The sequence below is a fragment of the Parabacteroides caecihominis genome (assembly GCF_023656785.1).
Classification (GTDB): domain Bacteria; phylum Bacteroidota; class Bacteroidia; order Bacteroidales; family Tannerellaceae; genus Parabacteroides; species Parabacteroides segnis.
The window spans coordinates 1-57,671 of the sequence record NZ_JAMOKS010000033.1 but is presented as its reverse complement, the minus strand read 5'-3'; the positions used below and the strand labels follow the sequence as shown (position 1 = coordinate 57,671).

General features: G+C 45.7%; 45 protein-coding genes (1 of these 45 running past the window's edge). 22 read left to right on the top strand and 23 right to left on the bottom strand.

Going from position 1 to position 57,671, the window contains the following annotated elements:
- The 3 genes in view from NBH14_RS22215 to NBH14_RS22205 are tightly spaced (at most 21 nt apart) and all read right to left on the bottom strand, a layout consistent with a single transcriptional unit that may run on beyond the window.
- A protein-coding gene (locus tag NBH14_RS22215; RefSeq protein ID WP_186961163.1) for a dihydrodipicolinate synthase family protein crosses the window boundary here: on the bottom strand, positions 1-506 show its 5' portion. It extends 409 nt beyond the left edge of the window; only the first 506 of its 915 coding nucleotides appear in the window; it begins with the start codon at positions 504-506; its stop codon lies beyond the left edge, outside the window.
- 13 nt (positions 507-519) lie between these two features.
- Positions 520-3,087, bottom strand: coding sequence for a sodium:solute symporter family protein (locus NBH14_RS22210; protein ID WP_186961164.1), 2,568 nt, complete (start codon positions 3,085-3,087; stop codon positions 520-522).
- Between the two features lie 21 nt (positions 3,088-3,108).
- Complete coding sequence (locus NBH14_RS22205) at positions 3,109-3,822, bottom strand: FadR/GntR family transcriptional regulator (protein WP_010802481.1); 714 nt, start codon at positions 3,820-3,822, stop codon at positions 3,109-3,111.
- Between the two features lie 391 nt (positions 3,823-4,213).
- On the opposite strand from NBH14_RS22205, the gene NBH14_RS22200 reads away from it, so the two are divergent.
- Positions 4,214-4,732 carry an HdeD family acid-resistance protein gene (locus NBH14_RS22200; RefSeq protein WP_186961165.1) on the top strand — a complete coding sequence of 173 codons (519 nt, stop codon included), beginning with the start codon at positions 4,214-4,216 and terminating at the stop codon, positions 4,730-4,732.
- Between the two features lie 6 nt (positions 4,733-4,738).
- Here the strand turns inward: NBH14_RS22200 and NBH14_RS22195 are convergent, their stop codons facing one another.
- Positions 4,739-5,638, bottom strand: coding sequence for a helix-turn-helix domain-containing protein (locus tag NBH14_RS22195; protein ID WP_128135326.1), 900 nt, complete (start codon positions 5,636-5,638; stop codon positions 4,739-4,741).
- Positions 5,639-5,874: 236 nt separating this feature from the next.
- Here NBH14_RS22195 and NBH14_RS22190 point away from each other — a divergent pair, with 236 nt between their 5' ends.
- The 12 genes from NBH14_RS22190 to NBH14_RS22135 all read left to right on the top strand — a co-directional run bounded on the left by NBH14_RS22190 (position 5,875) and on the right by NBH14_RS22135 (position 17,878).
- Complete coding sequence (locus tag NBH14_RS22190; protein ID WP_128135325.1) at positions 5,875-6,492, top strand: TetR/AcrR family transcriptional regulator; 618 nt, start codon at positions 5,875-5,877, stop codon at positions 6,490-6,492.
- Between the two features lie 32 nt (positions 6,493-6,524).
- On the top strand, positions 6,525-7,934 hold the full coding sequence (locus tag NBH14_RS22185; protein ID WP_186961166.1) for a TolC family protein: 1,410 nt from the start codon (positions 6,525-6,527) through the stop codon (positions 7,932-7,934).
- A gap of 39 nt (positions 7,935-7,973) precedes the next feature.
- Complete coding sequence (locus NBH14_RS22180) at positions 7,974-8,996, top strand: efflux RND transporter periplasmic adaptor subunit (protein ID WP_010802478.1); 1,023 nt, start codon at positions 7,974-7,976, stop codon at positions 8,994-8,996.
- 13 nt (positions 8,997-9,009) lie between these two features.
- Positions 9,010-12,135, top strand: coding sequence for an efflux RND transporter permease subunit (locus tag NBH14_RS22175; RefSeq protein ID WP_186961167.1), 3,126 nt, complete (start codon positions 9,010-9,012; stop codon positions 12,133-12,135).
- A gap of 125 nt (positions 12,136-12,260) precedes the next feature.
- The gene (locus NBH14_RS22170; protein ID WP_007658818.1) at positions 12,261-12,554 is read left to right on the top strand and encodes a PG0541 family transporter-associated protein; all 294 of its coding nucleotides are present in this window, start codon (positions 12,261-12,263) and stop codon (positions 12,552-12,554) included.
- 6 nt (positions 12,555-12,560) lie between these two features.
- Positions 12,561-13,118 carry an STM3941 family protein gene (locus NBH14_RS22165; protein WP_186961168.1) on the top strand — a complete coding sequence of 186 codons (558 nt, stop codon included), beginning with the start codon at positions 12,561-12,563 and terminating at the stop codon, positions 13,116-13,118.
- 50 nt (positions 13,119-13,168) lie between these two features.
- Complete coding sequence (locus NBH14_RS22160) at positions 13,169-13,894, top strand: DUF1295 domain-containing protein (RefSeq protein ID WP_436277988.1); 726 nt, start codon at positions 13,169-13,171, stop codon at positions 13,892-13,894.
- 64 nt (positions 13,895-13,958) lie between these two features.
- The gene (locus NBH14_RS22155; protein ID WP_186961170.1) at positions 13,959-15,185 is read left to right on the top strand and encodes an NADH:flavin oxidoreductase; all 1,227 of its coding nucleotides are present in this window, start codon (positions 13,959-13,961) and stop codon (positions 15,183-15,185) included.
- Positions 15,185-16,072, top strand: coding sequence for an SDR family oxidoreductase (locus NBH14_RS22150; protein WP_186961171.1), 888 nt, complete (start codon positions 15,185-15,187; stop codon positions 16,070-16,072). Before NBH14_RS22155 ends, NBH14_RS22150 begins: the two co-directional genes overlap by 1 nt.
- A 94-nt stretch (positions 16,073-16,166) precedes the next feature.
- Positions 16,167-16,757 carry a 50S ribosomal protein L25/general stress protein Ctc gene (locus tag NBH14_RS22145; RefSeq protein ID WP_128135321.1) on the top strand — a complete coding sequence of 197 codons (591 nt, stop codon included), beginning with the start codon at positions 16,167-16,169 and terminating at the stop codon, positions 16,755-16,757.
- A 120-nt stretch (positions 16,758-16,877) separates the two neighbouring features.
- Positions 16,878-17,441, top strand: coding sequence for an aminoacyl-tRNA hydrolase (pth, locus tag NBH14_RS22140; RefSeq protein ID WP_186961172.1), 564 nt, complete (start codon positions 16,878-16,880; stop codon positions 17,439-17,441).
- A gap of 2 nt (positions 17,442-17,443) precedes the next feature.
- Positions 17,444-17,878 carry an Hsp15 family ribosome-associated heat shock protein gene (locus NBH14_RS22135; protein WP_128135319.1) on the top strand — a complete coding sequence of 145 codons (435 nt, stop codon included), beginning with the start codon at positions 17,444-17,446 and terminating at the stop codon, positions 17,876-17,878.
- Between the two features lie 154 nt (positions 17,879-18,032).
- On the opposite strand, the gene NBH14_RS22130 is transcribed toward NBH14_RS22135, so the two are convergent.
- From NBH14_RS22130 to NBH14_RS22120, 3 genes are all read right to left on the bottom strand, one after another.
- Positions 18,033-18,506: a toxin-antitoxin system YwqK family antitoxin gene (locus NBH14_RS22130; RefSeq protein ID WP_186961173.1), complete on the bottom strand. Its 474-nt coding sequence runs from the start codon at positions 18,504-18,506 to the stop codon at positions 18,033-18,035.
- 122 nt (positions 18,507-18,628) lie between these two features.
- Positions 18,629-20,263, bottom strand: coding sequence for a beta-helix domain-containing protein (locus NBH14_RS22125; RefSeq protein WP_186961174.1), 1,635 nt, complete (start codon positions 20,261-20,263; stop codon positions 18,629-18,631).
- A gap of 45 nt (positions 20,264-20,308) precedes the next feature.
- Positions 20,309-23,104 (bottom strand): TonB-dependent receptor, encoded by a 2,796-nt coding sequence (locus NBH14_RS22120; RefSeq protein ID WP_186961175.1) that lies wholly within the window; start codon positions 23,102-23,104, stop codon positions 20,309-20,311.
- Between the two features lie 225 nt (positions 23,105-23,329).
- On the opposite strand from NBH14_RS22120, the gene NBH14_RS22115 reads away from it, so the two are divergent.
- A complete protein-coding gene (locus NBH14_RS22115; protein WP_186961176.1) occupies positions 23,330-24,595 on the top strand; it encodes a DUF3843 family protein in 1,266 nt (421 codons plus the stop codon).
- 416 nt (positions 24,596-25,011) lie between these two features.
- Here NBH14_RS22115 and NBH14_RS22110 read toward each other — a convergent pair whose 3' ends face one another.
- Together NBH14_RS22110 and NBH14_RS22105 are read right to left on the bottom strand one after the other, a co-directional pair.
- Positions 25,012-26,037 carry a Gfo/Idh/MocA family protein gene (locus tag NBH14_RS22110; RefSeq protein WP_186961177.1) on the bottom strand — a complete coding sequence of 342 codons (1,026 nt, stop codon included), beginning with the start codon at positions 26,035-26,037 and terminating at the stop codon, positions 25,012-25,014.
- Between the two features lie 24 nt (positions 26,038-26,061).
- Positions 26,062-26,790, bottom strand: a complete 729-nt coding sequence (locus tag NBH14_RS22105) for a 2-phosphosulfolactate phosphatase (RefSeq protein ID WP_186961178.1) — start codon at positions 26,788-26,790, stop codon at positions 26,062-26,064.
- Between the two features lie 236 nt (positions 26,791-27,026).
- On the opposite strand from NBH14_RS22105, the gene NBH14_RS22100 reads away from it, so the two are divergent.
- Complete coding sequence (locus NBH14_RS22100; protein WP_128135643.1) at positions 27,027-27,617, top strand: DUF4251 domain-containing protein; 591 nt, start codon at positions 27,027-27,029, stop codon at positions 27,615-27,617.
- A gap of 74 nt (positions 27,618-27,691) precedes the next feature.
- Here the strand turns inward: NBH14_RS22100 and NBH14_RS22095 are convergent, their stop codons facing one another.
- From NBH14_RS22095 to NBH14_RS22080, 4 genes are all read right to left on the bottom strand, one after another.
- Positions 27,692-29,686, bottom strand: a complete 1,995-nt coding sequence (locus NBH14_RS22095) for a glucosamine-6-phosphate deaminase (protein ID WP_186961179.1) — start codon at positions 29,684-29,686, stop codon at positions 27,692-27,694.
- A gap of 113 nt (positions 29,687-29,799) precedes the next feature.
- Entirely contained in the window at positions 29,800-30,966 is a 1,167-nt protein-coding gene (gene nagA, locus NBH14_RS22090; RefSeq protein WP_250817761.1) for an N-acetylglucosamine-6-phosphate deacetylase, read from the bottom strand.
- A gap of 26 nt (positions 30,967-30,992) precedes the next feature.
- Entirely contained in the window at positions 30,993-32,159 is a 1,167-nt protein-coding gene (nagA, locus tag NBH14_RS22085) for an N-acetylglucosamine-6-phosphate deacetylase (RefSeq protein ID WP_186961181.1), read from the bottom strand.
- A gap of 154 nt (positions 32,160-32,313) precedes the next feature.
- Positions 32,314-34,260, bottom strand: a complete 1,947-nt coding sequence (locus NBH14_RS22080) for an ABC-F family ATP-binding cassette domain-containing protein (protein ID WP_186961182.1) — start codon at positions 34,258-34,260, stop codon at positions 32,314-32,316.
- 445 nt (positions 34,261-34,705) lie between these two features.
- Here NBH14_RS22080 and NBH14_RS22075 point away from each other — a divergent pair, with 445 nt between their 5' ends.
- The 4 genes from NBH14_RS22075 to NBH14_RS22060 all read left to right on the top strand — a co-directional run bounded on the left by NBH14_RS22075 (position 34,706) and on the right by NBH14_RS22060 (position 43,941).
- On the top strand, positions 34,706-37,828 hold the full coding sequence (locus NBH14_RS22075; RefSeq protein ID WP_186961183.1) for a SusC/RagA family TonB-linked outer membrane protein: 3,123 nt from the start codon (positions 34,706-34,708) through the stop codon (positions 37,826-37,828).
- A 22-nt stretch (positions 37,829-37,850) separates the two neighbouring features.
- On the top strand, positions 37,851-39,632 hold the full coding sequence (locus NBH14_RS22070) for a RagB/SusD family nutrient uptake outer membrane protein (protein WP_186961184.1): 1,782 nt from the start codon (positions 37,851-37,853) through the stop codon (positions 39,630-39,632).
- 187 nt (positions 39,633-39,819) lie between these two features.
- The gene (locus NBH14_RS22065) at positions 39,820-40,374 is read left to right on the top strand and encodes a DUF3332 domain-containing protein (protein ID WP_128135654.1); all 555 of its coding nucleotides are present in this window, start codon (positions 39,820-39,822) and stop codon (positions 40,372-40,374) included.
- 186 nt (positions 40,375-40,560) lie between these two features.
- On the top strand, positions 40,561-43,941 hold the full coding sequence (locus NBH14_RS22060) for a glycoside hydrolase family 2 TIM barrel-domain containing protein (RefSeq protein WP_186961185.1): 3,381 nt from the start codon (positions 40,561-40,563) through the stop codon (positions 43,939-43,941).
- Positions 43,942-44,885: 944 nt separating this feature from the next.
- On the opposite strand, the gene NBH14_RS22055 is transcribed toward NBH14_RS22060, so the two are convergent.
- The 4 genes from NBH14_RS22055 to NBH14_RS22040 form a co-directional block, all read right to left on the bottom strand.
- Entirely contained in the window at positions 44,886-45,743 is an 858-nt protein-coding gene (locus tag NBH14_RS22055) for a TIGR01777 family oxidoreductase (protein ID WP_186961186.1), read from the bottom strand.
- A gap of 62 nt (positions 45,744-45,805) precedes the next feature.
- Positions 45,806-46,432, bottom strand: coding sequence for a hypothetical protein (locus NBH14_RS22050; protein WP_186961187.1), 627 nt, complete (start codon positions 46,430-46,432; stop codon positions 45,806-45,808).
- A 2-nt stretch (positions 46,433-46,434) separates the two neighbouring features.
- The gene (locus NBH14_RS22045; RefSeq protein ID WP_186961188.1) at positions 46,435-47,418 is read right to left on the bottom strand and encodes a redoxin domain-containing protein; all 984 of its coding nucleotides are present in this window, start codon (positions 47,416-47,418) and stop codon (positions 46,435-46,437) included.
- A gap of 36 nt (positions 47,419-47,454) precedes the next feature.
- Positions 47,455-48,228: an EFR1 family ferrodoxin gene (locus NBH14_RS22040; protein WP_186961189.1), complete on the bottom strand. Its 774-nt coding sequence runs from the start codon at positions 48,226-48,228 to the stop codon at positions 47,455-47,457.
- A gap of 90 nt (positions 48,229-48,318) precedes the next feature.
- Between NBH14_RS22040 and NBH14_RS22035 the strand changes: the two genes are divergently transcribed.
- Together NBH14_RS22035 and NBH14_RS22030 are read left to right on the top strand one after the other, a co-directional pair.
- Complete coding sequence (locus NBH14_RS22035) at positions 48,319-48,573, top strand: hypothetical protein (RefSeq protein ID WP_186961190.1); 255 nt, start codon at positions 48,319-48,321, stop codon at positions 48,571-48,573.
- A 1-nt stretch (position 48,574) separates the two neighbouring features.
- On the top strand, positions 48,575-48,880 hold the full coding sequence (locus NBH14_RS22030; protein WP_186961197.1) for a type II toxin-antitoxin system RelE/ParE family toxin: 306 nt from the start codon (positions 48,575-48,577) through the stop codon (positions 48,878-48,880).
- A 53-nt stretch (positions 48,881-48,933) separates the two neighbouring features.
- Here NBH14_RS22030 and NBH14_RS22025 read toward each other — a convergent pair whose 3' ends face one another.
- Genes NBH14_RS22025 through NBH14_RS22010 form a run of 4 tightly spaced genes read right to left on the bottom strand, consistent with a single transcriptional unit; the run spans position 48,934 to position 54,831 of the window.
- The gene (locus tag NBH14_RS22025) at positions 48,934-50,190 is read right to left on the bottom strand and encodes a TolC family protein (RefSeq protein WP_186961191.1); all 1,257 of its coding nucleotides are present in this window, start codon (positions 50,188-50,190) and stop codon (positions 48,934-48,936) included.
- Positions 50,191-50,205: 15 nt separating this feature from the next.
- A complete protein-coding gene (locus tag NBH14_RS22020) occupies positions 50,206-53,316 on the bottom strand; it encodes an efflux RND transporter permease subunit (RefSeq protein ID WP_186961192.1) in 3,111 nt (1,036 codons plus the stop codon).
- Between the two features lie 5 nt (positions 53,317-53,321).
- Positions 53,322-54,431, bottom strand: a complete 1,110-nt coding sequence (locus NBH14_RS22015) for an efflux RND transporter periplasmic adaptor subunit (protein WP_186961193.1) — start codon at positions 54,429-54,431, stop codon at positions 53,322-53,324.
- Positions 54,432-54,477: 46 nt separating this feature from the next.
- Positions 54,478-54,831 carry a DUF8478 family putative metalloprotein gene (locus NBH14_RS22010; RefSeq protein ID WP_250817759.1) on the bottom strand — a complete coding sequence of 118 codons (354 nt, stop codon included), beginning with the start codon at positions 54,829-54,831 and terminating at the stop codon, positions 54,478-54,480.
- Positions 54,832-54,975: 144 nt separating this feature from the next.
- On the opposite strand from NBH14_RS22010, the gene NBH14_RS22005 reads away from it, so the two are divergent.
- Entirely contained in the window at positions 54,976-56,529 is a 1,554-nt protein-coding gene (locus tag NBH14_RS22005) for a M28 family metallopeptidase (RefSeq protein ID WP_128134213.1), read from the top strand.
- A 7-nt stretch (positions 56,530-56,536) separates the two neighbouring features.
- Here the strand turns inward: NBH14_RS22005 and NBH14_RS22000 are convergent, their stop codons facing one another.
- Together NBH14_RS22000 and NBH14_RS21995 are read right to left on the bottom strand one after the other, a co-directional pair.
- A complete protein-coding gene (locus NBH14_RS22000) occupies positions 56,537-56,737 on the bottom strand; it encodes a hypothetical protein (RefSeq protein ID WP_186961195.1) in 201 nt (66 codons plus the stop codon).
- Between the two features lie 32 nt (positions 56,738-56,769).
- Positions 56,770-57,075, bottom strand: coding sequence for a DUF4491 family protein (locus tag NBH14_RS21995; RefSeq protein WP_010802445.1), 306 nt, complete (start codon positions 57,073-57,075; stop codon positions 56,770-56,772).
- Between the last annotated feature and the right edge of the window lie 596 nt (positions 57,076-57,671).

The window sequence follows — 57,671 nt, the reverse complement described above, 5'->3', positions numbered from 1 at the left end:
GTTCCGGCTAAATTAGGTATACTCTTTTTTCCTTCTACCAAAAACTCTGCCACCGGCAACGATACTCCCGTCATGGAAGGCATATTGTAATAGTAAAAAGGAAGCTCTTCGGCACTTTTTGCTATCGGGGCAAAAAAGGCGATCAACTCTTTAACCGTAGCCGGTTTGAAGAAACAAGGTGCCATTGCCGCAATCGCATCTGCTCCCGATTCATAAGCATGTTTCGCCAAATCCATCGATTCAAAGAGGGAATCGCTCCCGACATGGGCTATAACCTTAAACCGGCCATCGGCAGATTTCACCCATTGTTCCAGGATATTTTTCCGCTCTTCCACGGTCAACGACAGCGATTCACCGGTCGTACCGCAAACAAACACTCCAGTCATTCCTGACTTTGCCATCAGATCGGCATACTTACCGATCACAGGCAGATTAACCTTTCCTTCCGCATCCATCGGAGTAAAAGATGCGGCAATCAGTCCTTTCAGACGTTGATAATTTTTCATTTGCTTTTGTTTTTTATTTGGACAATACTTTATAGATTGTCAGATGATCTATATTTTTCCTATCACCCGGAAACAAACAACTGACCAGATAGCCTATAACGAAACAGGAGACAAAACCGATTGTTGTATATAATAAGAGATGAACGGTCTGAAAATGTATCATTATCAACTGTACCATAATACTCCCAATGATACCACACAAAGCCCCTGTCGCATTGGCTCTTCGTGTAATCATTCCGAGCAGGAACAATCCTCCCAGGCTGCCCAAAATGATTCCCAGTATTTTATTGAATTCATCCCATAACGAGTTAATATCCCAGGTGGCCATCAGGTAAGCGAATAAAATTCCGGCCGCTCCCAATAACATCGTAGCAATCTTAGCCACCTTCAAATCGACCTTATGGTGATTTATTTTTGAATGAATGTCGGTCACATAGGCTGTCGCTGCTGAATTCATGCTACTGCTCAATGTGGACATGGCAGCTGCTAAAATCCCGGAAATCAACAGACCGACCACTCCCTGAGGTAACTCGGAATAAATATACCAAGGGAGAATCGCATCTCCGTCAGAAACAGTTATGCTGAGTTCTAGCGGGTTGTGTTTATAATAAACATATAATACCGTCCCGACAAAGAAAAACAGCAATGTGGCAGGAATAGTCAATACAGCATTTGTCAATACACTTTTCCGGGCCTGCTTTTCCGTTCCGGTCGTCATATAACGCTGAACCATCGTTTGATCGGTACCATAAGTCGTCAGGTTTGTAAAAAATGTAGCAATCAAAACCGTCCATAATGTAGATTGTTTCAAATTGAAATCAAAACTGCCCAGAGAGAATTTGTTATCGACAGCGGCTTCACGGACAATACCGGAAAATCCTTCCGGGATATTAAATACCGCTACAATCACAACCAATATCGCCCCTCCCAACAGGATCACCACCTGCAAAGCGTCTGTCCAGACCACCGCTTCGATTCCGCCTATCATCGTATAGATCAGACTTAAAACACCCATCAAACCAATACATAAAAATATATCGAAACCGGTTATCACATTCAATGCTATTGCTGGAAGATACATAACAATCCCCATTCGACCGACCTGAAACAAAATGAAAGCAAGGCTACAAATTACCCGGATCAACGAATTAAAACGTAATTCCAAATATTCATACGCTGTCGTAACATTCAGTTTACGATAAAAGGGAATAAACAAATAGAGTATCACCGGTACGACCATTAATATACCGACATTAACCAGCATATAACTCCAATCGGAAGCATAGGCTTTTGCCGGTATCGACATAAATGTTATCGCACTCAGACTAGTACCGAAAATACTCAATCCCACCGCCCACCAAGGCAATCGTCCCCCTCCTTTAAAATAATCTTCCGTATTTTTCTGTCTCTTTGAAAAATAGTAACCGATCCATGCCAACAATGCAAAATAGATACCGATCACTGCAATATTCAAAAATCCAAGCTTTTTCTCAAACGGGATAATTTCCCCTTGTACTATTTCAGGTGTACGGATTCCCGGTTTCACTTCACCGCTTGTAATATAAAAAGCGTTATCTTTTTTTGCAATACTGGTCGTTACCGGAAGAATATAAGGAGATATTTCTCTTTCTACCAATGTATTTGTGATCGTATGATACAGCCTTACCGTGTTATCAAAACCGGGATGATCGACAGAACCGGGAATCAATTGCGGAACACCGCCAAACAATAGGATATGATTAATCCCGGTTGGCAAAGCAGTCCCAGCCATCACAGGAAACTGCCGGTCTAATTTCTTCCAGCTTTTCATCCGCGGATTATAAACGAATCCGTCAGTCAACACTTTCACTGTTCCGTCTGCCTGGTAGTTTCTGCCGCTGAACAGATAAAAACATTTATCAAACCCATCACTCTGTACGGCAGATACAGCGTAACCTCTAGGCTCTCCCGGCCATGTAGCAAGTTCCTGCCATCCTTTTTTCAGGTCTGAAAGATCTAATTTATAAAAATGGTCGGTTGCAGCCTGTTCTTTCATACTGATTTGTCCCCCTGCCACATAGATACAGTTATTTAAAAGGGCACCGGTCGCATTCGCCAAAGGGACAGGCAAGGCAGGCCAGGATAATGACAATTCTATTTGCCGGTTCTTTTTCCGGATAAGAAAAACATCCTTATAACACTGAATGGAATCACATCCGCCGATGCACAGCAAACCTCCCGGCAACTCGACAGACACACCATAAGCCCGGGAATTTGGTAAGACCTCTTCTGCTATTTTCCATGTAGCCGATGAATCTTTTGCATCAATATAATAGATGGTATTCCACCATTCCTTCGTTCCTCCCTCCCAGGGCATCGCTTCCGGAAAATTAGCACCGCCTGCAATGACTAACGTATTTCCAATAAAACCGGAAAAAGCACCTGCCACTCCGATATTGGGTTCATTATCGACAGCAGGAAGACATAAGGAGTTCTTCCATTCTATCTTATCACGCGATAGAGGGGATAATGCCAAAACCTGATGAGAAACAGACAAGCAAAATAAAAAGAAAATGAGTTTTTTTATAGTATCGTAGATCATTTCAAGGTTGTTTTTCAAATGCTATACTCTATTATTCATAAATATTTTATACACGGCAAAATGTTTCTCCAAAGCCCTACGGAAACCTTCTTCATCTTTTTTCTTTATAAACTCAAGCAGATCTTCATGAGTCACAATCTCTCCTTTTTCCTTCATCTCTATATTGATCGGCTCCAACAGGTCTTTGAATTTATCTTTTACAAAGACCATCACAGGGTGAATAATTCCTTGAAATTCAGAAATAGTTCTATTCCCTGTTATTTCATAAAGTTTTGCATGAAAGGTAAATTCACTGACCGGTGCATATTCATTATTTTCAAACATCACTCCCATTTTCACGATCTCTTCAAGTTCGGCTATATCTTCAGAAGTTATATTTCTGAAAAGGTCACTACAAATACCTATTTCCAAAGCAATTCTAAAACCCAATATATCAAACAAAGATTCTTCACTTAAAATACGAGGATCGACGACCCGTTTCATTCCTCCCAATATAGAAGGTTCTGTTAAAATCATCCCACGCCGTGTACGTGATTCAATCATACCCATCATTTTCAGGCGACTAAGTGCCTCTCTCAACACATTACGGGCAACACCTAAAGTAGCCGCCAACTCCAATTCGTTAGGGATCGGATCACCTGTACGCAAATCATTGTTCTTAAAGTAATTAAGCAGCTTATCTTCTACCTGATCCACCAGGGTGACAGATTGATTGTATATTTTTAATTTGTCCATATATATTAATTTGTGGTTTATAATACTATTAATCCTATTTGTCTGACAAATTACTGTATTATTTATTTAACAAACAAACATAAATAAATATTTAACTATATTTTACTATATATTACATCATCCAAACACTTACACTCCTATAGATTTTCATTACAACATCATGATAATATCATATATTATAATACAACTCTCTCATATATTATGATAAAACATTCTTATAATATATGCGATTATAATATCATAATATATGATACTCTTATGAATAAGGAACAAACTGCGCGAAACCCTTTACTCCCGATTTTTAGCATTATAAATACAGGATTTTTCCATATAGTAAAGAAAATAACGTATCTTCGTTGTTATATATAAAGAAAGATAAAAGAATATCCATATGAAAAAAATTAACAACTCAGTCTTACGCAGTGCGTTTGCCATGATTTTAGGATTTGTACTGGTCTTATGGCCGGAAGCAGCTGTCACCTATCTGGTTATTGCTATCGGTATCTGCTTTATTATACCTGGTATATTTTCTCTACTGAATTATTTCACCCGGGAAAAGGTAGAAGGGGAACCCTCCCCCATGTTTCCGATAGACGGAGCCGGAAGCATTTTGTTTGGGGCATGGCTTGTTATCATGCCGGAATTTTTTGTTAATATATTAATGTACATCCTGGGAGCCTTATTAGTAATTGCCGGAGTCCAGCAAATCGCGATGCTTGTTTCAGCCCGCAAATGGAGTATGGTGCCGTTCGGCTTCTATGTAATGCCGGCCCTGATCTTACTGACAGGCATCATGATCATTGCCTATCCGTTCGGGGCCGCCGCTAATACATTTGTGATCTTTGGCGTTGCCAGCATTTTCTATGGTATAATAGAATTAATCAACTGGTATAAATTCCGCCAAAGATGAAAAGAATCAGGATTTGCGGTATTCCATCGGGGAAATACCCATATGCTTCTTAAAGAATTTTCCAAATGTAGACTGATCGGAAAAATGCAGCATATCGGCTACCTGCTGCACGGTTGCCTGCGGGGCTTTCAGCAGGATTTTTGCTTCGACGATCAACGCATCGTCAATCCACTTATTAGCAGATTTTCCGGTCAGTTCCTTTAATATCAAGGACAAATATTGCGGAGTTATAAACAGTTTTTCCGCATAGAAGGTAACCACATGCTGCTCTTTGCAATGTTCAAACAACAATTGAAGGAATTGCTCGAACAGTTCCTCCTTTCGGGAAAGGGCAGGCATCAGCAAACCATCCTTCTTTCCCATGAAAATATTGGCTATTTCCAACAGAAACCCGACAAACGCATTCTGCATTACCTCTTTCTGAAAGAAATGCGTCCGGTTTTTTATTTTACTTCTTAACAATTCTATGTAATTATCAACCAGTTCTGTTTCCTGAGGTTCAAAAGTCGTACATGGATTCTTCCTTAGTTGCATATAATTAGCCATCGAAGGACTGCGTTTCGCCGTATTACATTCATCAATAAACTCACGTGAAATGACCAGCAGTTTCCCCTTAAAATCTTCACTGATCTTATTTAGCTGTATCGTATGCGTCGGCATAATAATAGTAAAACTATTAGCTCCTATGGTATAAGGAACATAGTCGAGTGCTATTTCCGAAGCCCCTTCCAACACCAAAACCATTAGTAATGCATCTAACCGCATCGGCATCGTATGATCCTGTACATCCTCATCTATTTCCCGGTGACCGTCAATATCTGCTATCAAAAAAATATCCTGGAAGCTATCGCGGATGATGATACCCTTATTCAATTCCGCAAACTTTATTAAAGGGAGATTCTCCATAATTTTATATTTAACTCATCATTATAGTCACCACAAAGATAAGTATTGTTTATAATCCCACAAGAGATATGTTTCAAATTTTACCAATTCTGACAACTTTTTCATCGGAAAGACTTTATTTTACAAAGGTATCTTTCGTTTCAAACCAATCCTGTAACAGAATAAACCTTTTGAGTTTTCTAAATTAGACAGACCTTTGTCACCGAGCATAATATAGATGATTCAAAAAAATATATATGACAAAGGAACAAGTAATGACGACGGCATTGGATATGTTCTCACAATACGGAATAAAAAGTGTGAGCATGGACGATATTGCCCGGAATACAGGTATTTCAAAGCGAACGGTTTATGAATTTTTCGAAGACAAGGAAACTCTATTGCAGGAAGCGATAAAGTACCACAACAACACTATGCGGAAAATACTTAGTGAACTGGAAAAAGGACCGTATACGGCTCTCGACGTCTTCGTTCTTTTTTACGAAGAATTCATGAAACATCCCCGCTGGTATATCAAAAGATATTACGATGATCTGAAACGTTATCCCAAAGCTGTGGAACAGGCTGAAAAAGACAAAGCCGATTTTACAACAAGATGTATCAAGCTCCTGAACCGCGGCGGAAAAGAGGGCGTTTTCCAGAAAGACCTGAATATCGAGATATTGGCTTTGCTGGCAAAAGAACAACTGAAAATGGTCCAACCGTCAAAAGCATTTGTAAACCATTCGGTGACAGAAGTATTCCAGACGGTACTGTTTACTTTTCTCCGGGGTATCTGCACAGAGAAAGGTATGGTGATTTTAGAGCGTTACGCCTTGAAACATTCGTACGATATGTTGTTAAGAAAGGAATAATACAGAATTATATTCAAATCAAATCTATTTAAATGGAACGAGTATTTATTAGCAAAAAGAGGATGTGGATGGTTGTGATGTTGCTACCTTCTCTATTCTTTTCCACCGTCAAAGCACAGGAAGTCCTGACGCTCGACCTGGAAAAAGCACTGGAGATTGCGCTGAGTGAAAACCCGACCGTGAAAGTCGCAGACAAGGAAATCGAAAAGAAAAAGTATGCACAGAAAGGCTCCTATGCTGCTCTGTTCCCTCAGGTCAGTTTTACAGCTGACTACACCAGGACATTGAAAAAACAGGTAATGTATATGGACGGTTTCGATATGGGCAGTGGTGAAGGTTCAGGAGAAACAGGAGGAACCGGAGGATCAGCCGGTATGGAAAGTATCGATATGAGCAAAGGTATCGAAGTGGGCCGTGATAACAACTGGTCTACCGGCTTCAACGCATCCATGCCGCTTGTAAACGCAACTTTATGGAAAAGCCTCAGCATTTCAGCGTTAGATGTGGAATTATCTATCGAACAGGCACGATCTTCCAAAATCTCTATGGTAAACCAGGTAAAGAAGAGCTTCTATGCCGTGTTACTGGCAAACGATTCTTACCGGGTCTTCAAGGAAAGCTACGATAATGCCATGGAAAACTACCTGGACATTAAGAAGAAGTATGAACAGGGAACAGTGGCCGAATATGACCTGATCCGTGCAGACGTTACAGTCAAGAACAGCGAACCGAATATGCTTCAGGCTGAAAACTCGCTGGTACTGGCCAAATGGCAGTTGAAAGCTCTTATGGGAATGGACCTGGAGCAGGAGATCGATTGCACAGGGCAATTAGCCGATTTCGAATCGGTCCTTTTTGCCGATTATATAGCAACAGACACGACACTGACAGCCAACTCTGATTTGAAACAGATCGATCTGCAAGCACAACAATTGAAGAAAACATTGCTCATGCAGAAATTCGATTATCTGCCGACGTTATCACTAACAGGTATGTATCAGTGGAATGCCATGAACAACGATTTCAAATTTAAGAATTACAACTGGACTCCCTATTCGATCATAGGTGTATCGCTTTCAATTCCGATCTTCTCCGGAGGTAGTAAATATCATACTATCAAACAGACGCAAGTATCCATCCACCAGATGGATCTGCAACGAGAAGACACGAAACGCAATCTGCAATTGGCTGTAAAACAGTATCTGGATAACATGAAAACCTGTGTAAAACAATTCGATGCCGCCCAAAAGGGAGTCGAACAAGCCAACAGAGGATATAAGATTGCCCAGAAACGTTACGACACCGGTGGCGGTACATTGCTTGAAATGAATGATGCAGAACTGGCGCTGACACAAGCGAAATTGAATCTTAACCAGTCCATCTATAATTATATGGTTGCCAAATCGGACATGGAAAAAGTCTTAGGTCAAGAAACGTATTAAGAAACAGGTATGAGTACAAAAATAAAAACAGTTTACAATATGAAAACACGTGAAATGCTGAAAGTTATCCCACTTATTACATTAGCCCTGCTGATGTCATGTTCAGGTGAAAAGAAGGACGCAGCGACAGATACCCATGATGAAAAAGTAAAAGTGAAGATAGAGCAGGTATCCTCCCAGGATGTAGACCAGATAGCAGATTTTACTGCAACAGTAGAGGCCAATATAAAGAATAATATCGCACCTCAGTCGCCGGTTCGTATTGCGAAGCTGTTTGCCGAAGTTGGCGATCATGTAAAAGAGGGTCAGGTACTTGTCAAAATGGACGAAACAAACCTGCAACAGGCAAAGATCCAACTGGACAACCAGGAAATCGAGTTCAACCGTATCGACGAACTTTATAAAGTAGGCGGTGCCTCCAAATCGGCCTGGGATGCCCAGAAAACACAGTTGGACGTAAGCCGTGCCAGCTATAAGAATTTACAGGAGAACACACAGCTGTTAAGCCCGATCAGCGGCATTATCACTGCCCGTAATTACGACAGCGGTGATATGTACAGCGGTGGGGAACCGATCTATACGGTTGAACAAATCCGTCCGGTCAAACTATTTGTAAACGTATCCGAAAGCTATTTTACAGATGTAAAAAAAGGAAACGAAGTAGACATCAAACTCGATGTATATGGTGACGAAGTATTCAAAGGCAAAGTAAGTCTGGTCTATCCGACCATCGACGCTTCAACCCGTACCTTCCCTGTTGAGATCAAGATTGTCAACACAGATGAGCGCGTCCGTCCGGGAATGTTCGCCCGTGCAACCATGAACTTCGGTACACTCAACCACGTTGTTGCTCCGGATCAGGCGATTGTTAAACAATCCGGATCAGGCGACCGCTACATCTATGTGTACAAAAACGGAAAAGTATCCTACCAAAAGGTAGAATTGGGACGTCGTATGGGTAACAAATACGAAATCGTATCTGGCGTAGAAAACGGAGACCACGTGGTAATTACCGGTCAGAACCGTTTGACTAATGGAATGGAAGTTGAAATTGACAAGTAAGAAATAAAAGTATATGAGCTTATATGCAACAGCGGTAAAAAAACCGGTGACCACCGCCCTCGTGTTCGTGGCTGTGGTGATCATGGGTCTTTTTTCCTTAACCCGATTATCAGTCGACCTGTTCCCGGAGATTGAAACCAACATGATCATGGTCATGACGGCCTATCCCGGTGCCAGTGCCAGTGATATTGAAATGAACGTCTCCAAACCGTTGGAGAACGTACTGAATAGTGTGAGTGACCTGAAACATATCACTTCGCAATCCAGAGAAAACATCTCTATCGTAACTCTCGAATTCGAATACGGGACCGATATAGACGTGGCCACCAACGACGTTCGCGACAAGTTGGACGTCGTGGAGTCGTCCCTTCCCGATGATGTGGAAAATCCTATCATCTTCAAGTTCGGTACCGACGACATTCCTATCCTGTTGCTATCCGTGACAGCAGAAGAAAGTACCAACGCCCTTTACAAGATCCTGGATGATAAAGTATCCAACCCGCTGGCCCGTATCAGCGGCGTAGGTGCCGTATCCATCTCAGGAGCCCCGGTCCGTGAAGTGCAAGTGTATTGCGATCCTTACAAGTTGGAAGCCTATGGCCTGACAATCGAAGGGATTTCAAATATCATCGCACAGGAAAACCGGAATACCCCGGGCGGTAGCATCGATATCGGTTCGAATACCTACACACTGCGTGTACAGGGTGAATTCACCGATGCCCGCCAGATGCTCGACCTCGTAGTAGGAAGCAGCAACGGCAGGAACGTTTATCTGCGCGACGTAGCAGACGTAAAAGACTACGTGGAAGAACGTGCACAGGAAACCTTCAACAACGGCGGCCGCGGTGGTATGATCGTTATCCAGAAACAGTCGGGCGCCAACTCGGTGAACATCGCCAAAAAGGTACACGATAAGTTACCCGAAATACAGGCCAGCCTGCCTTCCGACGTAAAATTAGGTGTGATCGTGGATACATCCACCAACATTTTGAACACGATCGACAGTTTGAAAGAAACGATCATGATCACCTTCATTGTCGTAATGTTCGTGGTATTCATCTTCCTCGGACGCTGGAGAGCTACGTTCATCATTATCCTGACAATCCCGATTTCTCTGATAGCCGCCTTCGCTTATCTGCTGGCTTCAGGAAATACGCTGAATATTATCTCGCTGAGTTCGCTTTCTATCGCCATCGGTATGGTGGTGGATGATGCGATCGTTGTATTAGAAAACGTAACGACCCATATCGAGCGGGGTAGCAAGCCGAAGCAGGCCGCCGTACATGCGACCAATGAGGTAGCCATCTCCGTAATCGCTTCTACGCTGACCATGTTGGCCGTGTTCCTGCCGTTGACGATGGTAACCGGTATGGCGGGTATCCTGTTCAAACAGTTGGGTTGGATCGTTAGTATCATTATGATCGTATCGACAGTAGGCGCTTTGACGCTGACTCCGATGCTTTGTTCGCAGCTGCTGCGCCTCGATCCGAAGAAAGGCCGTCTATACGTACTGTTCTTCACGCCGATCGAGAAAGCGCTGAATGCACTCGATACAGCCTACGCACGATTCCTGAGCTGGGCTGTACGCCATCGTAAAACAGTCATCTTCGGTGCCATGCTGATATTCGTAGGAAGCATGATGCTGGTTCCGACCGTCAAAACGGAGTTTTTCCCGACACAGGACAACGGCCGCGTCGGTATCACGATCGAACTGCCGATCGGTACCCGTCAGGAAATCACTCGCGACCTGGCCTTGCGCATCGATAAACAGTTCCGCGAGAAGTATCCGGAAATAGATGTATTGAACTTCAGTGAAGGACAAGCCGATACCGACAATACCTTCGCACAACTTAGCGACAACGGTTCGCACATCATCGAAATGAATGTCGGGCTAAGCAGCGTGGGAGACCGCGAACGCGGATTGATCGAGATTTGCGACCTGATGCGTAAAGACCTGGCTCAATATTCGGAAATCAAGGAATATAAGGTACTGGCCGGTGGTTCTTCCGGCGGTGCAGGTGGCGAAACGACCGTCGATGTGGAAATCTATGGTTTCGACTTCGAAAAGACCGACATCGTAGCTGCCGAACTGGCCCGCCGCCTCGAAACCTTGAAGGGTTGCTCACAGGTGAACGTCAGCCGTAAAGATTATATCCCGGAATACCAGGTAGACTTCGACCGCGAAAAGCTGGCGATGAACGGCCTGAATGTAACTACAGCCTCCACGTATCTTCGTAACCGAATCAACGGTTCCACCGCTTCAAAATATCGTGAAGATGGCGACGAATATGATATAAAGGTACGTTATGCCCCGGAATTCCGCCAGTCGGTAGAAGATATCGAAAATATCATAATCTACAACAGTGCCGGACAAGGCGTTCGTATCCGCGACGTGGGTAAAGTTGTAGAACGTATGACCCCGCCGACTATCGAGCGTAAGAACCGCGAACGTATCATTACCGTTTCGGCTGTTGTTGCCCAGGGTGCCGCATTGAGTGACCTGGTAGAACAAACCCGTGCCGAACTGAAAAAGATGGATATTCCGTCTGAAATAAGCTGGCAGTTGGGTGGTACTTTCGAAGACCAGCAGGATACTTTCGCCGATCTGGGTATATTGATGGTATTGATCATCATCCTCGTATTCATCGTGATGGCCGCCCAGTTCGAGTCGCTGACCGACCCGTTTGTGATTATGTTCTCTATCCCGTTCGCCTTTACCGGGGTTGTCCTGGGATTGTCTATCACACAAACGCCGCTGGGTGTAATGGCATTGATCGGTGTGATCATGTTGATGGGTATCGTGGTAAAGAACGGTATCGTACTGATCGACTACACGATCCTCTGCCGCGAACGTGGAATGAGTATCCTGACAGCAGCAGTTACAGCCGGTAAATCCCGTCTCCGTCCGGTATTGATGACCACACTGACCACTGTGCTGGGTATGATCCCAATGGCGGTCGGTACAGGTGAAGGTTCCGAAATGTGGCGTTCGATGGGTATGACGGTTGCCTGGGGGCTTGCCGTTTCGACCCTGATCACGCTGGTAATCGTGCCGGTTGTCTATTGTACATTTGCCGGGAACGGGGTGAAACGCCGCCGTCGCAAGATTGCTAAACTGAACCAGCTGGAACAATTATAAAACAGACAAACCGGGAAGTGGGACTTCCCAGTACCAGGAAGAAGGTATTCCCAGCATTGGGAACGATCTCTTCCCAGTACCGGGAACCACCCGCTCCCGGATATAACATTAAAATATAAAGAACAATGAAAGCTATATTCATATCATTCAATCAGGCCTATTACGAAATGATCCTCAGTATCATGGACCGTAATAATATCCGCGGTTTCACCTACTGGGAAGAAGTGCAGGGACGTGGCAGCAAGAACGGAGAGCCCCATTACGGGAGCCACGCCTGGCCTACCCTCAACTCTGCCATACTGGCAATGGTCCCGGACGAAAAGGTAGACCCTTTCCTAGACCTGCTGCATAAGATGGATTTACAGACAGAAGCCCAGGGGTTACGTGCATTCGTATGGAATATCGAGAAATCAATTTGATAAGGTATGGAAACACCTTCTGTAACCACATTCAAATTAAGCAGGCATAAAAAGAGAGGACTGTTTCTGACAACAGTCATCTCTGCCCTGATTGGTACCGGAGCCTTGTACGCGGCCGACGGACTCCAATACGGTGAAGGCCGTTTTGTTTTCATCGCTATCGGAGTATTCGCGTTGCTCACCACTTTCTTCTGTTTCATCAGTTATTCTTTTCTGACCCGGGAAAGTTTCAAAGCCATCTATATCTCTGAAGAAGGAATTAACGACATATCTACCGGTAACCGGATCGGAACAATTTTATGGAAAGATGTTGAAAGTATCAAAATAATGGACGATATTAGCAACCTGAAACGTAAATATATCGTACTGAAGGTCAGGAACCCGAACGAATATATTGACAGGGAGCCCACACGTAGTAAGAAGCGTTCGCTGGAACTGCGGCTTCAATACTACGGATCACCTATTTGTATTTCCAGCCGTGCGTTGGATTGCACTTTTGAGGAATTAAAACAGGCCGTATTCGACAGATACGACCTCTATAAAGCCTCACACAAAGAGGCATAGTATATTAAGAAGAAATGACACAGGAAGATTTTTCAATATTACTTATCATAATGGCGGTCATCGCCGCCATTGTTTTTATTACCCTTTACTTCGTAGAAGCCGGCTACGGCATGTTATTCAACAAAAAATGGGGTGTGCCCATCCCCAACAAAATAGCCTGGGTATGCATGGAAGCCCCGGTCTTCATCGTAATGCTCGTCTTGTGGGCAGGATCGGAACGGCAATTCGAAACAGTCCCCCTACTCATTTTCCTGTTCTTTGAACTGCATTATTTCCAACGGGCCTTCATCTTTCCACTGCTTATCAAAGGAAAAAGCAAGATGCCCGCCGGCATTATGACGATGGGTATCGTATTCAATCTGCTGAACGGTTATATACAAGGAATGTGGATATTCTACCTCTCCCCCGAAAATATGTATTCTATCCAATGGCTGGCCACACCGCAGTTCATCACCGGAACAATCCTGTTCTTTGCCGGCATGTGGATCAACTGGCAATCGGATTACATCGTCCGCCATCTCCGCAAGCCGGGCGACACCAATCACTACCTGCCCAAAGGAGGTATGTTCAACTACGTTACTTCCGCCAACTATTTCGGCGAACTGGTGGAATGGTGTGGTTTCGCCATCCTGACCTGGAGTGCCAGCGGTGCCCTGTTTGCCTGGTGGACATTCGCCAACCTCGTTCCCCGTGCCAACACGATCTGGCATAAATACAAAGCCATGTTCGGGAAAGAAGTCGGCAGCCGGAAACGGATCATCCCATTCATTTACTGATTATCTTTGCATACTGATTATATAACTATACAACGAACAGATCATTGAAAACAGACTAAACATTATGAACAAAGAATCTGTACTATTTACTCCGGCCACTATCGGCCCGCTAACACTCAGGAACCGTACGATACGGGCGGCAGCATTCGAAAGCATGTGCCCCGGCAACGCCCCGTCGGAAATGCTTTACAACTACCATACCTCCGTTGCTGCCGGAGGTATAGGTATGACAACCCTTGCTTATGCAGCCGTCACACAAAGCGGACTTTCCTTCGAGCGCCAGCTGTGGCTTCGACCGGAAATCATTCCCGGCATCAAAAAGATAACGGATGCCATCCATAAAGAAGGAGCAGCAGCCTCCATACAGATCGGACATTGCGGGAATATGTCCCATAAAAATATTTGCGGATGCACACCGATATCCGCTTCAACCGGATTCAACCTTTACTCGCCCACTTTTGTCAGGGGGATGAAACAATCCGAGATCATGGCCATGTCGAAAGCCTTCGGACAGGCTGTCCACCTGGCACGCGAAGCCGGAATGGATGCCGTAGAAGTACATGCCGGACACGGTTACCTGATCAGCCAGTTCCTTTCCCCTTACACCAACCACCGGAAAGACGAATATGGCGGAAGCCTCGAAAACCGCATGCGTTTCATGAAAATGTGCATGGAAGAGGTTATGAAAGCAGCCGGTTCGGATATGGCAGTCCTGGTTAAAATGAATATGCGCGACGGTTTTAAAGGAGGGATGGAACTGGATGAAACACTGGAAGTTGCACGCACACTGCAAGACGAATGCGGAGTACATGCACTCATCCTCAGTGGCGGATTTGTCAGCCGTGCCCCCATGTACGTGATGCGCGGAGCTATGCCTATCCGCACGATGACCCATTATATGCCTTTCGGATGGTTGCCTATAGGGGTCAGGATGGCTGGCCGTATGATGATACCGACCGAACCGTTCAAGGAGGCTTATTTTCTCGAAGACGCGCTGAAGTTCCGTGCCGCCCTGAAAATGCCCCTTGTTTATGTGGGTGGCCTCATCTCCCGCGAAAAGATCGACGAAGTACTCGGTCATGGCTTCGAATTCGTCAGTATGGCACGCGCCCTGCTAAACGATCCGGCTTTCGTCAACCATATGAAAGAGAACGAACAGGCACGCTGCGACTGCGGACACAGCAACTACTGCATCGCCCGTATGTATTCGCTTGAAATGGCCTGCCACAAACATATGCAGAATCTACCGAAAAGTATTATCAAAGAAATAGAAGAACTGGAATATAAATAATGGAAAAAGGAATAGCCATTATCACCGGTGCAGACGGCGGAATGGGCCGGGAAATAACGCTGGCACTCGCAAAAGAAGGCTTTCAGATCATCATGGCCTGTAAAGAACCGGATAAAGCCCGTACTGTCTGCGATAAGATCAAAAAAGAAAGCGGGAACGAGCGGATCGAAATACGACAGATAGACTTATCCTCACTGGCTTCGGTACGCTCATTTGCCGATAAACTATTAGCAGAGGGGCGCCCCGTCAGCCGGCTCATGAACAATGCAGGAGTCCTGACGACAAATATCCGCCAGACAGCGGACGGCCTAGAAACGATCGTAAGTGTTAATTACGTAGGTCCTTACCTCCTTACCCGCCTGCTTCTTCCCCTGATGCAGCGGGGAAGCCGTATCGTTAATACCGTATCGTGCACATATGCCATCGGACGGATAGAATCCGACTTTTTCAGCAAAGGGAAAAACGGACGCTTCTCACGGATACCGGTATATGGAAATACGAAACTGGCCCTTTTACTCTTTACACGTGAGTTGGCAGAAAGAGTAAAAGAAAAAGGTATCACCGTCAATGCCGCCGACCCTGGGATTGTCAGTACCAATATGATCACGATGCATGCCTGGTTCGATCCGCTGACAGACATCCTGTTCCGCCCGTTCATCAAAACAGCGGCACAGGGAGCTGCTACTGCCATCTACCTGGCGCAATCGCCGGAAGCAGACGGTAAAAGCGGAGGCTGCTACGCCAACTGCAAAGAGAAAAAGCTCCCGGAACGCATACTCCATCACCCTCTGCAACGCCGGCTTTGGGACGATACGGAAGCCCTGCTTCTCTCCCGTAACCTGCTGAACAGAAAAAATATCCCGGAGACAGTTGGAACGTATGAATAAATAAATTACCTTTGCACCGCTTTTAACCCCCGTACGTGTGATGGGAAATTAGGAAGCATAAAAACTAATTTTGAGTAACACAAAAATTAAGAAAATGAAGACATTTCAATTAGAAGGAAAAGGCAGAGAAGTAGCAGCTACTTCAGCCGATCAGAAAAGAGCTTTGAAAGCTATGCGTAAAAATCAGGAAATCCCTGCTGTATTATACGGTGGTGAAAAAGTAACTCACTTCACAGTAAATGTTGAAGGTGTACGCAAGCTGGTTTATACTCCGGAAATTTTCGCTGTAGAACTGAACATCGACGGCAAAAAGACAATGGCTATCGTTAAAGATATCCAGTTCCAGCCGGTAACCGACGCTATCATGCACATGGACTTCATGGAAGTATCAGACAGCAAACCGGTAGCAATGGAAGTTCCTGTTGTATTGGAAGGTCACGCTGAAGGTGTTAAAGCCGGTGGTAAGCTGACATTGCGTATGAGAAAACTGAGAGTAAAAGCTATCTACACTCAGATCCCTGAAAAACTGACTATCAACGTTGATCACCTGGGTTTAGGTAAATCTATGCAGGTGGGTGCTTTACACTTCGAAGGTCTGGAACTGATGAATGCAAAGAACGCTGTTGTTTGCGCTGTTCAGTTGACTCGTGCCGCTCGTGGTGCTCAGGCTACTGCTGGTAAGTAATCTGATAAAGAGAATACCAAATAACGTGAGGGAGGAATGTTCAGGAGAATGTTCTTCCCTTTCTTATATTATACAATTTTCGGATACGTCCGAACGTATCCCTGTAAAAATAGAATAACAATGAAATATCTGATAACCGGACTTGGCAATATAGGCCCTGAATATTGGGGAACACGTCACAATATCGGTTTTCGCGTCGTAAACGCATTGGCCGAAGATGCCGGAGCTCCGTTCACGGAAGAACGTTACGGGGCGGTTGCACGGATGCGGGTAAAGAACTGTGAACTGATCCTGCTCAAACCGAACACTTTTATGAATCTGAGCGGAAACGCTGTCCGTTATTGGCTACAGAAAGAAAACATTCCCGTGGAAAATCTGTTAGTGATAGTAGATGACCTGGCATTGCCTTTCGGCACTCTACGTCTGAAACCCAAAGGCAGTGATGCCGGGCATAACGGACTGAAAAATATACAGCAACTCCTGGGTACACAGGAATATTGCCGTTTACGGTTCGGCATAGGAAACGACTTTCCCCGTGGCGGACAGATCGACTATGTGCTGGGGAAATTTCCTTCCGAAGAGTTGGAATTGATGCCCGAAAAGCTGAAACGCGCGGTAGAGATTATCAAGAGTTTTTGTCTGGCAGGTGTACAGATCACCATGAACCAGTTTAATAACAAATAAGTATGAACGAAGTACGAATAGATAAATGGATGTGGGCAGTCCGCATCTTCAAATCCCGGACCATCGCAGTCGAAGCCTGCAAGAAAAACCGGGTGATGATCGGAGGCGTAAATGTAAAAGCATCGCGTATGATAAAGGTCGGTGATGTTATACAGGTCCGTAAACCGCCTATCACCTTTTCCTTTAAGGTGCTGGCATTAACGGAACGCCGCATGGGAGCCAAACTGGTTCCCGATTATATGGAAAATGTAACGACTCCGGATCAATACGAAATTCTTGAAATGAACCGTATCTCCGGTTTCGTAGACCGTGCACGCGGTCTGGGCCGTCCCACCAAGAAAGATCGCCGCGAACTGGAACAGTTCACCGATCCGGGCATGGCCGGAGATGGGTTCGATTTTGAGTTCGATTTCGGATCGGAAGGTGATGATGAATAATGTTCAGTTATTGTCGGGGTTGAATGCAGTGTCGTTGGTAGGGGCGGTTCGCGAACCGCCCGTACAGGCGCCGTCATAATGGAACAGGCCGGTTCGATCGTAAGGGCGGGGTCTTCCCTACCCTACAAAACCTGCCATTTGGGTTCAATTATTCCTAACTGTGCTCCTCTTCCGTCAACAAAACACCTTCATCATTCCATGTCCGCCAAATGCCGCTTTTCTTGCCGCGGGTATAGAACATTTCAAAGCGCATGATGCCTTTATCGTTCCAGATACGCCAGGGACCATCTTTCTCGCCATCTTTATAAGTGGCCAGGCCAATCAGTTGTCCGGCTTCGTTGTAAGTACGCCACTCACCGTGAAAGATGCCATGATAATAAGAGCGGACCTCGGCTATTTTTCCATCCGGATAATAGATCACATAGGTACCTTCGGGGCGCCCGTCTTTGAGGTAAAGCTCCATCTTCAACATGCCGTCATCGTAGAATTCGGTATAACGGCCGGTGTACGGAGTTGTCTGTGTTTCATCCGTATAATACTGTCCCTCGCTGAGAACCAGGTCCTGCGCCTGTATAGTGAGAGAACTTCCGGCGATTAATGCAGATGCCAATAATAATTTCCTATTCATTTATTGTCGCTATTGTAGATTCTTATATATATCCTATAATATAAAAAGGCAAAGGGCGCCGGAACATGTAACCATCTCCCGGGCCCCGAACCATTATTCAAAAACTTGAGTAAGAAACAGAATCAATATACAGTATTCTGCGGATCCCAGTTTGTCCAACCTTCCGTCCAGTCGTTTGTTCCGTCGAAAGCACCTTTGTAAGTGACCTTTTCGAAGAAGCTGTCCGCCAATTTAGAAAAGTCAGCACCTTTCACTGCATCCACTACGACAGAAGAATAGTCACCGTCTTTCGCAATGATCTGCTGGGTATTTTCCAGAACCGTATTATTACCGGCACGGTTGAAGAAGTTCTCGCTCACCTTTTCGTCTTCGTAGAAGTTCTTCCACATACCGGCAAAGATCACATTTTCGATAGCGATACCATCGTTAGCCTGCCCTTTCTTGTCTGTTGCACGCAGACCATAAGGCCATCCCGTAAAGACTGAGTTATATACATTCAGGCTTGAATTACGACGCAGGTGCATGGCAGCCTGGTATTTTCCGCCCTTGGCTCCGTTGGCTGCATCGGCAGTCTTGGCTTCCACTTCAGCCTGTGTCATATCAGATACTTTACCATAGAACGGACCGATCAGGGTCACATTGGAGAATACCGGCTTGGTAAACGGCGTATTGGTAGAACCGTCACCGTCATTATCAGACTCAAAACCATTGGAATCGGAAGTATCGGCAATATCTTTATCACGTACGCTCAACAGGAACTGTAGTTTACCTGTATAGCCGAAGTCTGTATCGAAATCATCATCCCAACCCTTATAAGCAATCAGGTGTTTCGCATTCACCGTACCACCGAACCATTCGTAAGAATCATCATTCGAATAAGATACCTGAACAAATTCCACTTCCGTACCGCTACCTACGCCTCCGAATGTCAAACCGTTGATTTCCTTATCCGGCTCCAATGGATAACCGGCAAATTCGATACGTACATATTTCAGCTTACCGGAACTTTCGCCGTTAAATTCATCAGAAGTCGTATTGCCATAGTGTGTGCCGGGGCCTCCTTCAATAGTCGGCTGGTTCGTACGGTTTACGCGGGCATTACCACAAATAATCAAACCACCCCAGTCACCGGTTACACGTTTGCCCGGTTCCTTGTCGGAAGTAAAGACGATCGGTTTGTCTACCGTACCTTCAGCGATGATCTTGGCACCCGGCTCGATAATCAGGGAAGCCGCTCTCTCACCCGGAGCAACGGAAATACCTTTGATAACGGAACCTGCCTCGATAGTCAACGTAGCGCCGCTCTTGACATAAACGAAACCTTTCAGGAAGTTCTTGTTGGCAGCAGAGATAGTACGATCGGCAGTGATATTGCCTTCCAGCGTATCTTCTATCACCTCTGCCGCATCTTCAGATACGGTTACGGTGCAAGTTGCCGTCTTATCTCCACTCTTCGTCGTTGCAGTAATAGTCGCGGTACCTTCGGCCACACCGGTTACCTTACCGCCATCCACGGTAGCCACCTTTTCATCGGAAGAACTCCATGTAATTGTTTTATCTGTCGCATCCTCCGGAGTGACAGTGGCAGACAATGTGACTGTCGCACCCGGTTTAACTGCGGCTGTCGTAGGATTTACAGCAACAGCAGAAACGGCTATAGTACCCTCTTTTTCGTCATCATCACTACAAGATACAGTTCCAAACATCACGGCCAGTGCAAACACAGAGGCCAAACCTTTTAATAGAAATCTGTTCATAATAAAAACATTTTGTTTGTAATAAGAATTATAGTCAATTAATCATTAGAACTTTAAGGAAACACCCACATTGATATCCACTCCCGGACGATAGCTGCGGATCAGCTGTTCACGTTCGCGCTTCCCCCCGTTTTCATCCGTCAGCTTCACGAATTGTTTGTATTCCACTTTCGAATTAAGCAGGTCCTGTACACCCGCCTTGATCTCCACGAACTTGCCGATCTTCTTCGAGAATGTCAGGTCCAGCGAGTTGCGGGGCATCTCGTATATATCGGGAATATCTTCACTTTCGTTCTGCATCGGGACACCGACCGACTCGATACGCTTCCCGATCCGGTTGTAAAGCAGTGAGGCAGAGATTCCCTTGTCGTCATGCTGATAGAACAATCCGGTGTTCACCAGGTAAGGAGATTGTCCGGCCAGCGGACGGTCGCGCTCGGGAGCGCTATCCTCGAAACGTACCCGGCTATAGATATAAGCGGCATTGCAAACCAGGCTCAGTCCTCTTAACCCGATAAAGTCGAGGTTTTTCCGGATATCCAGCTCCACACCGAAAGCATCGGCGTTCTTCGCATTATGATAGGTATATTGCAGGCCCGATCCGGCTTCGTTGTATGTCTCTTCGATCGGGTCTTTGAAACGTTTGTAGAACCCGCCCAGCGTAATCATCTCGCCGGTGGCCGGATAAAACTCGTACCGCAAATCCAGATTGTCGGCATAGGCGTTCTTTAGGTCGACGTTACCTACGATATTGGCATCGCGCTCCAGATTGAAGTAAACGTAAGGCACTACCTCCCGGAACTCCGGCCGGTTGACGGACCGTCCGTAAGCCGCGCGTATCAAATGTTTCTCCGTCAGATTATAAGAGACATTGACCGAAGGGAAGAAATCGGTCGCATCGTTATCCAGATGTACCGGCTCGGTACCGTCGGAAGAATACCCGTCCATCACCAGGTTGTAATATTCCATGCGAACCCCGACCACGGCATTCAGCTTCTCGCCATAGTTCAGCTTTGCCGAAACGTAGGCGGCACCCAATTTACTGTTCGAAGTATAAGAATCGTTATTCTTCGTTACCTCGCGCATCCAGATACGGTCGGCAGAGATGTTATCGTCCGAGAATATCCCGGTATAATCCCAATCGGCATAACGGTCATAGCCCGTACCCAACAGGTTGTAACCAAAGCGGCGAGCATCGAACGTACGGTCTTTATATTCTCCGTAGATACCACCGTTGAATACGGGAGCAAACATATCAGACACTGCGAACTTATGTTCGTAATTTGCCGCCAGCGATGCACTGTGATCTTTCAGGCCCTGATAGTAACGCATCGGATCGGATACATAATAGTTCGGCTGCTCCTTCTTATTCTCATCCAGGATAGAGTTTACGATCTTGCGGTCGGGCTCCCGGTAAGAGGCGAAGGCATAGCCGGCCGTCCAGTCTACCTTGTCGATATTCTCCCGCAAGGTATGCGTACCGCTCAACTGGCCGGAATAGGTCGTACGTCCGGTATAAAGCGATTCCCATTTGCGGATATCCTTATCGGAATAGTAGTTGGTCCCCTCCCGTTGCGTCAGGGCGGAAACACCGCGTTGGCTGAAGAAGTTACGAAATTCGTACTTATTGCCGCCCTTCATGAACGACCAGTTGAAGAGGGCACCCAGCTTGGAAGTATTCCGGTAGCGAATGTCATTGTATTCGAAACGGGGACGGGAGACGTCGTTCGCCACATCATAGGTGATATAGTTGTTGTTCACCGTTTCCGAATAGTCATATTCCGTACTCCAGTTCACATTGGTGATATTTCCGATCTTCCAGTCGCCGATGTCGAAAGTACGGTGAGAGGTAAGCGAAATCTTCTGGTCGGGAATGGCCTTGAATGTATTGATCCCCCAGCGCTGGTTTATCTGCCGGGTGAAAGCGGCCGCCTCTTCCGTCGAATGCTCTCCCAGATGGGCAGGAAAAGAAGCAGGCAGGCTCCGGGCAGCGGCTCCGAATCCGAAATAATCTTTCCAGCTTCCTTCTGTCAGCCGGAAGTCACGAAAGGTCGCATTCGTATTAAAACCCATTTGATAAGAAACTGCAAAGGTATTCCCCTCCGGGATATTCTTCGTCATCACCTGCACGAAGCCACCTGAAAAATCGGCAGGAACCTCGGCCGACGGACTTTTATAAACCATCATATTATCGATCAGCGAAGAAGGCAGCACATCAAAAGAGAAAGCCCGGCTGTCCGTCTCGCTCGAAGGCGTCGTGGCATTGTTCAGCCAGACATTGTTATAACGCTGCGCCAGGCCGCGCACCACGATAAACCGGTCGTCCACAATCGTGATACCAGGGATGCGGCGAAGCACCTCGGCTGCATCCCTGTCCTGCGTCTTACTGATCTGCTGGGCGGAGATACCGCTCACGACCGGCAGACTTTTCCGTACCGTATTGATAACGGCGGCCTCTGTTCCCAGTTTACGTTGGGCAACGACCACCACATTCTGCAACTGAAGGTCGGCATCCGAAAGCTCGATACGCAACACCGCCTCCTGACGGGCGACGACTTTGACCTCTTTGATCGTTTGTGAATTATAAGAGACATAGGAAGCTACCACATTATATACACCCGGCTTTACGTTCTCGATACGGAAATTACCGTCCACGTCAGCAATCGCGCCGACAGAGGCTCCTTCGATCGTTACAGTCGCACCGATCAGCGCTTCTTTGAATTTGGCGTCGGTCACCGTCCCGCAAATCACTCCGGTCTGCGCCCCGGCCGCCCATGAGAGAAAACAGCCAACCAACAGGCCCAGCAGTTTCTTTATCGTCCTAACTTTTACAGTACTCATTCTTTAATACTTGTTACATCTTTGAATTATTCGGGAGCAAAAGTAAAGGGAGGATATTTCAGGGTTATTTAGATTTTGTCACATTGTATGACAAGGTGGTTACATTCCGGATACAGGGTACAGACCAGAAACTTTTAGACCAGACAGAAAAATAATACAACAATCTACATGTAAACTTATTTTACTACATTTGCATCTTCATTATTCTAAACAGATAAACAATATATGAAGAACACTAAAATCTATCCGAAAGACTGGCTGCAACTGCATCCCTATAAACAATCAGGTCCGACCGACCTTTATTATACCCGTATTGCCAATCAGATACATGAAATGATGGAACAGACCGACCTGGCGAACTCGTTCGAAAAGGAAGATGCCATCCAGATCAGCATGCGTATGGCGGCTTATTTCGAGGACGTGATATCCGGCCTGAACATATGGCGTGCATTCATCACGGAATATAAGAAACAGACAGGCAACTATCTCCCTTTCTATACCGTCAGCGACCATTATTACGACGACGAGGCAAACTACGAAGACGTCCGTTTCCTGCTCTGGCATTACACCCAGCAATACCACGGCGCCAAGAAAGGCACTTTCGTCAACCCCGATAACCCAGCCAACGAAGAGACGGCCCGCCTCATCTACCAACTGTTTTGCAAGGAATGGACTACCGCTCCCGAAAACACAAAGATGCAGGCTCTTTTCGCCCCGGAAACATCATACGAGGACCCGGAGAAACAGGCCGAACTGCTCCACTGGTTCCACTACAACTCTTACCTGTTGACCGACTCGAACGTCGACCTGAGCGAAACGGTAAAGGAATACTGGCGCCAGAACCCGGACGAACGGCAGAACACACAGGCCGTCATGGTTATCTACGACTCGCTGGCTCATATCAGCCGGACGCCTCTCCTGGCCTACACGTCACCGAAATGGCTCTCGCTTATCATGCCGGAAACGCATCCGGACTATGCCGCCTTCGCCGATAAAGCGGAAAAAGCAGAATCCTTTGTCGACCCCGCCATCAAGGAACGCGAAGAGAGCAACAAGGCTGTCTACGATAAATTCACAGAAATTGCGGACGGCAAGTTATTATTCTATATGAAGAGCAAGCAGGAATTCATCGACTTCGCCACCCAGCAACTGAAACTGGAGGAAAGCGAATATACTCCGCTGGCCGATTGCATTGAATTCAACGAGTTTGCCGTATATGCTTCTCCCCGTGAAGGCCTCCAATTACTGGTAGACGGCATCGAGTTCATCAAAGACGAACAAAACCCGTTCTACGACGAGAAAAAGGCTTCCGACCAGGGATTATCTTTCTTCATCGTCAAACATTGCAGCAAAGACCTGCTGAAAGCCCTCGAAGAACGCGGCATGCTCGCCGATGCCCAAACCAAGAGCCTGCTCAGCCCCGAACGCGGAAAAGATATCATTCATGGGAATTGGGAATTCCTGGCGAAGTATTTTATCAGAGAGGTTTAAAAGGATAGTGGCAATTATAGAAAAAATTGAATCATCTGTTTATTGACTGGTTGTAACTGGCTCCCCTCTTGAGAGGGGGTAGGGGGTGTGTTAAAGCCAGTCAATAAAACAAGCCTTGTTACAGGTTTATTTGCCGTCTGCTTCAGCTGACGGATTAGTCAAGGGTTTATCTCATTGGACTTTAGTCCCATTTCTTACAGGTTTCTATCTAGGAGAAATGTGGCTGAAGCCAAAAGAGAGAAACAACTTGTAAACCGTCAGCTGAAGCAAACGGCAAATGAACCTGTAATAATCAAGTGACTCTGATTTTGGTGGTTGTATGGCGGGGATATGACACCCCCCCTTCCCCCTCTCCAGAGGGGAGCCAGGTACAACCAGTTGCTATAAAAGATAGCTCAAAACTGATAAAATCCGAATCATCTATCAGCCGGATAAACAACTCCCAACTGCCTCCGTATCTCGTCAATAATCTCCAATGTTATCAATGAATTATCATGGCTGTTAATAGCCGATTCGCGTTTACCGGCAAGAACCAGGTCTATAAATTCGGCCACCTCATAGTAGTATTCGTCCTTATCCGTCACCGCGCTGATATCCTGCGGCTCGGGAATGGCACTCTTGCCCGCTGCTGCGGCAATCCGGGGCAGATAAGTCACCTTGCTAATAATATTCACCCGGTCCAGAATGATGTTTCCTTCTTCCCCTTGTATCTCTGTCGGCAATGACGAGTTAGCTATCTTCGAATAAAGGATAGTCGCATTCATTCCTTTATACTGGAAGTTCACGGCCCCTTGTCCGTCCGCCCCCGAAGAGAGCATGACACCTGTCGCCTCCACCTTCTCCGGCCGCCCGAACAGGACTACCATCGGATAAAGCGTATAGATACCGATATCCATCATTGCTCCATTCGAGAGTTCCGGCTTAAAAGCATTCAGCACAATCCCTTCCTTAAACTTGTCATACCGCGACGAATACTGGCAATAGCAGGAGAAATAACGCCGTATCGTCCCCAGCCGGTGCAGATTATCACGTACGGCACGGAAGTTTGGAGTCAGCGTCGGTTTCATCGCCTCCATCAGCGTCACATTGTATTTCCGGGAAGCCTCGATCATCTCCCTCGCCTCCCGTGCATTCGAAGCAAACGGCTTCTCACATAACACATGTTTGCCATGCTTCATGCAAAGAATACTCTGCGGAGCATGCAAGAAATTAGGAGAAGCAATATACACCGCATCTATCAACGGGCTTTGCACCATCTCCTCCAAAGAAGTAAATGTATAGGGAATCTGATGCCTGGCAGCAAATGCATCTGCCGTCTCCTGTGTCCGCGAATAGACGGCAACCAGTTCAAAACGTTCGTCCTGCCGTGCCCCGGCAATCACCCAATCTGTTATAAAGTTCGTTCCTACTACCCCGAAACGTATTTTATTTGTTATAGCCATTTCTATGTTATCTTTCCTTTATTATCAAATCGTCATCACTTTCTTCAATACCAAAGTCTCCCCTTCTATCGCCAACTCCGGTACAACGACGACACTATCCGGTGTCAGGCAAAAAGGCACGGCATCTTCCAGATGATTGGCTTTCAGGCGAGCCATATGGTCGGTCGGAGCAAGATAAGCGATCAGGTTCTTTTTATTATTCGTCCACATGTCGCGGGCAATGACTGCGGCATCCGTAGCCGGGCGGTATTTACCGGTTTTGGCTAGTACCTCTACCAAAGCCCCACCGAACAAAGTATCTTCTATATTCACCTTGTCCTGCCAGCCGGAACATAAAACAACGACATCGCGCCCATGAAACAGACAATAGTCCGCAACCGCCTGTAAATTAACAAAGGCGCCTGTAATAACACGATAAGCAGACTTTGCTATAGTTATAGCCCGGGTGCCATTGGTCGTCGTAAAGATCACATCCTTACCGGCTACTTTCTCCGCCGTATAGTCGAACGGTGAATTTCCGAAGTCGGCAAAATCACATCGTTTCACATTGCGTTCGGCACCAACCAGCCAGCCTTTTGCCTTATATTCCTGAGCTTCCTCCACCGTCGCTACCGGGCGGATACTGCGAACGCCATTCTTGAAAGCCGCCGCCATCGTTGTCGTTGCCCGGAACACATCCACTACAACGACAATTGCTTCCGGGTTATGATATACCGGATACAGGGCCGGCGAAAAACATACATCAATCTTCATATCTTCTCGTTTTAATCATCTGATATTACCCGCAAATGTACAGGATAATTCGCTGAATACCTAGTCTGGTTACCCCGCAACTACCTATTATATAAAAGATTCTATAATAAAAATGAGGATTAACCAAATTAGCATGATAAAATGTTATAGTATCTACAATCATCTATTTGTCAGGAACCTTTTTTACTCATGCTTGTTCTTTTACTACATTTTGAAAACGTTTTAAACTAAATCGTATGAAAAGAATTGTATCTTTTATCGTCGTTTTCACTCTTGTAATGGGGGGAATGACACATGTACAGGCTCAGAGTAAAGCCGTAGAAAAAGCAGAGAAAAAGTTAGAAAGAGAAGCTAAGAAAGAAGCAAGAGAAGCGAAGGATGCTATCATGGACGAACAGGAATTCAACACTGCCATGCAAGCTATCACCAACCAGTCTTTTGTATTGGAAGCCAACTCCGTACAACCAATGAACGGACAGGTTTACTATGTAAACTCAAACACAAACTTCGTCTCTTTGAATGATGGCCAGGCAATGGTACAGATCGCATCCAACTCTCCGTACCCAGGTCCTAACGGATTAGGTGGTGTTACCGTACAGGGAAGCGCATCCAACATCCAAACCAAACAGGACAAAAACGGTAACGTTTACCTGTCAATGAGTGTCCAGGGTGTTTTCATCTCTGCCACTGTAAATCTGACATTGATGAACGGAAGCAACAAAGCAACAGTTACCGTAGACCCGAACTTCTCAGGAAGAGACCTGACAATGACAGGAACATTAGTTTCATATGCTCAGTCAAACATTTTCCAGGGAACGACCTATTAATTTAGCATCAACATTAAACATGAAGAGCGCTTGCCATCAGGTAAGCGCTCTTTTTTTATAGAAACAATTAAGTCTTATTTATCAAACGGGATCATATACTGAACGAATGCTTCGATTGCTTCATAGGAAGCCAGACCCAGATCCTTATACAGTTCGGCTGTAGCACGGTTACGGTCTTCGGCACGCTGCCAGAACAGACGTTCGTCGTCACCCAGGAACGGTGCGCTTTCTGCCTGCGACTGGTGTTTCAGGATGGCATTACGTTTGAAGCGCAATTCTTCCGGACTGATAGGAACTGCCATTTCGATGTGGTCCATTTCCCATTCTGCCCATGCTCCACGATACATCCAAACACGGCAATGTTTCAGCCATTCTTCGTCTTTCAGTTCATCAATAGCAGCCAGTACGGCATCCAGACAAACCTTATGTGTTCCGTGCGGGTCAGCCAGGTCACCGGCCACGAACATCTGGTCCGGCTTGATCTCCTGCAACAGTTTCTTTACGACAGCGACGTCGGCTTCACCCAAATCATTCTTCTTAACAAGACCTGTTTCATAGAACGGAAGATCCAGGAAGTGAACGTTTTCATCTTTCACGCCTGAATAACGGCAACCGTGACGGGCTTCTTCACGACGGATAGTACCTTTCATGAACAGGACATCTTTCTTTTCCGGTTCCCCGTTTTCTACCTTTTCGAAACGCAGGTATTTGATAATCTCTTCCGCTTTGTCTTTAACAGTACTGTCATTCGGAGAATATTTGTCGCAAACATCACGCAGATACTCGCAGTAACGGATCACTTCGTCATCTCCTACGGCAATATTACCGGAAGTTTCATAAGCCACATGCACATCATGGTGCTGGTCGCACAAACGGCGCAAAGTACCACCCATAGAGATCACGTCGTCATCCGGGTGCGGACTGAATACGATCACTTTCTTCGGATACGGAGTAGCGCGTTCCGGACGATTGGAATCGTCTGCATTCGGCTTACCACCCGGCCATCCGGTAATTGTATGCTGAATATCATTGAATATCTTGATATTTACATTATAAGCGGAACCATACAGCGCTAAGAGTTCTCCCAGTCCGTGTTCGCTGTAATCCTTATTTGTCAGTTTCAGGATCGGTTTGCCGGTCAACTGGCACAGCCAAACGATAGCACGACGGATCAGTTTGTTATCCCAATCACAGTTGGTAACCAACCAGGGATGGCTGATTCTTGTCAGTTCGTAAGCGGCAGACAGGTCGATCACCACCTTTGCATTCATATGAGTCTGCAAATAAGTAGAAGGAACTGTTTCACTGACCTTACCTTCAACCGTATTGGCAATGATACGTGATTTATCTTCACCCCAGGCCATCAGAATCACATTCTTAGCTCTCAGAATAGTTGAAATACCCATTGTGATTACACTTGCCGGAACATTTTCAATCGATTTGAATGTACGGGCAGCTTCTTTGCGTGCATCGTTATCCAGTAAAACCAGACGGGTTCCGACATTGGCAGATGATCCCGGACCGTTAAAGCCGATATTACTAGCATGTCCTACTCCCAACAGGATATAGTCGATTCCTCCGAAATTCTGGATTTGCTGTTCATACTGTCTGCAAAATTCGAAGATATCGTCTTTCGGCATAGAACCGTCGGGTGAATAGATATTCTTCGGATCAATATCCACCTGGTCAAGGAATGACTCCTTCAAATAAGCCAGATTACTGTTTGTCGATGCGCTCAGCGGATAGAACTCGTATACATTAAATACAATTACGTTGCGGAAGCTCAGTTGTTCTTCCTTATGCATACGGACCAATTCCTTAAATACACTCTGAGGGGAACGTCCACCAGACAAAGCGAGGACGAAAGGTTCGCCGGCTGCCTGTTTTTTACGTATTTGTGAGGCCAATTCTTTCGCGATCACGAAAGATCCTTCTTCAGCTGATTCGTAGATGTTTGTCGGAATCTTCTCCATACGAGTTAAAACTGATTGCTCGTAAGCGTTTTCCGGACGGTAATACCTGAGCGGTATACGCGTCAGGGTAATCTGAGAACTAAGGTTCGTCTTCATGTTTAATTACGATTTAGTAGAACTTTTTTACTTGAACTACAAATATAACAATTCTTCGGCAAATAAAGATTAACGAAAGCTATCAAAAATATCTATTTACCTATAAGTTGGTACTAAGCCAATGTATTCGTACCTTCTACCAAATGTCCCATCGACCAGACAGAACGAACGTTCAGCTTACGGTCAAGGATAACGATGTCGGCATCCTTTCCGCGTTGCAAAGAACCCTTGCGATCGTCTACTCCCATCAGGCGGGCCGGCGTTTCAGAAGCCATGCGAACAGCGTCTGCCAAAGGAACTCCGGCATTTTGGGCCATCGTACGAACCAGTACGTCCATTGTAGCGATACTGCCTACCAAAGAAGAATGGTCTGCCAGTTTACAAACGCCATCTTCTATAATAATCCGGGGATCATCAACGGGCTTTCCCTCATTGGCGGCATAAGCCAATGCATCCGTTGTCAGGCAAGTACGTTCCACACCCTTCAGCTTATAAACCAGGCGAAGGATAGTAGACGGTAAATGGCGCCCGTCGGCAATCACCTCAACCGTCATGTCATCCACCAGAAAGACACTTTCCACTGTTCCTTCATATTTATATTCACGACGTTTGTGGAAGCCAGGCATGGCATTATAGAAATGAGCGGCATGCGTAAAACCGGCTTCATAAGCCGCTTTGATATCGGCAAATTCAGCTTCCGTATGTGAAATAGCCGCCAGGATACCTTTCGAACTGACATAACGGGCAAAATCCAATGCACCCGGCAATTCAGGACTGGCATCCCAACGTTTAATACAATTCGTACTGTTCAGCAAAGAGATATACTCTTCCGGATCCGGATTCTTCAGGGCATCGCTCAGAAGACTTCCGGCCATCTTGGGATTCAGATACGGACCTTCCACCTGTAAACCGGAAACCGGACTGTTTTTCTCAGCCATCACACTCTCACACAAAGCAATACCTTTCCGTATTTCCTCAACAGGCAATGGAGACAGAGTCGGGAAAATACAGGTTGCCCCATGTTTCATATGAGCAGCCACAGCACCGTGGAAAGCCTCTTCCGTACATTCCTTGAAATCATAACCGCCACCGCCATGTACATTCATTGCGACAAATCCCGGTACGATATTCATACCTTTGGCATCAATCACCGTAGCACCGATCACAGCCAGGTCGCTGTTAGTCACTTCCAGTATTTTACCATCACTGATCAGGACGGAACCATCTTTCAACCAACCTTGCGGTGTCAGGATCTGTCCGTTTATTATTTGTGTCAACATAATTTTCAATTTTCAATTTTCAATTCTCAAAACAGCTTATTGGTTCCTTCCACCAGCTTACCCATTGCCCAGACGGCACGTACATTCAGGTCTTTATCCAACACCATGATATCGGCATCCTTTCCACGTTGCAAAGAACCTTTGCGGTCGTAAACACCCATGATACGGGCCGGTGTTTCAGATGCCATACGAATCGCATCTTCCAAAGGTATCTCGGCGTTCTGTACCACCGTACGGATCAGGCGGTCCATCGTTGCAACACTACCGGCCAACGCTGAGCGGTCGGCAAGTTTACAAACCCCGTCTTCAATGATCACACGCGGGTCGAAAGCCACCTGGCTATCGCTGGCCGCACAAGCCAAAGCATCCGTGATCAAACAAGTACGTTCCACACCTTTCACCTTATAAACCAGACGAAGGATTGTCGGCGGAACATGGATACCGTCAGCTACCACTTCCACTGTCATATCATCGATCAGATAGATACTTTCGACAGTTCCTTCATACTTATACTCGCGACGTTTATGGAAACCGGGCATAGCGTTGTAGAAATGGGTGGCATGTGTATAACCCGCTTCATAAGCCGTCTGGATATCTTCATATTCAGCCTGTGTATGGCCGACAGCCGCCAACACGCCTTTCGAAGTGATATACTTGCCGAACTGCATGGCACCCGGCAATTCAGGCGCAGCATCCCAACGCTTGATACAATTCGTCTCTTCCAGCAACGGGATATATTCTTCAGGGTCCGGATTCTTGATGTTTTCAGGAATCTGACCACCAGCCATCTTCATATTGAAGTAATGGCCTTCCAGATGTAATCCGAGGATAGGACTGTCCTTTTCAGCCATCAACTTTTCAGTTGTAGCTGCCGCCGCACGGATCATCGGGATGGTTGAAGACGACAAAGTCGGGAAAATACTCGTCGTACCATGTTGCATATGGGCAGCCACGGCACCACGGAACGCCTCTTCCGTACCTTCCATAAAGTCACGTCCGCCTCCGCCGTGAACATGGATTTCCACTCCGCCCGGAACGATATACATTCCCTTGGCGTCAATCAGGTTTGCACCAACTATGGCAAGGTCACAGTTAGTCACTTCCAGAATCTTGTTATCACTAATCAGAACAGAACCATCTTTCATCCAGCCCTGTGGTGTCAGGATACGACCGTTAATAATTTGAGTTAACATAATATTTTGTCTATAAATTAGGCGTTTGTTATTTATCAATTAGTTCAATCTCATGGTATAATAAACCGGAGTCTATTGACTGACAAAAGTAAATACTTTTTATTTAATGCAATCCTTCTTTAATCAATATATTTCAAAAAAAAGCGCCACCGGATCACCGGGACGCTTTCTCATTCAATTCTTCTAATTCCATGGTCAACTCCGTCCATGTGTCCATTGTGTCGGACAACTCTTTTTTCAATGATGAATAATCATTATATAAAGATGTATCGGAAGCTCCTTCGGGAGTTGCCAGCCTGGCTTCAATGGCGGCTATGGAGTTTTCCAGTTCCGTTATTTTATTTTCTGCCTCGGCAACGGCTTTCTCCACTTTCTTGATCGCTTTGCTTTGTTCTTTGCGTGCTTCGTAAGAAAGTTTGTTTTGTGTAGGCTGGCCATCCGCATCCGTTGCCAAAGAAGCTGCCTGTGTGGAACGTTCCAGTTCACGCAAGCTATCCATCTTCTTTTTTTCCAGGAATTCATAGATTCCTCCCAGATGTTCTACGACACGCTGGTTTCCAAATTCATAAACCTTATCTACCAGGCCATCCAGAAATTCACGGTCATGGGAAACGACAATCACGGTACCGTCAAATTCACGCAACGCATCTTTCAGGACATCCTTCGAACGCATATCCAAATGATTGGTCGGCTCATCGAGGATCAGCAGGTTGACCGGCTCCAGCAACAGGCGGATCATCGCCAGACGGCTTCTTTCTCCTCCCGACAGGACTTTCACCTTCTTATCGGACGCTTCGCCGCCAAACATAAAGGCACCGAGGATATCGCGGATCTTGGTCCGTATATCACCCTGCGCTACATAATCGATCGTATCAAAGACCGTCAGGTTATCATCCAGCAACTGCGCCTGATTCTGGGCAAAGTAACCGATCTTCACGTTATGCCCCAATTGCAGCTTTCCTTCATAATCGATCTGTTCCATGATACATTTGACCAGCGTCGATTTACCTTCACCGTTCTTTCCGACAAAAGCGACCTTATCCCCTCTGTTGATAGTCAATGTGACATCCTTGAAGATCAGATGATCCCCATAACGTTTAGCCACATTCTCCATAATCACAGGGTAAGAACCGGAACGGGGAGCCGGAGGAAATTTCAGGCTCAGCATGGCTGTATCTACCTCATCCACTTCAATACGCTCTACCTTTTCCAACTGTTTGATGCGTGACTGTACCTGAACGGATTTGGTCGCTTTATAACGGAATCGTTCAATGAATGCTTCGGTATCAGCCAGTTTCTTCTGCTGGTTTTCGAAGGCACGGAGTTGTTGTTCGCGGCGTTCCTTACGAAGCTCAACGTATTCGGAATACTTTACTTTATAATCGTATATACTTCCCAACTCGATCTCGATCGTACGGGACGTGGTGTTATCAATAAAAGCACGGTCATGCGAAACCAGGATCACAGCATTGGCACGGGTCGCAATGAAATTCTCAAGCCATTGGATAGATTCGATATCCAGGTGGTTGGTCGGCTCATCAAGCAACAACACATCCGGACGGCGAAGTAATAATTTTGCCAACTCGATACGCATACGCCAGCCACCGCTGAACTCGGAAGTCGGACGTTCAAAATCACTGCGGTTAAATCCCAGACCGATCAAAGTACGTTCCAGTTCTGCATGGTAGTTGCTTCCCCCCATCAGCTGGAAATGTTCGGAAAGATGTGTTACCTTATCTATCAGTTTCTGATACGATTCCGTTTCGTAGTCGGTCCGTTCAGCCAGTTCCAGATTCAGCCGTTCGATCTCCTTTTCCATTTCCTGGATATGACCGAAAGCCTGTTCCGCCTCTTCACGGACAGTACGGCTGTCGGTCAGCTGCATCTGCTGCGGCAGATAGCCGATCGTCGTCTCTTTGGGAATACTCACCGTACCGGATGTCGGAGACTGCAAACCTGCAAATATCTTCAACATCGTAGATTTTCCCGCCCCGTTCTTACCGACCAGTGCGATACGATCCTTCTTGTTTACCACAAACGAAACATCATCAAAAAGCGTAAATCCGCCAAATTCAACTGTTAGTCCTTCAACCGAAATCATATCTATTTCTTTTATGGCTGCAAAAGTACACAAAAATCGCCTACCACTCCAAATTAGCTGAATGCAGTATCATAATATATGTCACAAAACCGGACAGTACCTTATCGGTAGAAAAAAAATAATTAGTAATATCAGGAAAAATACTCGGAAGATTAAAAATAGAAACGACTAAGTTCTAGCAGAACTAATTTATAACGACACCGCAAATATAGTATATTTTTTATTATCAATGCCTAAATATATTAAAATTAATTACGATCCACAAGAACTTAAGTCGAATATGTTAATTATTAATTACACAATTAAGTTAACATGCTTTTTTCTATCTGTTACCAATTTTACCCTAAATAGCTGATTCACTAACGATTAGTTCTAACACACAAGACATAGTTCTGCTAGAACTATGATAACCTCTAACTAGTATTAATTATTAATCAAAAAACACATGAATTACAGGTCTATTTTAAAGCAAAATCAAGTTTCTTTGCTTTTAATCGCACTTGCTTTTCCTGTTTCTGTAACCACATCTTCCTTGTACGCAGCTACAACAGATGTATCTATTACCCAACAGCAAAAAGCCATAAGTGGAGTCATTTTTGACGGAGCAATGAATGAACCACTGATCGGTGCCAATGTCATTGTCAAAGGCACAACCAATGGAACTGTTACAGATTTGGATGGCAAATTCACTCTGGAAGCAAATCCTAATGACATCCTGGTTATCAGCAGCATCGGTTTTAAAACCATTGAGATCAAAGCCTCAGAAGCTACTAAAGGAAAAATCATCCTGAGTGAAGACTCACAAGCCCTGGATGAAGTTGTTATTGTAGGTTATGGTACACAAAAGAAAGTAAATCTTACCGGAGCCGTCGCCTCTGTAAGCTCTGAAGAATTAAAGGAACGTGTAAATACGAATGTATTGGCATCCGTACAGGGACAGGTTCCGGGCGTTACAATTATCAGCCGTCCCGGTGCAGCACCATCCATTAACTTCCGTGGACGTGGTAACCTGGGTACCTCATCACCGCTTTTCGTGATTGACGGGGCGATTGCCGATGCCACTGTCTTTTCTGCTCTCGATCCGAACACTATCGAAAGCGTATCCTTCCTGAAGGATGCCGCATCTTCCGCTATTTACGGTTCACGTGCCGCTTATGGTGTTGTTATGGTTAAAACCAAAGGTGGTAAAGAAGGCGACCTGAAGGTAAATTATAATGGATACTTCGGCGTAAAAATGGCTACATACACACCGAAAGTTCTTAGTTCCGAATGGTATGCCCGGTTGGCTAACGAAGCTGCATTAAATGACAATCCCAATGCACAAGTCCCTTATACAGATGAAATGATCCAGAAATTCCGTGACGGATCGGATCCGGATATGTACCCGAATACCAACTGGTACGATCTTGTATTGGATGATGTATCTACAATCACAAAGCATTCGTTGAGCTTCAGTGGCGGTAACAAAGTAAAATATTATACCGGCTTAGGATATACTTTCGACGACAAATTCACGCCGGGAGCAAATAGTAATCGTTACAACCTGACTACAAATATATCTTCAGACATCAAGTCATGGGTTTCAATGCGTGCCAACATCAATTATATCCAGGATGATAACAAATCGGATAAAGGAGGAATCAGTTACGTTGAATTACTGACAGTTCCGTCCACATATGTTGCCAAACAAAGTAACGGAGAATGGGGTAGTTATGAAGGAGGAAAACCTGCTTCTACCGTAAATATGCTTCGTAACCCGTTGCGCAAACAAAACCAAGGTAACTGGTCAAAAAACAAAACGACCAATACGCTTCTTAACCTGGCGCTGGACTTCAAACCCGTGAAAGGTCTTGTTTTAACCGGTGAAATGATCTATAAAGTGTATGACTACAAAGGTACCACCTACGATGCCAGCACTTCTAAGATCAAAGACTTCAAAACCGGGCTGGAACTGAACGGCTCACAGACAGACGAGTCGAAAATGACTTACGAATGGATCGAACATAACCGATTGACATATAACGGACTTGCCAACTATGAATGGAGTAATGACAAACATAGTTTCAATGTATTAGCCGGTGTTTCCTATGAACATTATCAATACCAGAAACAAAAATCGTATCGCAAAAACTTCCCGACCAATAATATGACCGACCTGAATGGCGGTTCAAGCGCACCGAACGACACCGGTACGGAAGGAGGCTCAAACGAAAACAAGATGCTTTCATACTTCGGGCGTGTCAACTACAGTTTTATGGATCGTTATCTGTTGGAAGCCAACTTACGTACAGACGGTTCTTCCCGTTTCCACAAAGATCATCGCTGGGGTATCTTCCCGTCATTCTCTGCCGGGTGGCGTATCAATCAGGAAGCATTCATGCAGGATGTAAGCTGGATCAATAACCTGAAACTACGTGCTTCATGGGGTATGTTGGGTAATATTAATAATGTAGGCGATTACGATTATTTCTCTACTTATCAGCAAGGGGGCAATTATAATTTTGAAGATGGTATCGTAAACGGTATCCAGGAAGCTAAACCGGCCAACACAACTTTAGGCTGGGAAAAGGTTGCCATTACAGATGTCGGTCTGGACTTTTCTATCTTCAACGGATTAATTGATTTCACAGGTGACTATTACAATAAAGTAACCAACGACATCCTGTTAGGTTACAACGTACCTTACGAAGTGGGTATTTATAAAGATTTTAAACCCTCACAAAATATCGGTAGCGTCAGCAACAAAGGTATTGAGTTCGGTATCACGCACAACAAAACAATCGGTGACTTCTCCTACTCTGTCGGTTTTAACATGAGTAAGAACTGGAACAAAATTACCGACTTGGGCGCATCCGATCCGATTTACGAAGATCCATGGATCAAGAAGGTGGGTTATGCAATCGGAACATTCTACGGCTGGCGTACAGATGGCTTGTTAAGCCAGGAAGACATCGATAGCGGAAACTATGTAACAGATGGTATGACTCCCCAGGCCGGTGACATCAAATATGTCGATCTGAACGGAGACGGAAAACTCGATGCAGAAGACAAAGACTTCCTGGCCTGCGACGTTCCGGACATTACCTATGGTATCAATATCAACCTCCGTTATAAAGGATTTGAACTTAGTGCATTCGGACAGGGCGTTAGCGGTACAAAACAGTATTTCTGGCAGGAACAAGCCTGGGCATTCTCCGACAATGCCAGTCCGCGCGAATATCACCTGAAAAGATGGACACTGGATAATCCGAATCCGAACGCCGCTTATCCGAGAATCTATTCCCGTACAAGCGCACACTCGACATACAATAACCGTTTCTCTGAATACTGGCTGATGAATACCGACTATTTCCGCATCAAAACAATTACGCTCGGCTACACATTCAATAAGAAAACACTGGAAGCCTTAAAAATGGATGCCCTGAAAGTATATGTTGCAGCAGAAAATCCGTTCACGATCCGTGCAGACAAGAGAATGGAAGATTTTGACCCGGAAACCGGAAACGGTCGCGGACAAGATACAAGAGGTATTTCTTCTATCGCACTGGGAGTTAACCTGACATTTTAATTGATTGTAAAGAATTAGACATATGAAAAATATAAATAAACTATTCAAAAGCATCGCATTCTGTACGATAATAGGTGCAACTGTCACAAGCTGTGATTTAGAGGTTGAGCCGCCTTCAAGTATTGCTTCCGAAACATACTGGACATCGGAAAAGGATGCCTGGATGAACCTGAATGTAATCTACTCCAATACGATTCCGGGAATCGGCATCTATGACGATACTTATTCTCCGGATGCATATTGCCAGTATTCATGGGAATCAAGCGGTTCCACTTTCCTGCAAAATGGAATGAGTGCCGCTTACGATGCCGGCTGGAACTTCGAAACGATCCGTAAAGCAAACCTATTTTTATCACAAATAGAGAGTTGCCCTATGGACGAAGACCTAAAAGCACGTTTCATAGCTGAAGCCCGCGTTATGAGGGCATGGCAATACCTGTCACTTACACAGACTTTCGGTAAAGTGCCTCTGATCACAGAAGTTCTTCCCTATGATGCTGAAAATGTGACACGTGACGAAGTAAGCGTTATCCGCGAATTTATCATGAAGGAACTAACAGAAGGGGCAGCAGGTTTACCTGATAAATACTCAGGAGGTTATCCGAATGAAAAAGGCCGCATCACCAAATATGCAGCACTATCCCTGAAAGCCAGAGCCGCACTGAATTTCGGAGATTACGCAACTGCCGAAAGCACAGCCAAAGACATCATGGATAACGGAGGTTTCTCTTTGTTCCGCATCTCTTCACTAAGCGATGCACAGCAAAAAGAAGCTGATGAAATGGACCTATATGTTGATTTCGCCAAATTCAATATCGACAAGGATAAATTCGTAAAGGGAATGTTTAGCTACGAAACACTGTGGCACACAGAGAATGGCAATACGGACAACCCCGAATATATCATGACCCGTCAATATGCTGCATCCGACTGGGATTATCAGGATATGGTACGATATACTAGTATGCGCCCAAACCAGCTGGGTGGATGGTCTTCCGTCACTCCTACCCAGAATTTGGTTGACACATACTGGGCCGTAGACGGCAGTAAGCCTAGTCTTCCTTCTAAAACAGAACGTGCCTCCAACTATACGGAACTGAGAAAGGAAGCAGATGAATTCATTGCAGCCGACAATAAAAACACCTTTCGTCTTTTTGTTGAGAACAAAGTAAAAAGCGGAGAGATTAAGAATGAGAAATACATCAGCGAATACCGTAACCGCGACAGTCGTTTGTATGTATCCATTATGTTACCATTCAAAGGATGGTATGAAACAAATTATGGAACGGATTTCGCTTACGAATGGATAAAAGGTGGTAACAATGAATCTAAAACAGGATTCAACTTCCGCAAAACATTGCCTCTGGAAAATGACCCGTCCGGATACGGACAAGCCACAGGAGATTATCCATGCATTCGCTATGGAGAGATCTTGCTGATCTTTGCCGAAGCCAGAACGCAAACAACCGGTTTCGACGGACAAGTGCAGGCCGCATTAAATGAACTGCGCGACCGCTGCGGTATGCCGAACGTCCCGACCTCTTTATCCAAGGAACAAGGACTTGAACTAATCCGTAACGAACGCAGGATCGAACTGGCAGCTGAAGGATTCCGCCTGGATGACATGATTCGCTACGGTGCCGCCTATTGCAAAGAACAGATCGACAATGTAGATATCACCATGCCGGACGGAGAAAAAGTGATTACTATGAAATGGGATAATCGTATGCTGTTGAAAGCAATACCTCAATCGGCTATCGACCTGAACCCTCTTTTGAAAGCAGATCAGAATCCGGGGTATTAATCCTTGAAATATATTATATTAGTAAATGTGCCGGAAGAATATCCGGCACATTTCATATACACTCAAAACATCTGAAACTGCAAAGAAGAACCATCAAGCAAACCCGAAATAATAAAGAAACAGTAAGTTAGGATAGAAAATAATTGTTATCTTCGTCCCCAAATTAACTACTAACAATTTATAATTCATGAGGAAAAAAGGTTTAACGTTATTAGTGGCAACTACTTTAGCCAGCAGTGTTCTATTTTCATCTTGCATCGGATCATTCGGCTTAACTAACAAACTTCTTGACTGGAATAAAAATATTGACAGTAAGTTCGTTAACGAATTAGTATTCATTGCATTCTGGATCGTCCCCGTATATGAAATTTCTGCACTTGCAGACATACTGGTCCTGAACTCCATCGAATTCTGGAGCGGAGATAATCCTGTTGCCGATGCCGGAACAGTAAAAACAATCAATGGAAAAGACGGTGTTTACACGGTTGAAACCAAGAAAGACGGATACCATATCCAAAAAGAAGGTGAAGAAAAGGCAATTGACCTTGTATTCAACGAAAGCGATAAAAGCTGGAGCGTAGAAGCTGACGGTGAAGCTACAAAACTGTTAAAGTTCAAAGACAACGACGAAGTTGTCATGTACCTGCCGGATGGTAAGGAAATGAATGTTGAATTAAACCAGGCAGGTGTATTGGCATTCCGCCAGGTAGCTGAAGGTTATTCTTTTTACGCAGCAAAATAAGAAACAACATTTGAATGGAGGTGTATCAAAAGTCACTATCCTGTCATCCCGGGCTTAACCCGGGATCCCATACTAACAATGTACATTAACGTAGTATGAGTTGGCGGATCAAGTCCGCCATGACAAAACTGGCTGTTGTAACACCTCCATTTTTTTATCAGATACTACCAACCTAAATAAATACAAATGAAACACTTGGTTAAGAAAGCAATGCTCACCGGAGCATTCGGTTGCTTCCTTTTGGGTACTGCATTGGCTGATAATGCGACTGCATCCCAGGACACGAAGCCTTACTGGCAGGACGTTCAGGTCGTTGCCGTAAACAAAGAACTGCCGCGCAGCTCGTTTATGACGTACGGCGACCGTTCGACAGCCCTTACTTCACGTTTTGAAAAGAGTCCCTACTATTCATTACTGAACGGAACCTGGAAATTCTATTTTGTAGACTCCTACAAAGATCTTCCGGCAAATATCACAGATCCTTCCACAAGCACTTCTTCCTGGGATGATATTACCGTGCCGGGTAACTGGGAGCTTCAAGGACATGGTACAGCCATCTATACAAACCATGGCTACGAGTTCAAACCCCGTAACCCGCAGCCTCCGTTATTGCCGGAAGCAACTCCGGTAGGCGTTTACCGTCGTGATTTCGAAATCCCGGCAAACTGGGACGGACGTGATGTGTATCTGCACATTGCAGGTGCCAAATCAGGCCTATACGTTTATGTGAACGGCAAGGAAGTCGGATACAGCGAAGATTCTAAAAATCCGGCAGAGTTCCTGATTAACGACTATCTGCAACCGGGAAAGAATGTTCTTACCCTGAAGATATTCAGATGGAGCACCGGTTCATATCTGGAATGCCAGGACTTCTGGCGCATCAGCGGTATCGAACGTGATGTATTCCTGTGGTCACAACCCAAGATTGCAGTAAACGATTTCCGCGTAATCTCTACCTTGGACGATACTTATAAAAACGGGATCTTCAACCTGGCCGTAGACATCAAAAACCATACGAAAGCAGCAAAAGACATCACTGTATCTTACGAACTGCTGGATGCAAAAGGACAGACTGTTGCAACTGCCGACAACAAGTTATGGGTCGGAGCCAACAGTATCAAGACAGCTTCTTTTGAAAAAGAGCTGAACGATGTCGCCACCTGGAGTGCTGAACATCCGAATCTTTACAAACTGTTGATGACGGTAAAGGAAGACGGTAAAGTAACGGAAGTCATTCCTTCGAACGTTGGTTTCCGCCGCATCGAAATCAAACCGATTGACCAGATTGCCGGCAACGGGAAACCCTACACCGTGCTATTGTTCAACGGACAGCCGATTAAGTTCAAAGGGGTGAATATCCACGAACATAACCCACAGACTGGCCACTATATGACAGAAGAACTGATGCGTAAAGACTTCGAACTGATGAAGAAAAACAACATCAACTCTGTACGTTTGTGCCACTATCCGCAGGACCGTCGGTTCTATGAACTCTGCGACGAATACGGATTATATGTCTATGATGAAGCCAACGTGGAATCGCACGGTATGTATTATAGCCTGAGCAAAGGCGGTTCGTTGGGTAACAATCCGGAATGGTTGCTGCCGCACATGGACCGTACGATGAATATGTACGAACGTAACAAGAACTATCCGTCGGTAACTATCTGGTCTTTGGGTAACGAAGCCGGTAACGGATATAACTTCTACCAGACTTATTTGTATGTAAAGAATAAAGAAAAAGGATCAATGAACCGTCCGGTCAACTACGAACGTGCTCTTTGGGAATGGAATACCGACATGTATGTACCGCAGTATCCAAGTGCTGGATGGCTGGAAGAAATCGGAAAAGAAGGTAGCGACCGTCCGATAGCTCCTTCCGAATATGCCCATGCCATGGGTAACTCGACCGGTAACCTTTGGGGACAGTGGAAAGCTATCTACAAATATCCGAACCTCCAGGGTGGTTGGATTTGGGACTGGGTAGACCAGGGACTTCTCGTTAAGGATGAAAACGGCAAAGACTATTATGCTTACGGTGGCGACTTCGGTGTAAATATGCCTAGCGACGGTAATTTCCTTTGCAACGGTATCGTAAATCCGGACCGCACTCCGCATCCGGCCATGAAAGAGGTGAAATTTACACATCAGAACGTTGGTTTCGATGCCGTGGATGTAGCTAACGGCGTGTTTAAAATCACGAACCGCTTCTACTTCACCAACCTGAAGGATTATACGATTACATATACTGTAAAAGCAAACAACAAGGTAATCAAGAGTGATAAAGTTTCACTTGACCTGGCTCCGCAGGCTTCACAGGAAATCACTGTTCCCGTAGCAGGTCTGAAACCACAGGCCGGTGTCGATTATCTGGTTAATTTCGTTGTTACTTCTAACAAACAGGAAGGTGTAATTCCTGCCGGTTACGAAATCGCTCAGGACCAGTTCCGCTTACCGATAGAAGCCGATAAAGTTGCTTATAAGGCAGGTGGTCCTAAACTGGCCGTATCAGAAGAAGGTGACAATGTAAAAGTTACATCTTCCAAGGTGAACTTCGTGTTCGACAAGAAGTCAGGTGTTGTTAGTTCCTATAAGGTGGGTGGCACGGAATATTTCAACGAAGGCTTCGGTATCCAGCCGAACTTCTGGCGTGCTCCTAACGACAATGACTACGGAAGCGGTAACCCGAAACGTTTAGAAATATGGGAACTGTCAAGTCGTAACTTCAACGTGACTAAGGCTGCTGCCGAAATCGTCGACGGAAATGCCATCGTAAATGTGGAATATAAATTACCGGCCGGTAACGAATTCCTTATCACTTATAAGATTTATCCGGACGGTGTAATGAATGTGGCTACCCACTTCACCCCGGCTCATCTGGATGGCGTAAAGATTGGAATCTCCGAAGCGACTGCCACTGCTACGTTTTCACCCGGACGTGACAAAGTCAGCGACCGTGACAAAATGGTTGTTCCCCGTATCGGCGTACGTTTCCGTCTGCCGGTGACTATGGACCAACTGGAATATTTCGGTCGCGGACCAGTAGAAAATTATTGGGACCGTAAAGCCGGTTACATGATCGGGCAATACAAGAGCACGGCAGAAGAGCAATACTTCCCCTATGTTCGTCCGCAGGAAAACGGTCACCATTGCGATACCCGCTGGCTCACATTAGGCGGCAAAGGCAAGAACCTGTTAATCGTTGCTGACGATGATATGGAATTCAACGCCATGCGTAACTCCGTAGAAGATTTCGATGCCGGTAAGACAACCAACCGTCCGTACCAGTGGAACAACTTCACACAGGAAGAAATCAACAACCGTCCGAACATCGGTCCGTACGATAAACCTCGCCAGACACACATCAATGATATTACCCCGCGTAACTTCGTTGAAGTATGTGTTGACCTGAAACAACAGGGACTGGCCGGTTACGACAGTTGGTATTCACGTCCTGAACCTGAATATACATTACCTGCTGACAAGGAATACAAGTGGGGCTTCACTTTAATCCCGGCAGAAAATGCCAGCAGCGCACAAAAGAAAGCGGGCTATAGCTACAAATAAATAAAGCAATCATAAGATAGAAAGGGGACTCTGTGTATTCAGGGCCCCCTTTTTTATATTATGTGAATTCGGTATAACTAATTTAGAAATATTTGAACTATCGGTTTATAGTGACAATGTGGACCCGAAGGGTTCAACCATAGCATGTTGTTCGCCCCTTTCAGGGACGTCCATCCGGCGGATATTTTAATCCCCCGGCTTCACCGGGGGCTATTCACAGTCAGTCCCTTCGGGACAAAAATATCGTCTGTGATAATCCGCGTGTTCCGCGTTGTCCGTGTTCCATTCTCTTGGTTCATATCTGATAATAACTGAAACAAATTAATTCCGCGAACAGGTAAATAAACAGAATAGAAAGATACTACACAAAGTTTTGTATATTTATCTGCCATCTGCAACCAATCCATATAACACACTGTATATATGCCATATAGATGGTGACAGATACCTGATTTTATCTGCAACCACATCTGCCATCTACCACTCTTTAATTGATATTATTCTGAAGCGTTTACTATATATGCAGGTGACAGATGGCAGATACAGTGGCAGATAAATACACTGCATCTGCAACCCCTAATTTATTGGTAATTAATAATATATCCGAGATAGTAACAGATGGCAGATGTTTTTGTAAAACATTATGTATTATATTTGTATCAGCTTAGAGAAATTGTCACTGAATATTATCTCAAAAGTTACTACTTATTATCACTAAAGTCACTGCTAACTAATGCATAAGTCGTTAGCAAGTATTACTACCCTGTACAGGATAGCCGATTACGGTGTACAGGTTGTTCGACTAAGGTGTACACCCTAATCCACCAGGGTGTACAGGATAATTTTACTGAGTCAGGACTTTAGAGATAGAAGTTAAGGAGGTATGTAATTGTTTATCCTTTACTTCTTTATAATAGATGAAAGAAGTAATCTTTCCGTGCCTACTACATCATGAAACTAAGTAACGCCAGCCGTATATCCGAATAACGGAATACATACCCTGCTGAAAGTAGCCGCGCCGGATAAGCCTGTTGTCCTTTGGTGATTAATTCTTCTCCCTCTCCATAGAGATACCTGAATACTCTCCGGGGAAGGGGTAACCATGCCGGGCGATGCATCACTTCGGCAACCACCTTTGTAAAGGCCCGGTTCGTCAGTGGTTGGGGAGCAACCAGATTGACAACTCCCGATAAATCCTTATGTTCGATAATAAACTGCATGGCATGCAGCACATCTTCTATATGTATCCAGGAGAATCCCTGTTTGCCGGAAGCAATCTTTCCTCCGACAAAAAAGCGGAATGGAAGCAACATCTTAGGTAATGCCCCTCCATCCTTTGACAATACAACCCCAAAACGGGCTACCACCAACCGGATGTCTCTCGACAACTTCTGCGCCTCATCTTCCCAACGGATACAGACATCAGACAGGAAACCCGTTCCCACAGACGTACTGCTTTCTGAATAAATACCGTTATCCGGATAAATGCCGATGGCTGATGCGGAGATAAATACCTCCGGCTTCACCTCCATCTCATTGATGATAGATACCAGCCGCCTGGTAGTATAAATACGGCTGTTCATTATTTTACGTTTGGCTTTCCTTGTCCAACGCTGGTTTATCGTAGCTCCGGCCAAATTGATTACAACATCACATCCGGTCAATGCCTGTTTCAGCTTTTCGTCCGACCTCGAACGGAACATCGCATGTTTCAAAGGGACAACGACATCTCCGCCAACAGATAGAAACTCTGTCAGATGCTGTCCTATAAAACCTGAATTACCGCTGATTGCAATTCTCATCTCCTTCTTCTTCAATATTATTCTTCAATAATAAAACAAGAAGGGTTTATAGTTTGTTGTAACTAGTTGGATGACAATTGTATTAAAGGTTGTAATTCTTGTTCAAAAATTTCTTTACTGATAATACGGTAATGCGGAGAGTAACTGTCTTCAAACGCTTTACTGTGATGGCCGACATATTCGCCGCGTTCCAGGCGGTCGTCAATCTCTTTCCTGTCATTCTCATAGTCCGGCAAGGATAGGTTCATCGAACGGATAATCGCCTCAATCCGGTTCCATTCTTTTTGCCATTCGGCTACGGTAACCGGACGGATGCCGTTCACACTACGGATAAAAGCATCAAAAAAGGTCTGGTAAGGAATCTGTCCGTTCTTTATCACCGATAAGTTTACCCGGTAGAAATTACCCTCCCAACCGGTCGGCTCTGCAATCTCCCCTTCCGTTTCCGTATAAGAAGCCATTTCGCGGCGAAGATAATTACCGGCGGCTGTTGTGTCGCTGACGATATGCCCCGGACCGAACTTATCCTGGAAAAAGTTCTTGTACAAATCTTTCAACGTTGATTTCGGATACCCCTGCATCTGCCGTTCGACGGCTGAACGGACGGCCTTATCAAAGTCAGTCTTCTCCGCCGCAGAGACCCACAGGCAGAGAAGACTGAAAAAAGAGATAAGCAGATTGCGCTTCATGCTTATTTGATTACTTCTTTTAATGTATTAGGCAAATCTTCGCCAGTGATATTCTTGGCGATGATTACACCGTCAGGATCGAGCAATACGTTTGCCGGAATGCCGCGGACACCATACAAGGCAGGTATCTCTGAATCCCAATATTTCAAATCGGAGACGTGTGTCCAGGTCAGGTTGTCATCGGCGATGGCCTTCAACCATTTGTCTTTATTGTTATCCAGGGAGATACCGATAATCGTAAAGTTCTTATCCTTGTAATCCTGGAAAGCCTTCACTACATTCGGATTCTCACGACGGCAGGGAGGACACCAGGAAGCCCAGAAATCAAGTAATACATATTTACCGCGGAAGTCTGACAGAGAGACAGCCACACCGGCTGTATCCGGCAAAGAGAACTCGGGAGCCGTCTTGCCAATCTGCACATTCTCCAACTGGCCGATGATGCCATCCAGGTCTTTTACATAAGGACAGTCAACCAGCGCCGGAGCTATCTTGGCACGGGTCGCCTTCAACTGGTCCAACGGAAGCTGATAGGTAAAATAACGATACAGGTAGAAAGCCGCAGCCGGCGAATCCGGGTACTTGCTTATCAGGCTATCTATATCGAAACCTTTCTCAAAGACCTTACTCTGGTTTTCCTGGAAAATCGTATTGACCGGAGAGTTCTGAACGATAATCGTCTCGCCGTCATTTCCGAGCGTTACGTCCATATTCGTATTCTCAACAAAGAGTTGCGCCGGATAATTCATATCCTCGGTAGCCAGGCCATACAGCAGGGGCTGGCTCACTTCTCCCTTGAATGTGAATTTACCATCCTTAATCTCGGCGGTATCCACATCGAAGAACATTTTATTACGGAACGTTTTCAGGTAAATCTTACCGTCAGGCATATTCTCCACGACTCCGTTTATCACATAACCTTTAGGCGTTTCCTGGCAACTTGCCAACAGGAACACAGCCATAACCATCATTACTAGTTGTTTCATTTTGCTTTACTTGTTTTTATAGTTGACAGGCGCAACTTATTTAACATCGGGATGATGATACCTTCCTTTCTTCAGGGTAATCTTGCCATATTCTATGGCACGTACCGGACAACGGTGGATGCAGGCAACACATTGCACGCAGGTATCCGACCAGACAGGCTTTCCTTCGGACAGCGTTATGGTCCCGGTCGGACAAACTTTCTCACACAAACCGCATGAGATGCAGGCATCCGTTACCCGAAAGGAGTTCTTCCCTATGGCAAAATTAGCAAAAAGAGGATATATCCAGTAGCTTTTCAGTCCAGGCAGGCTTCCTTTATTGTATAAATTAACGTTTTTACTTTCGCGGATAGCAGCAGCGATAGCAGCGACGGCGGCGGGCGCATCTTCCAGTTTCTGTCTTTCGACTTCCTTGCTGTCTACATCAAAACCAGGCAGGAGGATATAGTTATTCGGCATAATGACCGAGTAACCAGCCGTAAGCGTAATCCCCCGTTTAGACAAGGCTTTCTGCATCCTGTCAGCGGTATAACCGCATTCGTCGCCACAGGTGGATACAGAATATACGGGTTGCTTATCGTAGCCGGTCAGCTTCAGCTTCGAGATAAAACGGGTAACAGGGACAGCCGGTCCCCACGAATGTACGGGATAGACAAACAGCACTTTCTCATCTTCCCTGAGCGGGCAGACAATTTCCTTTTTATTGGTTTTTAACTCCTCCGCTATCGAAACGACAGGTTCTCCCAACGCGATACTCAAAGCATTCGCCACCCAACGGGAGTTTCCGGTACCTGAAAAGTAAAATATCATACGCGTATCTCTGTTTTGCCCACAAATGTAAATATAATTCAGAACTAATATCTTATCTTTGTCAAATAAGAAAACCAAAGAAGAGATATTATGACAACAATGGAATTAAATTTACGGAAACAAAACTTTACCGAGTTCATCCTTTCGATGGATGAAGAGGAGTTCACTGAATTGGAGAAATACGCTAAAGCATTATCTCTAAAAAAGGCTGCATCTAAAAGTAAGCCCTATCCCTGGGCTCTATCCGAAAAAGAATTGACATCTTGTGTTAGGGAAGCCAGGGAAGATGTCTTGTATGGGCGTTGTATTTCCGACGAAGACCTGACAAAAGAAATGGGAGAATGAACTGGTATGGACTACTTGTGCCAGAAAACAATTAAAAAACATCAAACTGTACTATAAAGAGATGGCTAGCGAAAAAGTTGCCATGTTCATTATTTTACAAATCCAGCAAACGGCACAACGACTAATTAATCAACCTTACCTGGGAAAAATAGAACCGGCATTAATAAACGAACCAGAAGGCTTCCGCTCTATTATTGAAGGCAACTATAAAATTGTTTATTGGGTTGATGGAAATGTAATACGCATTATTACCGTATTCGATACCCGGCAAACCCCTGATAAATTAAGGAGTTTACTCAATCTATAAATCAAAAAGCCCCGATAACGAATATCGGGACTTTTTGGTTTATATCCAATCTCTTACAACTCCACATCCCAAACCCCGGCACTCTTCTCCAGCTCCACCAGCGCCGCACTGTAATTGAAGAGTGTTTCTATATACTGGGCCTGCACATCATCATACGTCCGCTGGGCATCCAGTACCTCCAGGAGGGAGACTTCTCCACGGTTATAGCTGTAAATCTTTCCGTCGATTACCTCCCGGGCAGCATGAAGCATACCGTTTTCATAATGACTGACCTGCTCCATCAGCGACTGATAACTCCGGTATGCCTGCATAACCTCCGTCTGTACCTGCAACAAAGCCTGCTGATACTGCGTCTCGGCCTGCTGTTCACGGAAACGGGCGGCACGGACAGTCCCCTTATTGAAGTTGGAAAACTTCAGGGGAATGGCAATCCCGGCCGTCACCCCGGTAAAGGGCGGTGCCGGAGCCTCCTCATTATGCACCCGGGCATTCTTACTGACGGCAATAGACAGATCGACATCCGTATTCCGTTCCCGCCGGGTCGCTTTCAGGGCACGGGAAGCGACTTCCTTATTCTTCATGGCCGCTACCAGGTCGGCACGATTCATCGAAGCAGTGGAAATCAGGTCGGCAAGCACAAAATCACGGGGTGAAATCTGCAATGAAGCACCGGGGACATACAAGGTATCGAGGGCAACCGAGCCGGTCAACAGGTTCAGATTAGAAAAAGCATTATGCAAATCAGTTTCCGCCTGCAATAATTCATTTTTCAATATCCCTGCCTCCAGACGGCTCTGGATAGCATCAATCTCCATGATTTTCCCTAAAGTAAAACGGACACTGTCGCTCTCTGCCAGCTGCCGGATATTCTCATAGGCGTTCTGTTTTACCTTATATAATTCATATTGTTTCAACGCCTCCAGGTAGGAAACGGTTGCTTCGGCACGCAGGTTACGGAAATAATCGGCAAGGAGTGCCTTTGTCAACTCGCTTTCACTACGGGCCAACGCGATATTCGCTCCCCGCTTTCCGAAAGAAAACGTTTTACTCAGTTCAACCTCCACCCCTTCTCCCATTTGCAGACTTCCGTTCTCGTTGTTGAAATAAGAAACGGACAGGTTCGGGTCGTTGAATACTTTCGAAGCAACCACTTCCGCCTCGGATACATTCATATTCAAACGTTCGGCTGCATACTCCAGATTCCCTTCCGCCACCTTCTCCATATAATTGCGGTAAGAAAGGGGAACCATTTGCTGTGCACTGCCGGCCAGGCTTCCGGCAAGCAGGCACATTGTTATATAATGTCGCATAGTTACTATTTTTAATCAGACATTCGTATTCTTTACATCAGAAGATACTATCTCTTCATCCAGATAATGCTTTTCCACCAGATAGTATAAGGCAGGAAGCACATAAAGCGTAATAACGGTCGCAAACAACAGTCCGTACACAATCACCGTCGCCAGCGGACGTTGCACATCGGAACCGATACCTGTACTCAACGAGGCAGGCAGCAAACCGAGCACAGCCACCGTTGCCGTCATCAGAATCGGACGGAAACGGTGTTTCGCCCCGGTTATGATTGACTGCTTGAAACCGCGGTCACGGCTACGCAGGTTATTGATATGCGAAATCATAATCACACCGTTTTGTATAGCGACACCAATCAAGGCTATAAAACCGACGGCAGAGGATACATTCAACGTCATCCCCCGGACGTTCAATGCCAGCATCCCTCCGAAAAGGGCCAGGGGAACCACACACATCATCAAAGCCGCCTGGCGGAATTTTCCACAGGCAGCAAACAACAACAGCAGCATAATACCCAACGCCAAAGGGACTACTGCCGCCAGACGGTTATAGGCACGGTGCTGGTTCTCGAACTGACCGGCCCATTGCAGATGGACGGTGTCGTGATTATAATCTACGTCGCGGTCAATCAACCGGTTCGCTTTATTCAGAAACTCCGTCAAATCCACACCGCGCAGGTTGACATGGATGGTCAGGTGGCGCTTGTTCATCTCACGGGAGATTGTACTGGCACCGGTTGTCATTTTCACTTCGGCAACCTGCGAAAGCGGTATCTTTGCTCCGGCCCCATTCGTCAGTAACAGATTGCCGATACTTTCGGGCGAGTTACGGCTGGCGTCGTCGAAACGGCAAATGACGTCATAGCTTTTACTGCCGACGAAGATTTGCGAGATGGCTTTTCCCCCGATTGCCAGTTCAATCATATCGGCAACATCGGAGAAGTTCAGACCATATTGGGCAATACGGTCGCGGTCGGCAATAATCTGTAACTGGGGCAACGGCGGTTCCTGGTCGATAGCCACGTCGGCAGCACCGGGAATCGTTCGCAACACATTCACGACCTTATCGGCTATATGGCGGGTATCGGTAATGTCATCTCCATAAACCTTTATCGCCAGATCGCTGTGAGCACCGGCGATCTGGTCCATGACCATATCGATAATCGGCTGGGAGAAGCTGACGGTATATCCGGGCATAGTCGACAACTTTTCAGACATTTCCTCGATAAGGTCCGCCTTCGTCTTGCCGAATTTCCAGGTGTCGTAAGGCTTCAGCCCAACTCCGCATTCGATATGTGACAACGAGAAGGCTTCGGCTCCCTCATCGTCGCGTCCGACCTGTGTCATGACATAAGAGACTTCATCAAACTGTTTCAATGTTTTGCGAAGCTCCGCTCCCATCGCCTTCGACTTCTCGATAGAGATACCCGGAGGCAATTGCACCTGTACCCAGATAGCCCCTTCGTCCAAAGGCGGAAGGAAATCTTTTCCTACCGTATAGCTCAATACGCCGGCTGCCACCAGAATAAGGAACAAGGGTAACAGGACCCGCTTTGGTTTCTCCAGCAAAGCAATGATTTGCCGGTTATAAATCTCACCTAACTTTTCAAGCCAGCGGTTATGATAAATCTTCCTGGGTTTGTAATAAGCATAGAAAGCCAAGCCCGGTATCAGGAACAATGCCACAGCCAATGCCCCCAACAGGGCATAACCGACCGTATAAGCCATCGGCGTAAAGAGTTTCTTTTCGATATGCTCGAAGGCGAACAGAGGAAGATAAGCGGTGATAATAATTAATGTAGAGAAGAAGATAGGGCGGGCCACTTCGGTTGCACGGCGCAGGATTGAATCTTCCGTCAATATTTCATCGGGATGCCGTTCGCGTTTCTTCAGAATTGTTTCCATCATTACGATAGCCCCGTCTACCAGGATACCGAAGTCGATAGCTCCCAGCGAAAGCAGGTTGGCAGGAATATCGGTCAGTTGCATCAAGATAAAAGCAATCAGCAACGACAATGGGATGGTCAAGGCAACCAGCAAGGCGCCACGCCAACTTCCGAGGAACAGGATGAGCACCAGTACCACCAGCACCATACCTTCAAAAAGCGTATGGGAAACCGTATGCAATGTCGTATCCACCAGGTTCGTTCGGTCCATAAAGACATGTAGGCGAGTCCCTTTGGGAAGGGTTTCATTATTCAGTTCGTCGACCGCCTGATGCACTCCTTCCAGCACCTGCGAAGGATTCTCTCCGCGAAGCATCTGGACGATCCCTTCCACGCCGTCGGAATAATCACGGACGCCGTCGTAGAATCCCAATACCCCTTTACGTTCCAGGCTACCATATTTCAGGGTTCCCAAATCATCCAGATAGACAGGAACTCCGTTCTCAGTCTTGATAACGATACGCCCCAGGTCCTTCAAGTCTTTTACCAGTCCGATGCCGCGAATCACATAACTCAGGTCGCCACGGCTTAACATACTGCCGCCGGCATTCACATTATTCTTTTCTATCTTCTCGGTGATATCGCCCAGCGTCACATTATATTGTTCCATCTTGTGCGGGTTCACCTCTATCTGGTACTGTGTAGTGATACCGCCAAAGTTGCTGACATCGGCCACTCCCGTCACTTGCTTCAGACGGGGGATGACAACCCATTTATGCAGGTCGGTCAGTTCGCGTATATCGAGTTGGTCGCTTTCCAGTACATAACGGAAGATTTCACCGGTAGGCGAAGTCAGCGGGTTCAATCCCGGAACGGCATCATAAGGAAGTTCCACGTCTACCAGGCGTTCCTGCACACGCTGACGTGCCCAGTAATCGTCGATACCGTCATCAAAAACCAGCACGACGGTCGAGAGGCCGAAAGTATTCTTACTTCGCATCACATTCAGTCCCGGCATCCCGTTCATCGCCCTTTCAATAGGGATACTGATTTGCTGTTCTATCTCTTCCGCCGCCAGTCCCGGCACCTGGGTAACGACCTGAACGGTCGTGTCGGCAATATCCGGATAGGCATCAATGGCCAGTCGGGTCCACGAATAATATCCCACTACAGCAAGAAACAGGAATAGTACGAACATCAGCCCCCGCCGGTGTATCGCAGTATATATTATCTTCTTCATAGGATTTATCGTGCATCAAGTAAATAAAAGGCTCCGGTAGTTACAATCGTATCGCCGGAGTTCAGTCCGGTCAGGATAACCGTTTTGCCGTCTTCTGTGACGGAAGTAGTAACCTTCTGTTTGCGATAAGCATTGTTTCCCAATGAGACAAGCACATAAGCGCCTTCCTCTTCCTGAAGGATAGCCGATGTCGGGATACGGATAACGTCGGCACTTCTGTCGCATAGCTTAACCGTCCCGTACATAGCCGGTTTCATCAGGTGGGCACTGTTGTCACATTCGATGAGGACTTCAACCGAACGGGTCTCTTCGTCCAGCATTTCGCTGACATGATAAATCTTTCCGGGCAGAGGCAGGTCGGGCATGGCTACTAGACGAATCTCTACGCTGTCCAGCGATTGTATCATTCCCATATCCTTTTCCTTGACATGGGCAGCCACCCATACTTTATTCAGATTGGCTATCACGGCCACAGGTTCGGCATCTTCCTTGATATACTGGCCGATGACAATACGGTCGGTCACTATTTCGCCCGCTATCGGTGAGCGGACAATCAAAGGTTGTCCTAATACCAGGTCTTCCGGTTCTATCTGGAAGACCTTCAAAGCGGCAACAGCATTTTCATAGTCTTTCTTCTTCAATTCATAATTGACTTCCGCCTCTTCCAGTTCTTTCTGTACGCCGACCTTATTTTGTAGCAGGTCTTTTTCGCGTTTCAGGCTTTTCAAGGCCAGTTCCATCTCCTGTTTAGCCTGATAATACCCTTTTCCCGTCTCAAAGAAAGAAGGAGAACTTATCTCAAAGACCGGACTTCCGGGCGTTACCTTCTGCCCCAACCGTACAAATGATTTGGAGATACGTCCGGCAAAAGGGGAAGCAATCTCGGCATAATTGGAGGGGATAGCTTTCACCACCCCCGAAGTGGAAAACTCCAGGCGGTAAGGTTCTTTCTTCACTACGTCTGTTTTCAACCGGGATAAGATAGGTGATTTATCCCCTATTTGTATCGTGTCGCCCCGCAAAGTTACGGCAACAGCAACCTCATCGTCCTGCTTGTTCTGGTTGCAGGAACATAATACCATTGCCGGAAGCAATAGCATAAGTAATTGTTTCATATTGATTTTCTTGTATTAAATAATTCTTTTCTTCGTTGCTGGTTAATTATTTAATACGGAAAGGCGGAGCACGGAGGCTGACATTACGTACTGAACATACGGGAGTTATATACTTGTGTTGTTGAATGAACACAGAAAGAAGTACCCAGGCTGTCACCAATGTGAGACACAAGGCAGCGGCCTCCATCATGATATCATCCAGTTCTCCAATCGTATTAAAAGCAGACGAACTATGCGTATGATGCGGCAAACCGTCTGCTCCCGGAAGGAAGGGATGGGAATGGGTAATGGAATAAGTCGGGAAATAATGGGTATGGGTGAACGCAGTACCTCCTACATAGTAACTCACAAAGAGTACTATCAGCAGATATTTTGCTATGGTAGTAAAGATAGATTTCACATGCTCCCGATTTGGACACAAAGGTATCTATTTATTTTGGTAATACTTTTACAAAAAGGTAACGATTCTGTTATTATTTCCTGCATTTCATTTGGTATACGTTATTTTTATCCATTAATTTGCAAGACTTAAACAAACACTGATATGAAAAGGACTATACTTCTCTTCGCAACCATGGCCTGTATGACCATAACTTCCCTTCCGGCACAGGAGGCCGCCGTAAATAAAATCATTGAAACCGGACGTTCCGACAATCAGGTCATGAACCATCTGGACATACTGACCAACCGCTTCGGCGGACGCCCTATCGGTTCGGATGCCTATGACAACGCCACCGAATGGGTAGCCTCCAAGTTCAAAGAATGGGGGCTGGAAGTGGAGTTACAGGAAGCCGGAACTTTACCCGTCGGATTCAACCGGGGTCCGTGGTTCGGCAAACTGCTTGGTGAAAACGGGATGGAGTTGCATTTCGTCACCCCTTCCTATACCTCCGGAACGAAAGGACTTCAACGGGGACATGTACTGCTCGAACCTCTTACACAGGATGAGTTCGACCGGATGAAAGGACAGTTGAAAGGCGCCTGGATACTGGTAAACGGCAAAAACACAGGCTGGCCAATCGATTGGTCGGCAACAGCAGACTATGACCGTGCAGGTGTTATTGCAGAAAACAACACAATCGCTCAAAAAAACCGTGAGATAATGAGGGATAACTGGGTAAATAAAAAGAATACCCCCTTACTGCCTTTAAATGAAGAAAAACCGGCTCTCTTTTACAAGGAAATGTGCGAAGCCGGTGTCTTAGGTTTTATCCAATCGGCTTCTGTCCCACTGCGTGCACTTTATGATAAGAATGTCGTATTCGATAAAGATATGACCATCGAGAAACTTCCGACCGTACCCGATATCAAACTGGATGAACATCAATACGCCATCATCAAACAGATGGTAAAAGAACGCCGTTCCTTTATGCTGGAGTTCGATATACGTAACCATTTCCGCCTGGGACCGGTCAAATATTATAATGTAATCGGTTCCATAAAGGGAAGTAAACATCCGGGGGAATATGTTATGCTGAGTGGCCACCTCGATTCTTTTGATGTAGGAACCGGCGGGGTCGATGATGGTTCAGGCGTTACCCCTGTTATGGAAGCCGCCCGTCTGATTGCCACTTCAGGAGCAAAGCCTAAACGCACGATGCTTTTCTGTGCTTTTGCAGGTGAAGAATTCGGTCTGCTCGGTGCACAGGCCTGGGTTAAGGGGAATCCAAAGAAGATGGATAAAATATCGAATCTGTTCAACCGTGACGGCGGCCCTACTCCTCCGGTGGGTATTAGTGTACCGCAAGCCATGTATGATGATTTTGTGAAGATATGCGAACCGGTAAAGAAGATTAATACCGAATATCCGTTCGAAGTCAAAGTAGCCGAACCGCGTAAACAGCCGACCACCATGGGCGGTACGGATGCTTCCGTCTTTGCACTGGATGGCGTACCGACCATCGGTTTTATGGAGAAAGACATCAAAGGCTATAACTTCAGCTACGATGAGATATGGCATACGGAGCGTGACTTATACACCAAGAGCATTCCTGAATATCAACAACATGCTGCAACGGTCATGGCTATTGTCGGTCTGGGAGTAGCCAACCTCGACCATCAGCTATCACGCGAAGGATTATATCTGAAAGAAGAATAAGAGTAAATCAGGCTACCTGACGACACAAATAAGGCAGACGCCCCTGGGCATCTGCCTTATCTCTTTTACGGTTGTAAACCTTTTTCGATACATGCACCCGGTTATGACTGACCGGACGTCCGTGATTCTCTATTTCCGCTTCCCGGCTTCCCTTGCGGTTTGCCTTGATGTACTCGTCCAGCGGAGAGACTTTCTTTTTCTTCTTCATAGCTGTATTACTTTACGGCTACAAAGATACAATTATTTTTCCGGATATTGTCTTTTTGGATTTTTAGGGAACCATCCTTTCAATACGCGTTCTTCCTGCTCGAATACTTCCTTGATTGTCCAGAACGAAGAAAAGGCAAACACACCGCAGATGGCGGAGACAAAAACACTCTCTATCAGCAAAGAAGCAACCGTTCCGGCAATCCCCAGAAGAAGGAATATCCACCAGCATTTAGTCCCCCAATAATATTCAGCCTTAACAACTATCGGATGAAACAACCCGATTATCAGAAAAGTAACGATACCAATCAGTAGCCCGTCAAAATTTATCATCTCCATATTTGTATTGTTTAATATAAAACAGTTTAATCTGTCTCAACAAAGATACAAAAATCAACTGTCATTCCTCATAAAATATATCTATCTGGATATAAACATCCACAAACCGTTCACCCCTACCTGCACAACTCTTTATCTATATAACTATCCTTTATCAGTATTGCCTAAAAACCATTCGGACATATATCCAACGATTCTTTTGTCAGAGGTAGGTGCAAATAAATTTAGAGGTAGGTCTATTTTCATTTAGAGGTAGGTCTAAATCGATTTACACCTACCTCTAAATAAAAAAACATTAGTACTATCCTTTCTTTTCATCCTAGACGAAAAGGAATCATTGTAGAGAGTTTCCTTATATGATTCCTTTCTTGACAGAGGTAAGTGTTTCAATAATTATCAGATGTGAATGTTTTAGTGTCGCTGCTTGTCCTGAAAGGACTAACTGTGAATAGCCCCCGGTGAAGCCGGGGGACCCAGATATCTACCGGATGGTACGTCCCTGAAAGGGGCGAATAACAGGCTATGATTGAACCCCTTCGGGTAGGGTGTTCAGTAAAGTGTTCTCATTTTAGCATACTTTTTTTAGTGTTTGATTC

What these genes read in the sequence shown, in the direction of transcription:
- nagA (WP_186961181.1), bottom strand. Translation starts at nt 32,159, where the DNA reads ATGTTAACTCAAATTATTAACGGTCGTATCCTGACACCACAGGGCTGG.
- NBH14_RS22055 (WP_186961186.1), bottom strand. Translation starts at nt 45,743, where the DNA reads ATGAGAATTGCAATCAGCGGTAATTCAGGTTTTATAGGACAGCATCTG.
- NBH14_RS22105 (WP_186961178.1), bottom strand. Translation starts at nt 26,790, where the DNA reads ATGAAGATTGATGTATGTTTTTCGCCGGCCCTGTATCCGGTATATCAT.
- NBH14_RS22130 (WP_186961173.1), bottom strand. Translation starts at nt 18,506, where the DNA reads ATGAATAGGAAATTATTATTGGCATCTGCATTAATCGCCGGAAGTTCT.
- NBH14_RS22050 (WP_186961187.1), bottom strand. Translation starts at nt 46,432, where the DNA reads ATGAAGCGCAATCTGCTTATCTCTTTTTTCAGTCTTCTCTGCCTGTGG.
- NBH14_RS22150 (WP_186961171.1), top strand. Translation starts at nt 15,185, where the DNA reads ATGGAAAAAGGAATAGCCATTATCACCGGTGCAGACGGCGGAATGGGC.
- NBH14_RS22045 (WP_186961188.1), bottom strand. Translation starts at nt 47,418, where the DNA reads ATGAAACAACTAGTAATGATGGTTATGGCTGTGTTCCTGTTGGCAAGT.
- NBH14_RS22135 (WP_128135319.1), top strand. Translation starts at nt 17,444, where the DNA reads ATGAACGAAGTACGAATAGATAAATGGATGTGGGCAGTCCGCATCTTC.
- NBH14_RS22100 (WP_128135643.1), top strand. Translation starts at nt 27,027, where the DNA reads ATGAAAAGAATTGTATCTTTTATCGTCGTTTTCACTCTTGTAATGGGG.
- pth (WP_186961172.1), top strand. Translation starts at nt 16,878, where the DNA reads ATGAAATATCTGATAACCGGACTTGGCAATATAGGCCCTGAATATTGG.
- NBH14_RS22000 (WP_186961195.1), bottom strand. Translation starts at nt 56,737, where the DNA reads ATGAAGAAGAAAAAGAAAGTCTCTCCGCTGGACGAGTACATCAAGGCA.
- NBH14_RS22125 (WP_186961174.1), bottom strand. Translation starts at nt 20,263, where the DNA reads ATGAACAGATTTCTATTAAAAGGTTTGGCCTCTGTGTTTGCACTGGCC.
- NBH14_RS22040 (WP_186961189.1), bottom strand. Translation starts at nt 48,228, where the DNA reads ATGATATTTTACTTTTCAGGTACCGGAAACTCCCGTTGGGTGGCGAAT.
- NBH14_RS22190 (WP_128135325.1), top strand. Translation starts at nt 5,875, where the DNA reads ATGACAAAGGAACAAGTAATGACGACGGCATTGGATATGTTCTCACAA.
- NBH14_RS22205 (WP_010802481.1), bottom strand. Translation starts at nt 3,822, where the DNA reads ATGGACAAATTAAAAATATACAATCAATCTGTCACCCTGGTGGATCAG.
- NBH14_RS22155 (WP_186961170.1), top strand. Translation starts at nt 13,959, where the DNA reads ATGAACAAAGAATCTGTACTATTTACTCCGGCCACTATCGGCCCGCTA.
- NBH14_RS22180 (WP_010802478.1), top strand. Translation starts at nt 7,974, where the DNA reads ATGAAAACACGTGAAATGCTGAAAGTTATCCCACTTATTACATTAGCC.
- NBH14_RS22075 (WP_186961183.1), top strand. Translation starts at nt 34,706, where the DNA reads ATGAATTACAGGTCTATTTTAAAGCAAAATCAAGTTTCTTTGCTTTTA.
- NBH14_RS22210 (WP_186961164.1), bottom strand. Translation starts at nt 3,087, where the DNA reads ATGATCTACGATACTATAAAAAAACTCATTTTCTTTTTATTTTGCTTG.
- NBH14_RS22120 (WP_186961175.1), bottom strand. Translation starts at nt 23,104, where the DNA reads ATGAGTACTGTAAAAGTTAGGACGATAAAGAAACTGCTGGGCCTGTTG.
- NBH14_RS22115 (WP_186961176.1), top strand. Translation starts at nt 23,330, where the DNA reads ATGAAGAACACTAAAATCTATCCGAAAGACTGGCTGCAACTGCATCCC.
- NBH14_RS22110 (WP_186961177.1), bottom strand. Translation starts at nt 26,037, where the DNA reads ATGGCTATAACAAATAAAATACGTTTCGGGGTAGTAGGAACGAACTTT.
- NBH14_RS22170 (WP_007658818.1), top strand. Translation starts at nt 12,261, where the DNA reads ATGAAAGCTATATTCATATCATTCAATCAGGCCTATTACGAAATGATC.
- NBH14_RS22080 (WP_186961182.1), bottom strand. Translation starts at nt 34,260, where the DNA reads ATGATTTCGGTTGAAGGACTAACAGTTGAATTTGGCGGATTTACGCTT.
- NBH14_RS22060 (WP_186961185.1), top strand. Translation starts at nt 40,561, where the DNA reads ATGAAACACTTGGTTAAGAAAGCAATGCTCACCGGAGCATTCGGTTGC.
- NBH14_RS22200 (WP_186961165.1), top strand. Translation starts at nt 4,214, where the DNA reads ATGAAAAAAATTAACAACTCAGTCTTACGCAGTGCGTTTGCCATGATT.
- NBH14_RS22165 (WP_186961168.1), top strand. Translation starts at nt 12,561, where the DNA reads ATGGAAACACCTTCTGTAACCACATTCAAATTAAGCAGGCATAAAAAG.
- NBH14_RS22175 (WP_186961167.1), top strand. Translation starts at nt 9,010, where the DNA reads ATGAGCTTATATGCAACAGCGGTAAAAAAACCGGTGACCACCGCCCTC.
- NBH14_RS21995 (WP_010802445.1), bottom strand. Translation starts at nt 57,075, where the DNA reads ATGGAGATGATAAATTTTGACGGGCTACTGATTGGTATCGTTACTTTT.
- NBH14_RS22020 (WP_186961192.1), bottom strand. Translation starts at nt 53,316, where the DNA reads ATGAAGAAGATAATATATACTGCGATACACCGGCGGGGGCTGATGTTC.
- NBH14_RS22185 (WP_186961166.1), top strand. Translation starts at nt 6,525, where the DNA reads ATGGAACGAGTATTTATTAGCAAAAAGAGGATGTGGATGGTTGTGATG.
- NBH14_RS22015 (WP_186961193.1), bottom strand. Translation starts at nt 54,431, where the DNA reads ATGAAACAATTACTTATGCTATTGCTTCCGGCAATGGTATTATGTTCC.
- NBH14_RS22145 (WP_128135321.1), top strand. Translation starts at nt 16,167, where the DNA reads ATGAAGACATTTCAATTAGAAGGAAAAGGCAGAGAAGTAGCAGCTACT.
- NBH14_RS22195 (WP_128135326.1), bottom strand. Translation starts at nt 5,638, where the DNA reads ATGGAGAATCTCCCTTTAATAAAGTTTGCGGAATTGAATAAGGGTATC.
- NBH14_RS22065 (WP_128135654.1), top strand. Translation starts at nt 39,820, where the DNA reads ATGAGGAAAAAAGGTTTAACGTTATTAGTGGCAACTACTTTAGCCAGC.
- nagA (WP_250817761.1), bottom strand. Translation starts at nt 30,966, where the DNA reads ATGTTGACACAAATAATAAACGGACAGATCCTGACACCGCAAGGTTGG.
- NBH14_RS22035 (WP_186961190.1), top strand. Translation starts at nt 48,319, where the DNA reads ATGACAACAATGGAATTAAATTTACGGAAACAAAACTTTACCGAGTTC.
- NBH14_RS22025 (WP_186961191.1), bottom strand. Translation starts at nt 50,190, where the DNA reads ATGCGACATTATATAACAATGTGCCTGCTTGCCGGAAGCCTGGCCGGC.
- NBH14_RS22160 (WP_436277988.1), top strand. Translation starts at nt 13,169, where the DNA reads ATGGCGGTCATCGCCGCCATTGTTTTTATTACCCTTTACTTCGTAGAA.
- NBH14_RS22070 (WP_186961184.1), top strand. Translation starts at nt 37,851, where the DNA reads ATGAAAAATATAAATAAACTATTCAAAAGCATCGCATTCTGTACGATA.
- NBH14_RS22095 (WP_186961179.1), bottom strand. Translation starts at nt 29,686, where the DNA reads ATGAAGACGAACCTTAGTTCTCAGATTACCCTGACGCGTATACCGCTC.
- NBH14_RS22005 (WP_128134213.1), top strand. Translation starts at nt 54,976, where the DNA reads ATGAAAAGGACTATACTTCTCTTCGCAACCATGGCCTGTATGACCATA.